At 56.7% G+C, this 57,671-nt stretch carries 47 protein-coding genes and 4 pseudogenes (2 of these 51 cut by a window edge); 23 read left to right on the forward strand and 28 right to left on the reverse strand.

Going from position 1 to position 57,671, the window contains the following annotated elements; all coding sequences use genetic code 11:
• Window positions 1-166: the end of an inorganic phosphate transporter gene (locus tag GSF67_RS15905; protein ID WP_006312447.1), read on the forward strand. The gene continues 839 nt to the left of window position 1, outside the view; only the last 166 of its 1,005 coding nucleotides appear in the window; the start codon falls outside the window, past its left edge; the stop codon is at window positions 164-166.
• A gap of 86 nt (window positions 167-252) precedes the next feature.
• Complete coding sequence (locus GSF67_RS15910; RefSeq protein ID WP_006312448.1) at window positions 253-1,044, forward strand: Ku protein; 792 nt, start codon at window positions 253-255, stop codon at window positions 1,042-1,044.
• Between the two features lie 3 nt (window positions 1,045-1,047).
• Here the strand turns inward: GSF67_RS15910 and ligD are convergent, their stop codons facing one another.
• From ligD to GSF67_RS15955, 9 genes are all read right to left on the reverse strand, one after another.
• Entirely contained in the window at window positions 1,048-3,540 is a 2,493-nt protein-coding gene (gene ligD, locus GSF67_RS15915) for a DNA ligase D (RefSeq protein ID WP_006312449.1), read from the reverse strand.
• 3 nt (window positions 3,541-3,543) lie between these two features.
• Window positions 3,544-4,377: a Ku protein gene (locus GSF67_RS15920; protein ID WP_006312450.1), complete on the reverse strand. Its 834-nt coding sequence runs from the start codon at window positions 4,375-4,377 to the stop codon at window positions 3,544-3,546.
• A complete protein-coding gene (locus tag GSF67_RS15925) occupies window positions 4,374-4,658 on the reverse strand; it encodes a hypothetical protein (RefSeq protein ID WP_006312451.1) in 285 nt (94 codons plus the stop codon). Before GSF67_RS15925 ends, GSF67_RS15920 begins: the two co-directional genes overlap by 4 nt.
• Before the next feature lie 42 nt (window positions 4,659-4,700).
• The gene (locus GSF67_RS15930; protein ID WP_006312452.1) at window positions 4,701-5,594 is read right to left on the reverse strand and encodes an SDR family oxidoreductase; all 894 of its coding nucleotides are present in this window, start codon (window positions 5,592-5,594) and stop codon (window positions 4,701-4,703) included.
• A 203-nt stretch (window positions 5,595-5,797) separates the two neighbouring features.
• Window positions 5,798-8,143: an EAL domain-containing protein gene (locus GSF67_RS15935; protein ID WP_176072042.1), complete on the reverse strand. Its 2,346-nt coding sequence runs from the start codon at window positions 8,141-8,143 to the stop codon at window positions 5,798-5,800.
• 187 nt (window positions 8,144-8,330) lie between these two features.
• Complete coding sequence (locus tag GSF67_RS15940) at window positions 8,331-9,434, reverse strand: hypothetical protein (RefSeq protein WP_006312454.1); 1,104 nt, start codon at window positions 9,432-9,434, stop codon at window positions 8,331-8,333.
• A 278-nt stretch (window positions 9,435-9,712) separates the two neighbouring features.
• A complete protein-coding gene (locus GSF67_RS15945; protein WP_371814446.1) occupies window positions 9,713-11,251 on the reverse strand; it encodes an ABC transporter substrate-binding protein in 1,539 nt (512 codons plus the stop codon).
• Between the two features lie 126 nt (window positions 11,252-11,377).
• Complete coding sequence (locus GSF67_RS15950; RefSeq protein WP_006312456.1) at window positions 11,378-12,358, reverse strand: mannonate dehydratase; 981 nt, start codon at window positions 12,356-12,358, stop codon at window positions 11,378-11,380.
• A 66-nt stretch (window positions 12,359-12,424) separates the two neighbouring features.
• On the reverse strand, window positions 12,425-13,138 hold the full coding sequence (locus GSF67_RS15955; RefSeq protein ID WP_080812694.1) for a FadR/GntR family transcriptional regulator: 714 nt from the start codon (window positions 13,136-13,138) through the stop codon (window positions 12,425-12,427).
• Window positions 13,139-13,344: 206 nt separating this feature from the next.
• Between GSF67_RS15955 and GSF67_RS15960 the strand changes: the two genes are divergently transcribed.
• From GSF67_RS15960 to GSF67_RS15975, 4 genes are read left to right on the forward strand one after another with little or no spacing between them, the layout of a single operon-like run.
• Window positions 13,345-14,373 (forward strand): ABC transporter permease, encoded by a 1,029-nt coding sequence (locus GSF67_RS15960; RefSeq protein WP_006312458.1) that lies wholly within the window; start codon window positions 13,345-13,347, stop codon window positions 14,371-14,373.
• Window positions 14,370-15,269, forward strand: a complete 900-nt coding sequence (locus GSF67_RS15965) for an ABC transporter permease (protein ID WP_006312459.1) — start codon at window positions 14,370-14,372, stop codon at window positions 15,267-15,269. The genes GSF67_RS15960 and GSF67_RS15965 overlap by 4 nt, the downstream gene beginning before the upstream one ends.
• The gene (locus GSF67_RS15970; RefSeq protein ID WP_006312460.1) at window positions 15,256-16,101 is read left to right on the forward strand and encodes an ABC transporter ATP-binding protein; all 846 of its coding nucleotides are present in this window, start codon (window positions 15,256-15,258) and stop codon (window positions 16,099-16,101) included. The genes GSF67_RS15965 and GSF67_RS15970 overlap by 14 nt, the downstream gene beginning before the upstream one ends.
• Window positions 16,098-16,835: an ABC transporter ATP-binding protein gene (locus GSF67_RS15975; RefSeq protein WP_006312461.1), complete on the forward strand. Its 738-nt coding sequence runs from the start codon at window positions 16,098-16,100 to the stop codon at window positions 16,833-16,835. The genes GSF67_RS15970 and GSF67_RS15975 overlap by 4 nt, the downstream gene beginning before the upstream one ends.
• A gap of 32 nt (window positions 16,836-16,867) precedes the next feature.
• On the opposite strand, the gene GSF67_RS15980 is transcribed toward GSF67_RS15975, so the two are convergent.
• Complete coding sequence (locus GSF67_RS15980) at window positions 16,868-17,005, reverse strand: hypothetical protein (protein ID WP_006312462.1); 138 nt, start codon at window positions 17,003-17,005, stop codon at window positions 16,868-16,870.
• Between the two features lie 110 nt (window positions 17,006-17,115).
• On the opposite strand from GSF67_RS15980, the gene GSF67_RS15985 reads away from it, so the two are divergent.
• The 6 genes from GSF67_RS15985 (at window position 17,116) to GSF67_RS16010 (ending at window position 23,685) form a co-directional block, all read left to right on the forward strand.
• The gene (locus GSF67_RS15985) at window positions 17,116-19,182 is read left to right on the forward strand and encodes an ATP-dependent helicase (RefSeq protein ID WP_006312463.1); all 2,067 of its coding nucleotides are present in this window, start codon (window positions 17,116-17,118) and stop codon (window positions 19,180-19,182) included.
• Window positions 19,183-19,326: 144 nt separating this feature from the next.
• On the forward strand, window positions 19,327-19,896 hold the full coding sequence (rfbC, locus tag GSF67_RS15990) for a dTDP-4-dehydrorhamnose 3,5-epimerase (protein WP_035215145.1): 570 nt from the start codon (window positions 19,327-19,329) through the stop codon (window positions 19,894-19,896).
• Window positions 19,897-19,898: 2 nt separating this feature from the next.
• On the forward strand, window positions 19,899-20,954 hold the full coding sequence (rfbB, locus tag GSF67_RS15995) for a dTDP-glucose 4,6-dehydratase (RefSeq protein WP_035215152.1): 1,056 nt from the start codon (window positions 19,899-19,901) through the stop codon (window positions 20,952-20,954).
• 4 nt (window positions 20,955-20,958) lie between these two features.
• A complete protein-coding gene (rfbD, locus tag GSF67_RS16000; RefSeq protein ID WP_006312467.1) occupies window positions 20,959-21,852 on the forward strand; it encodes a dTDP-4-dehydrorhamnose reductase in 894 nt (297 codons plus the stop codon).
• Entirely contained in the window at window positions 21,849-22,715 is an 867-nt protein-coding gene (rfbA, locus tag GSF67_RS16005; protein ID WP_006312468.1) for a glucose-1-phosphate thymidylyltransferase RfbA, read from the forward strand. Before rfbD ends, rfbA begins: the two co-directional genes overlap by 4 nt.
• Window positions 22,716-22,839: 124 nt before the next feature.
• Window positions 22,840-23,685 (forward strand): glycosyltransferase family 2 protein, encoded by an 846-nt coding sequence (locus tag GSF67_RS16010; protein ID WP_006312469.1) that lies wholly within the window; start codon window positions 22,840-22,842, stop codon window positions 23,683-23,685.
• A gap of 118 nt (window positions 23,686-23,803) precedes the next feature.
• On the opposite strand, the gene GSF67_RS16015 is transcribed toward GSF67_RS16010, so the two are convergent.
• From GSF67_RS16015 to GSF67_RS16045, 7 genes and pseudogenes are all read right to left on the reverse strand, one after another.
• A complete protein-coding gene (locus GSF67_RS16015; RefSeq protein ID WP_006312470.1) occupies window positions 23,804-26,884 on the reverse strand; it encodes a glycosyltransferase in 3,081 nt (1,026 codons plus the stop codon).
• A gap of 363 nt (window positions 26,885-27,247) precedes the next feature.
• The gene (locus GSF67_RS16020; protein WP_006312471.1) at window positions 27,248-28,405 is read right to left on the reverse strand and encodes a DUF707 domain-containing protein; all 1,158 of its coding nucleotides are present in this window, start codon (window positions 28,403-28,405) and stop codon (window positions 27,248-27,250) included.
• The gene (locus tag GSF67_RS16025) at window positions 28,402-31,362 is read right to left on the reverse strand and encodes a class I SAM-dependent methyltransferase (RefSeq protein WP_083815846.1); all 2,961 of its coding nucleotides are present in this window, start codon (window positions 31,360-31,362) and stop codon (window positions 28,402-28,404) included. Before GSF67_RS16025 ends, GSF67_RS16020 begins: the two co-directional genes overlap by 4 nt.
• 10 nt (window positions 31,363-31,372) lie before the next feature.
• Window positions 31,373-32,239, reverse strand: a pseudogene (locus GSF67_RS16030) (IS3 family transposase); the annotation flags it as partial.
• A 147-nt stretch (window positions 32,240-32,386) separates the two neighbouring features.
• Window positions 32,387-33,122 (reverse strand): annotated as a pseudogene (istB, locus tag GSF67_RS16035) (IS21-like element helper ATPase IstB).
• 5 nt (window positions 33,123-33,127) lie between these two features.
• Window positions 33,128-34,621: pseudogene (gene istA, locus GSF67_RS16040) on the reverse strand (IS21 family transposase); the annotation flags it as partial.
• 110 nt (window positions 34,622-34,731) lie between these two features.
• Window positions 34,732-35,088, reverse strand: a pseudogene (locus tag GSF67_RS16045) (transposase); the annotation flags it as partial.
• Window positions 35,089-35,328: 240 nt separating this feature from the next.
• On the opposite strand from GSF67_RS16045, the gene GSF67_RS16050 reads away from it, so the two are divergent.
• Entirely contained in the window at window positions 35,329-36,075 is a 747-nt protein-coding gene (locus tag GSF67_RS16050) for a class I SAM-dependent methyltransferase (protein WP_006316476.1), read from the forward strand.
• Between the two features lie 494 nt (window positions 36,076-36,569).
• Here GSF67_RS16050 and GSF67_RS26040 read toward each other — a convergent pair whose 3' ends face one another.
• Entirely contained in the window at window positions 36,570-36,941 is a 372-nt protein-coding gene (locus GSF67_RS26040) for a hypothetical protein (protein WP_244399940.1), read from the reverse strand.
• Between GSF67_RS26040 and GSF67_RS16055 the strand changes: the two genes are divergently transcribed.
• Together GSF67_RS16055 and GSF67_RS16060 are read left to right on the forward strand one after the other, a co-directional pair.
• A complete protein-coding gene (locus GSF67_RS16055) occupies window positions 36,940-38,556 on the forward strand; it encodes an ABC transporter ATP-binding protein (protein ID WP_244399942.1) in 1,617 nt (538 codons plus the stop codon). The two genes, GSF67_RS26040 and GSF67_RS16055, sit on opposite strands and share 2 nt — an antisense overlap.
• A gap of 318 nt (window positions 38,557-38,874) precedes the next feature.
• Window positions 38,875-39,660 (forward strand): 2-keto-4-pentenoate hydratase, encoded by a 786-nt coding sequence (locus tag GSF67_RS16060; RefSeq protein ID WP_006316480.1) that lies wholly within the window; start codon window positions 38,875-38,877, stop codon window positions 39,658-39,660.
• A 97-nt stretch (window positions 39,661-39,757) separates the two neighbouring features.
• Here GSF67_RS16060 and GSF67_RS16065 read toward each other — a convergent pair whose 3' ends face one another.
• Window positions 39,758-40,663: a LysR family transcriptional regulator gene (locus GSF67_RS16065; protein ID WP_006316482.1), complete on the reverse strand. Its 906-nt coding sequence runs from the start codon at window positions 40,661-40,663 to the stop codon at window positions 39,758-39,760.
• A 158-nt stretch (window positions 40,664-40,821) separates the two neighbouring features.
• Between GSF67_RS16065 and GSF67_RS16070 the strand changes: the two genes are divergently transcribed.
• Entirely contained in the window at window positions 40,822-41,868 is a 1,047-nt protein-coding gene (locus GSF67_RS16070) for an aldo/keto reductase (protein ID WP_006316484.1), read from the forward strand.
• A 48-nt stretch (window positions 41,869-41,916) separates the two neighbouring features.
• Here the strand turns inward: GSF67_RS16070 and GSF67_RS16075 are convergent, their stop codons facing one another.
• Window positions 41,917-42,867, reverse strand: coding sequence for a bile acid:sodium symporter family protein (locus GSF67_RS16075; RefSeq protein WP_006316486.1), 951 nt, complete (start codon window positions 42,865-42,867; stop codon window positions 41,917-41,919).
• Between the two features lie 78 nt (window positions 42,868-42,945).
• Window positions 42,946-43,746 (reverse strand): hypothetical protein, encoded by an 801-nt coding sequence (locus tag GSF67_RS16080; RefSeq protein ID WP_006316488.1) that lies wholly within the window; start codon window positions 43,744-43,746, stop codon window positions 42,946-42,948.
• A 138-nt stretch (window positions 43,747-43,884) separates the two neighbouring features.
• Here GSF67_RS16080 and GSF67_RS16085 point away from each other — a divergent pair, with 138 nt between their 5' ends.
• On the forward strand, window positions 43,885-44,952 hold the full coding sequence (locus tag GSF67_RS16085; protein WP_006316490.1) for a linear amide C-N hydrolase: 1,068 nt from the start codon (window positions 43,885-43,887) through the stop codon (window positions 44,950-44,952).
• 87 nt (window positions 44,953-45,039) lie between these two features.
• On the opposite strand, the gene GSF67_RS16090 is transcribed toward GSF67_RS16085, so the two are convergent.
• Entirely contained in the window at window positions 45,040-45,567 is a 528-nt protein-coding gene (locus GSF67_RS16090; protein ID WP_006316491.1) for a dihydrofolate reductase family protein, read from the reverse strand.
• Between the two features lie 46 nt (window positions 45,568-45,613).
• On the opposite strand from GSF67_RS16090, the gene GSF67_RS16095 reads away from it, so the two are divergent.
• The 4 genes from GSF67_RS16095 to GSF67_RS16110 all read left to right on the forward strand — a co-directional run bounded on the left by GSF67_RS16095 (window position 45,614) and on the right by GSF67_RS16110 (window position 47,962).
• Window positions 45,614-46,183: a TetR/AcrR family transcriptional regulator gene (locus tag GSF67_RS16095; RefSeq protein ID WP_006316492.1), complete on the forward strand. Its 570-nt coding sequence runs from the start codon at window positions 45,614-45,616 to the stop codon at window positions 46,181-46,183.
• 164 nt (window positions 46,184-46,347) lie between these two features.
• Window positions 46,348-46,947, forward strand: coding sequence for a superoxide dismutase (locus tag GSF67_RS16100; RefSeq protein WP_006316493.1), 600 nt, complete (start codon window positions 46,348-46,350; stop codon window positions 46,945-46,947).
• Between the two features lie 104 nt (window positions 46,948-47,051).
• On the forward strand, window positions 47,052-47,387 hold the full coding sequence (gene fdxA / locus GSF67_RS16105) for a ferredoxin FdxA (protein ID WP_006316494.1): 336 nt from the start codon (window positions 47,052-47,054) through the stop codon (window positions 47,385-47,387).
• A gap of 11 nt (window positions 47,388-47,398) precedes the next feature.
• Window positions 47,399-47,962, forward strand: a complete 564-nt coding sequence (locus GSF67_RS16110) for a flavin reductase family protein (protein ID WP_006316495.1) — start codon at window positions 47,399-47,401, stop codon at window positions 47,960-47,962.
• 190 nt (window positions 47,963-48,152) lie between these two features.
• Here GSF67_RS16110 and GSF67_RS16115 read toward each other — a convergent pair whose 3' ends face one another.
• The 4 genes from GSF67_RS16115 to GSF67_RS16130 form a co-directional block, all read right to left on the reverse strand.
• A complete protein-coding gene (locus tag GSF67_RS16115) occupies window positions 48,153-49,109 on the reverse strand; it encodes a hypothetical protein (protein WP_006316496.1) in 957 nt (318 codons plus the stop codon).
• A gap of 81 nt (window positions 49,110-49,190) precedes the next feature.
• Window positions 49,191-50,876, reverse strand: a complete 1,686-nt coding sequence (locus GSF67_RS16120) for an iron ABC transporter permease (RefSeq protein WP_006316497.1) — start codon at window positions 50,874-50,876, stop codon at window positions 49,191-49,193.
• Entirely contained in the window at window positions 50,873-51,958 is a 1,086-nt protein-coding gene (locus tag GSF67_RS16125; RefSeq protein ID WP_006316499.1) for an ABC transporter ATP-binding protein, read from the reverse strand. Before GSF67_RS16125 ends, GSF67_RS16120 begins: the two co-directional genes overlap by 4 nt.
• Window positions 51,959-52,075: 117 nt before the next feature.
• Window positions 52,076-53,068 carry an ABC transporter substrate-binding protein gene (locus tag GSF67_RS16130; RefSeq protein WP_006316500.1) on the reverse strand — a complete coding sequence of 331 codons (993 nt, stop codon included), beginning with the start codon at window positions 53,066-53,068 and terminating at the stop codon, window positions 52,076-52,078.
• A gap of 283 nt (window positions 53,069-53,351) precedes the next feature.
• Here GSF67_RS16130 and GSF67_RS16135 point away from each other — a divergent pair, with 283 nt between their 5' ends.
• Window positions 53,352-54,485: an ROK family transcriptional regulator gene (locus GSF67_RS16135; RefSeq protein ID WP_128822086.1), complete on the forward strand. Its 1,134-nt coding sequence runs from the start codon at window positions 53,352-53,354 to the stop codon at window positions 54,483-54,485.
• A gap of 133 nt (window positions 54,486-54,618) precedes the next feature.
• On the opposite strand, the gene GSF67_RS16140 is transcribed toward GSF67_RS16135, so the two are convergent.
• The gene (locus GSF67_RS16140; RefSeq protein ID WP_006316504.1) at window positions 54,619-55,548 is read right to left on the reverse strand and encodes an AraC family transcriptional regulator; all 930 of its coding nucleotides are present in this window, start codon (window positions 55,546-55,548) and stop codon (window positions 54,619-54,621) included.
• Between the two features lie 93 nt (window positions 55,549-55,641).
• Here GSF67_RS16140 and GSF67_RS16145 point away from each other — a divergent pair, with 93 nt between their 5' ends.
• Window positions 55,642-56,394, forward strand: coding sequence for an SDR family oxidoreductase (locus GSF67_RS16145; protein WP_006316507.1), 753 nt, complete (start codon window positions 55,642-55,644; stop codon window positions 56,392-56,394).
• A 56-nt stretch (window positions 56,395-56,450) separates the two neighbouring features.
• On the opposite strand, the gene GSF67_RS26265 is transcribed toward GSF67_RS16145, so the two are convergent.
• Window positions 56,451-57,671, reverse strand: the 3' portion of a protein-coding gene (locus GSF67_RS26265) for a phosphatase PAP2 family protein (protein ID WP_035216879.1). It continues 762 nt past the right edge of the window; 1,221 of the gene's 1,983 nt are visible here — the last part of the coding sequence; its start codon lies beyond the right edge, outside the window — the gene reads right to left on this strand; its stop codon occupies window positions 56,451-56,453.

The raw sequence follows: 57,671 nt of genomic DNA on the forward strand, positions 1-57,671 counted from the left end.
CACCCACACGATCACCGGCGCCATTATTGGCGTGGGTGCCGCCCGCCGCGTCTCCGCGGTGCGCTGGGGGCTAGCAGGCAATATCGTCATCGCCTGGGTCGTGACCATGCCGGCCGCAGCGCTCATCTCCGCCGCCGTTTATGGACTGACCTCGCTGTTTGGCTGATCGGCACCGATTGCCACTCTCCCGGAACAAAAGCTGCCCTGCGGCGGTTGTTCCGGGAGACCAATAGCGAGGCGGATCGTAAGACAATGGCACGGCAGGTTTTCTGGAAGGGTTATCTGAAGCTGTCTCTGGTGACGGCCTCCGTTTCTCTGACGCCCGCGACCACCGAGAGCAACAAATACTCCTTCCACATCCTCAATCGTAAAACCGGCAACCGCGTCGAAAGTCGGTATGTCGACAGCGTCACCCACAGGCCGGTCGCCGCAAAAAATCAGGTGAAGGGTTTTCCCCGCGACGAAGACGATTACGTGCTGCTGGAGGATGACGAGCTCGATGCGGTGGCGCTGGAAAGCACCCGCACGATCGATATCAAAACCTTTGTGCCCAAGGGGTCGATCGACTGGATCTGGTACGATCGCCCGCATTTTCTGCGACCGGAAGACAAGATCGGCACCGAAGCCTTCAGCGTCATCCGCGAAGCCATGAAGGCGAACGAGGTCTTCGGCATCGCGCGTCTGGTGATCTATCGCCGCGAAAGGGCGGTCCTGCTCGAACCTTCCGGTAAGGGCATCATTCTCTGGACGCTGCATTACGGCGAGGAAGTGCGCGAAAGCATCGACGCGCTGGAGCCGAAGATGAAAATCGAAACGCCTTTGCTGCAGGCGATGGAAAAACGCATCGGCAAACAGGTGACCGGCTGGAAGCCGACCCTGGTGCAGGATCCCATCCAGAAAAAGATCAAATCGCTGCTGAAGTCCAAGGGAGACGAAGTCTCTTCTTCCAAGAAGAAGACTGGCGCGAAGCCAAAGACCGGCGGCAATGTCATCAACATCATGGATGCGCTGAAGAAGAGCATCGCCGCCGAAAAACGAAGCTGAGGATCAGCGCGACTTTTTCGGCAACGGTTCTGCAGCGCCGAAGAAGCCGTCCCACGGATCTTTTTTCAGGGCTGAAAGCCGCGCACCGATATTATTGACGGTGAAATGCGCCGGGCCGATCTCGGCCGTCAGTTCCGCCCATTCCAGAGGCGCGGAAATGGCGGCACCGGGCCGGGCGCGCGTCGAATAAGCTGCGACCGCGGTATTGCCCCGGCCATTGCGCAGATAATCGATGAAGATGCGACCCTGACGCTTAGCCTTGGTGGCGACGGAGAGATATTTCTCCGGCTCGGCTTTCGACATATCCGCCGCCATGGCCTTGGCGAAGGCCTTGACCGGCGCCCAGCCCGCCTGTGGTTTCAGCGGCGAGACCACATGCAGCCCCTTGCCGCCTGATGTCTTGACGAAGGCTGCCAGTCCCACATCTTCGAAGCGCCGTTTGAGTTCTTGCGCCGCCTCGATCACCGCGTCCCAGGCCACATCCTCGCCGGGGTCAATGTCCATGGTGATCATGTCGGGCTTTTCCCAATTGACGGTGGTCGCGCCCCAAGGGTGGATTTCAAGCGCGGCGGATTGCACGAGCGCCATCATGCCGTCGAAATCGGTGATGCGGATCAGCGGTTCGCCCCCCTTGTCCTTGGGATCCTTGATCTGCTCGATCGCCCTGTTGATGCCGCGCCAGGCGTGTTTCTGGAAAAACCGTTGTCCCTCTATCCCCTCCGGGCAACGCAGCAGCGCCAGCGGCCGGTTGACAACAAAAGGCGCCATATGCCGCCAGACCTGCGCATAATAGTCGGCCAGCCCCTCCTTGGTCACGCCGTCATCCGGCCAGTAAAGCCGGTCGGGGTGAGTGAACTTGATCTTCGACTGCGGCGCATTACTATCCGACACGGCCTTCTCCTCGCGTTCGATCTCTCCTGCCGGCTTGTCTTCCCGTAGACCCCGGAAGGATGCGTGACGCAGATTGCCATCTCCCGACCAAGCGCGAAACTCCACCTCTGCCACCAGTTCCGGCGTAACGAAACGGAGATCGCGGCGGGCGAGCGCGGTCAGCTTGTCGCCGAAGGGGCTGTCCTTGCGTTCCAGCGGCTTCAGACGAGAAAATATCATCTCCGCGACTTCGCCGGAATAACCGGTACCGACACGGCCGACATGGCGCAGCTTGCCGTTTTCATAGACTCCGAGAGCCAGCGAGCCGATGGCATGCTCCGAGGTCGAGGAGACGGTGTAACCGCCAATAACGAATTCCTGCCGCATCGAACATTTGGACTTCACCCATTCGCCCTTGCGGCCGGACGCATATTTGCTGCTCTTGACCTTGGAAATCACGCCTTCGAGGCTGAGCCGGCAGGCATGGTCCAACACCAGCGCGCCACTTTCCTCAAAATGTTGGCTGTAGCGGAGATGGGGGCCGCCTGCTGGCAACAGCTTTTCCAGCAGCGCCTTTCGCTCACTCAAGGCAGCACCGCGCAGGTCGCTCCCATCGAGATAAAGAAGGTCAAACGCGTAAAAGACGAAACGGTCGCTGCGTCCTTCGCTCAGATCCTGCTGCAAGGCAGAAAAGTCAGAGGCGCCGCTGTCGCGCTCCACGACAATTTCGCCGTCGATCAAAAGCGTTTCCGCCGGCAACGCCGTGAGTGCAGCCGCTACGGCGGCGCCGAATTTTTCCGTCCAGTCCAGCCCGCTGCGGGTCAGCAGCTGAAGTTTACCGTGATCGACTCGCGCCTGCAGCCGGTAACCATCGAATTTGATTTCGTGCAGCCAGCGTGATCCCTCCGGCGGTTTCGGCTTCAGCGTGGCGAGTGCGGGCGGCACGAAAGATGGCAAGGCCTGTTTGCGTGCTCCTTTGGGCAGCGCATGCGCCTGTTTCTGGCCGGACGTCGAGGCGACGGCCTTTTTCGAGACCGTCTTGGAATTCCAGGTGTCTTCCGGTTTTTTTGCGACCTCCTCGACACTGCGGCCGGTCTTTACCGATTCCGGCCTTTCCTCGAGAATATCAGCACTACCTTTATGCCTCGCTTCTTCATCGTCACCCTTGATCAGCAGCCAGTTCTCCCGGCTCTCTCCGGGCTTGCCGTGCATGCGCACCAGATGCCAGCGGCCTTTCAGCTTCTCTCCCTCGAGCTCGAACTCCAGATGGCCCTTTCGATATCCTTTTCCCGCATCACCAATCGGCTGCCAGCTGCCGCGATCCCAGACGATCACGGTGCCGCCGCCATATTGTCCCTTGGGGATGACGCCTTCAAAATCGCCGTAGCTCAGTGGATGGTCTTCCACGTGCACGGCAAGGCGCTTGTCTTCGGGATCGAGGCTCGGGCCGCGCGTCACCGCCCAGCTTTTCAGCACCCCGTCCATTTCAAGGCGAAAATCGTAATGCAGGCGGCGGGCATCGTGTTTCTGGATGACGAAACTCGATCCCGGTTTTTCAGCCTTTGTGCCTTTGGGCTCGGGCGTCTTGTCGAAACTGCGCTTGGCGTTATAGGTCTGCAATCCCATGGATCAGCTCGCTTTCCGCGAGGCCTTGCGGCCTGATGGCGTGGCCTTTTTCCCGCTGCCTGCGCCCGCACCGGCGCTGCGGCGCAGGGCCTCCTTGAGATCGATGATATTGTCTTCCTTGCGCGGCGGCGGCTTGGCGATTTCCCGGCCTTCGATCTTGGCTTTTACCAGTTCTGCCAGCGCATCATTATACCTGTCACTGTAATCGGCGGGATCGAATGTACCCGCCCGCTTTTCGATGATGTGGCCGGCAAGTTCCAGCATTTCATCGTCGAACTCGATATCGGGGATCGACTTGAAGACGGATGTTTCCGAACGAACCTCGTAGCTGAAATTCAGTGTGGTGGCGACAAGCGCCTTGCCGCTCGGGCGGATCAGCAGAATGCGGTTGCGGCGGAAAAGCACGGCTTCGCCGAGGGCCACGACATTCTCGTCGTCCATGGCCTTGGCGAGAAGCGTCAGTGCTTCCTCGCCACCCTCCCCGGTCGGCGCAAGATAATAGGACTTGTCGAAATAGAGCTTGTCGATCTCGTCACAGGGCAGAAAGTGTTTGACGTGAATGACCTTGTCGCTTTCAGGCATCAGCTTTGCGATCTCGTCTCCCTCGATGACGATATGATCGCCATTGTCGAGTTCATAACCCTTGACCTGATCGTCGCGAAGCACCGGCTCGCCCGTATCGCTATCGACATATTGCCGCTCGACGCGGTGGCCGGTTTTACGGTTGACGATGTTGAACGAAATCTTCTCCGCCGAGGTCAGCGCCGAATAGAGGCCGATTTCACAGTTGAAATCGGCAAACGCAAGGTGCCCTTTCCAGCTCGCCCGGCGGTTCATGGCCGTTGCCTCTCTCCACCCTGACGGGAGGCTTCACCACGCCGGCCGTCGGCGAGAATGCGCTCGATCGCCGGCACGTCCTCTTCCGCCAGAACCGGTACTGGATCGGAGGCCATGGCTTCCAGTACCTCCGGCGACAGCCCGCCGTTGCGAATGACCCATTCCATGGCCTCGCGTGTGTGCCGTTCCGCTTTCAACTGCGCATAAAGTGCCAATATCAGCCGGTCGCGGACATCGAAGTTTTTCAAGCCTTTTTCTGAACGTTCGGACTGCTGTTTCATGTCGAAACCCTCAAAGACCGCCCTGCAATAGCGAAGATTGCCTCAGGCAATACCTCTCCCACCGGTCACGCCATAGACCTCACCATTGATGAAGCTCGCATCCTGCGATGCGAGCAGCACATAAACAGGTGCCAGTTCCACAGGCTGTCCCGGACGGCCGAAATCGCTGTCCTTGCCGAAGTCCTTCACCTTCTCATCGGGCTGGCCGCCACTCGGCTGAAGAACCGTCCAGAACGGACCGGGCGCTACCGCATTGGCGCGCACGCCCTTTTCGATCAGTTGCTTTGCGAGCGCCTTGGTATAAGCGACGATACCGGCCTTGGTCGTGGCATAATCGAGAAGGATGGCCGATGGCTCATAGGCCTGGATGGAGGCGGTGGTGATAACAGACGAACCCGGCTTCAGATATGGAACAGCCGCCTGCGCTATCCAATGCAGTGCATAAAGATTGGTTTTCATGGTGCGGTCGAAATCGTCGGTCGAGAGCTCTTTGATGTCTTCGCGATATTGCTGCCTTGCGGCGTTAATGACAAGAATATCAAGCCCGTTGAGATCACTGACGGCTTTCTCGACCAGTTCACGGCACCATGCCTCGTCGGTAATATCGCCCGGGAGCGCTACCGCTACGCGGCCTTCCGCTTCGATCAGTGCAACAACTTCCTCGGCATCCGACTCTTCCTCCGGCAGATAGGATATCGCGACATCGGCACCTTCCCGGGCAAAAGCGATTGCGACTGCGCGCCCGATGCCGGAATCGCCGCCGGTAATCAGTGCCTTGCGCCCCACAAGCTTGTCGGTGCCCTTGTAGCTCTTTTCACCATGATCAGGGAAAGGCGTCATATTCGTCACCAAACCCGGCATTTCCTGGGTCGGGGTTGAAAACGGCGGGCGCGGATACTGGCTGCGCGGGTCTTGCGGCTCGAGGCGGTCTGTCATCGCGGTCTCTCCCATCGATAGAGGTTCATCTAAGGCGCGTTCACGACAGGACGTCTAAATCCCAGGTCAAACTGATCATCGCTGCCCCAGAGGCAGCGGCAGCATGGACACGCCACATGCAACCCTAACGATCTGCCTCTGCTCTCGTTCCAAAGAATATGGGAAAGTCTGCGCGCGGGCGCGGATGCGCCGCCGCATCTTCGTCAAACGGAATGTTTCTTCCGTTTGGCGGTGCTCGTGGCAGAAGCCGGGGCTGGCGCCACATCCGGTCTTCCGAAGAGATAGCCCTGCGCCTGCGCACAGCCCTCATCGACGACCATGCGGTATTGCGCGTCCGTCTCGATCCCCTCCGCCGTCACCGGCAGATCGAGGCTGCGACCAAGGCCGATCACGGCGCGCACGATGGCGCGGGCATTGTCATCCTCGCTCATGGCGGCGATAAAGCTGCGGTCGATCTTGATCTTGTCGAAGGGGAAGCTCTGAAGGTTGTTGAGCGACGAGTAACCGGTGCCGAAATCATCCATGACGATGGCAACGCCGAGCGCCTTCAGCTGGTTGAGGATGACCAACGTCGCCTTGCGGTCTTTGAGAAGTGCTGCCTCGGTAATCTCCAGCTCCAGCCGGTTGGGCGAAAGCCCGGTTTGCATCAGCACCGTGCAGACGACATGGCCGAGATTGGCCAGCGAAAACTGCAAGGGCGAGACATTCACCGCAATCTTCAGATGTGGCGCCCAGGTGCTTGCCTGCCGGCAGGCCTCACGCAGAACCCATTCGCCAAGCGAGATGATGATCCCGCTTTCCTCGGCAATCGGAATGAAGACATCCGGCGGCACCACGCCCCTTGTCGGGTGCTGCCAGCGCACCAGCGCCTCGTAACCCACGACCTGACCGCATTCGACAGACAGGACCGGCTGATAATTCAACACCAGCTCGTCCCGGTTGATGGCGAGCCGCAAATCAGTCTCGAGCTGGCGGCGCTCGCGGGCTTCCTGGTCCATCAACGGATCGTAGAAGGCCAGGATGCCACGCCCACCCATCTTGGCGCGGTAAAGCGCGAGATCGGCGGCATGCATGATGCTTTCATGGTCCTGCCCGTCGCGCGGGAACACGGCGATGCCGATGCTGACACCGACAGCGGTCGGGTCATTGACGACATTCATCTTCAGGGCGAACATGCCAAGGATCGTTTCGGCCAGCAGGCGCGCTTCGTCCGCCTTGGTATGCCGGGTGGTCAATATCACGAATTCATCGCCGCCAAGACGGGCGACCACATCGCCTGCCCTTGCACATTCATCGAGAATGGCGGCGACTTTTTTCAAGACGCGGTCGCCTTCGGCATGGCCGAATATGTCGTTGACCGCCTTGAACCGGTCGAGATCGAGCGCCAGCAGCGCAAATTCGTCCTCCTCGTCACCATTGTCGATCTGCTGGTGAAGACGGGTCTGGAACATGGTGCGGTTTGAGAGGCCTGTCAGGACATCGTGGCGCGCGAGATATTCGATTTCGCGCTGCGCTTCCCGCTTTTCCGTCAGGTCGCGAATGGCCATCACCTCGCAGGGGCGGCCGCGATATTCGATCGTCCGCACACCAAGTTCGAAGACCTGTGCCTGCCCGCCCCGTTCGCGGATCGCCTCCACCGGCGCAGGACGCGGCAGATAGGCGGGCTGCCCATCGACGGCCTTGAAGAGATCGTCGGGATTCCGTCCCACAAGCGATGCTTCCTCCCGACCGAGAAGGCCGGCAAAACGGGTGTTCAGCTCCACGATCCGCCCGTCACGGACGACGGCGAGGCCATCCAGCGTCGCGTCCACCAGCCCTTTGAGATCGACAAGGTAACGATCCACCAGCGCAGCGACGGCGGTGGCAAAAAGGATGAGGAAGGTGACGCCGGAAATGGCGCCGATCATGATCAGCCTGCCGACATTATCGGGATCAGGCCCTGACATGGATGGATCCGGCGTGAGAACCGTGGCCGACATGGCAGTGAAATGCAGCGCGCAGATGCCGAAGATCGCCGCTCCGGCCGGCGCCGCAATGCGCTTCCAAGAGGCGAGACGATGGAAAAGGAAAAAGGCCAGAACAAAGGCCGCCCAGGAGACCGCAGAACCGCCAAGAACCGGGGCCCACCGATAGCTGATCGTGGCCGCGACATCCATGCCCGCCATCCCGACGAAATGCATGACGGCAACCGACAGGGTGACCAGCGTTCCGACGATGAGCGAGGAGTAAATGGCCTGCGAGCGGGCCGTGAGCGCCAGCCAGAAACCGAAAACGGCCAGAAGGGCCGAAAGAGCCGTAAAAAAGAAGTCATAACCAATCGGAACCGCGCCCTTATAGGCCAGCATGGCGACAAAGTGGGTGGCCCAGACGCTCAACCCGGCGGCAAAGGCCGCAACCAGCACCCAATAGGGCTTGCGGCCCGCCGGACTTTCGTCCGCCCGCAGCAGAAGGTGAAAAAAAGCAAACATGCCAAGCAAGCAGATGACAGCTGCAAGAAGAACGACCGCGTGGTCATGCTGTATGGCAACGCATTCCAAAACCGTGAACATGCTGCACTCTCCCAGCCTTCGAAGAACCGCTCACGGTGGCACTATGGGAGTGCTTTATTTATAAATCTCTAATGCAACTATTGATAATTGTATCAATATTTTTTCGCGTAGTTAAAAGTGTTCGGGCAGGCGTGCCAAGCTGTAACACTTTCGGCAAACCGGCCCGAAAAATGGTGGCTCCGAGGCTTTATTTCCAGCTTCGATAATCGGCCGCGGTGCATCCGAAAGGCGCGGGGCCGTCGGAGAAACGCTCCTGCAAGCGCGCACAACCCCACTCGTTGAGTGCCGTCGGCAGCATGTTGTTGATGTCCATGCCGGGTGAGTTGAACTGCGACGGAGCGCTGGTGACATACCACAGCCAGTAACCGAAGACCGCGACGATGATGACGGCGACGATGGCAACGAACGTTCCCAGTCTGCGCAGCAGGCCTGGTCCTTTCTTTGTAGCCGCGCCCTGAGCCGCGGAACCCGCCTGCGTCTCATTTACGAGCAGCGGGGCAAGCGAAGCGAGGGCCTCCGCCCGCTCCTGCTCCGTAAGGTCGATCCGCTCCAACTGGTCGTCGAGCAGAACCGGCAGCGCGCTGTTGCCATGCAGGACCGCCAGCGCCACATCGTGTTTGTCGGTGTGACCGACGACAACGGGAATGCGACCCCGCTCGAGATGGGTGAAGGATTGCCGCTTGGTCTTCCCGTCCCTCACCGTATCGGCATAGGTGACGAAGAGACGGCTGCGTTTTTCGGCAACCGCCGTCAGTGCAACCGGAATGACGGTCAAAGGTGCTGCATGCCGCAGCTGCAGGCGAACCCGCAGCACACGGATAAGCGTGAACAACATCGCGAGACTGCCGAAACCAAGCAGGGCAACAAACACGCCAAGCGTGATGATGCGGTTCCAGAGCATGTCTAGACCGAGCGAAATCGTTGCGAGCTCCGGGTTCTTCGCGGAAATTACCAGACCGGTTTCGTAATCACCGGAATGGAAATCCACGAACATCACCTCGACGTCCTTCTTGTAGCTGACGCCGCCATGATCGTAGGAAAGCTCGGCTTCGCAGGTCGTGAAGATCGCCTTGCGCGTCTTGCAGCTGCCGCTGATATCGCCGTTTTCGATTTCCAGCGGGTCCTTGCTGATCTGGTAATCGCGCAAAATACCCGGCCCTTCGGCCACCAGCATGACGGCAAGGATCGCCACAAGCACCGGAATGGAAAAATAATAGGCAGGAGGCACCGAAATGACGCCACGCTTGAGGCTCAACGGCCGCGACGGAAGTTTTATCTGTGCAAGATTCATGGGGGAAAACACATCTGCGAGAGAGGCGGGCGAAGCCTGTGGCTCGACCCGACGGAAGGAATGGTCACCACCGGGTCTAATCCGATGAAGCCTTGGAGAAAACCCCAAAAATTCACGGGATAGTCGCATGAATTGCGTATTTCCTGGAAATGCACGCGACGGCGTGGCTGGCGCTTCAAGCCGTGCAAGCCAAAGAGCCGAGGTCGCCAGCAAACCAAATTAGAAACGGGCGGTAAAACCGCCCGCTCTCTATTCATAGGGAAGTATTTGCCTGCCCGTTATTCCTTCGTCACGTTTTCCAGGCGGGTCGTCTGGCTTGGATGCCCGACATAGTCCTTCACTCGCGCATTCAGCACGATAGGCTCGAATCTCTCGAACATCGGCAGCACTGCCGGTTTCTGGGCAACGAACATCTCCTGCATCTGCGTGTAGATTTCCCCGCGCTTCTTGGCATCGGGCTCCAGCGAAGCCTTGGCCGTGAGCGCCGTCAGTTCCGGGATGTCCCAGGCCGAGCGCCAGACGAAATTGCCGGCATTGTTTGCGGCAAGCGAATTGTCGGGGTTGCTGGAAAACTGCTCCATCGATCCGAGTACATTGGGCATATAAGCGCCGGTCTGCGGAATGAGCAGATCGAAATCGCGTGCACGGTGCGCTGCGATCACGTCAGAACCATTGCCCTGCTGAATATTGACCTTGATGCCGATCTGGCTGAGCGAGGCCTGGATAGCGGTGGCAAGGTCGATGCGTGGCGTCTGCGCAATCGTCTTCAGATTGAGCGTGAAGCCGTTCTCATAACCGGCCTCCTTGAGGAGCGCCTTGGCCTTGGGAACATCGAGTTTCCAGTCCGGGCTCGGGATGGCGTATTCGAAGTTCTCCGGCACCGGCACGGTCCGCGACCGGCCGTAAGGACCCATGATGGTTTTTTCCATCCCCTTGTAATCGATACCATAGGCAATCGCTTCCCGAACCTTCGGATTCGACAGGGGCTCCTTGCTGGCATTCATGGACAGGACGTAAAAACCGCCCGTCGGCACGCGCTGGATCTGAAAGCCTTCCTTATTGTTGAAGGTGGCGAGATCGGCCGCGGTCAGCGCGCTGGCTATGTCGATGTCACCCCGGTCCAGCATCAGGCGCTCGACCTGACTTTCCGGCACATGCCGCACGATGACGCGGCGCATTTTCGGGCTGCCGGCCACATAATCCTTGTTAGCCTCCAGAATGATGATCTCATTCGGCGACCAGCGATTGAGCGTAAAAGGTCCCGACCCGGCGGAATTGGTTCTGAGCCAGCCATTGCCCCAATCGCCATCGACTTCATGCGACTTGAGCTCCTTGCTATCGACGACGCTGGCGATGACCATGGCGAGGCGATAGAGCAGCAATTCGGAGGTCGTCTCCCCGGAAAGACCAATCCGCACCGTCTTTTCATCCGGGGCAGTTACCAGCTTGTCGACATTATCGGCATTGTAGCCAACGCGCTTCAGGTTCGCGGCGGCTGCCTGGTTCATCTTTAACAGCCGGCTGAACGAATACACGACATCAGCCGAGGTTACCGGGTTGCCGGAGGCAAAATTCGCTTCGCGCAAATGGAAGGTGATGCCCTTCTCATCCGTTTCCCAGCGCTCGGCGAGCTGCGGGGAAACCTTGCCCGACCCATCGACGGAAATCAGCCGATCGTAGAGATTGGCCATGATTTCGTTGGCTTTTGCTTCGGTGGCCTGATGCGGATCGAGTGAAAGCACCTGCGCCAGCGATGTTGCGACAATGAGCTGGTCGTTCGGTGTTTTGGCGAAAACTGGGGACGCCTGCATCAGCATCGCGCCCAAAGCCGTGGTGAATGCGAGACGGATCAAAGATTTTTTCATACCTGCTCCTCCTACAGATCGGTCATTCAAGATGGAAAAAGGCCGGCGGCAATGCGCAGCGCCACCGACCCGAAAAAGTCAGAGATGTTTGTTATCCAGCGCTTCGATCAGCGCTGCGATGTAGCCGTAACAAAAACCGAAAGCGACACCGACAGGATCACGGCCGGCGATCGTCGGCACATGGTCAGGCATGATCATGTAGCGATAGCCGAGCTCGTGATAGAGTTTCAGCGAGCGCACCATGTCCATGTCGCCTTCATCGGGGAAGGTTTCCATGAAGGACAGCTTGCCGCCGCTGATATTGCGGAAATGGACGTTGAAAATCTTGTCGCGGCTGCCGAACCAGCGGATGATATCGTCGATCTCCTCGCGCGGATTGTCGAGCATCTCGCCGATGGATCCCTGGCAGAAATTCAGACCGTGATAGGGATTTTCACGCATCTGCACGAATTTCTTCAGCCCCTCGACGGTTCCAAGCACACGGGTGACACCCTTGTAGCCGGGTGGCGTGTAAGGGTCATGCGGGTGGCAGGCGAGACGCACCTTGTTGCTCGCGGCAACCGGCATCACGCGCTCGAGGAAATAATCGATGCGCTCCCAGTTCTCGTCTTCGGAGAGAACGCCGGCCAGACCCGGATCGGCATTGTGGTCGGCCTTGTCCCACCGCCAGGCTTCGTTCAGCGAACCGCCGCGGCCAAGTTCCATTTCCGTGCGCGGAATGCCGATGAGGTTGAGATTGTATTTCGCCGCCGGAATGCCGGCTTTGGAGATATTTTCAATCATCGTGCAGACGGCGTCGATCTGCCGGTCACGCTCCGGACCGGCAAGCAGGATATCCGGATACGAAGCCTGTTCGATGGGACGTGACGGAAGCGGCAATTGCACCATGTCCAGAACGAGGCCGAAGCTTTCGACCTTGTCGCGCAGACGCTCGAAGTCATCCAGAACCCAGCTCGCGGGTTTTCCGGGCGGGTCAGCGCTTATGTTTTTAACGCCGAGCTGCGCCCAAACCTTGAAATCCTCATCATCGCGCGCAGCAACCTGGGTACCGACATACATCGATTCTCTCCTCTCCCATGCAAGTCATCATATGACATCGCATGAAATAAGATGAGTGTCGAGATGCTATTGCGCTTCCGAAAGCAACCGGTATCGACGCTGGCTCGCAAGCATGTGCTCACGCATGGCTTTTCGTGCTGCCTCGGGGTCCTGCTCTACGATGGCCCGCAGGATAGCCTCGTGCTCTGCCTGCACCTTGCGCAGATAATTCGCATTGCCGGTTTCCGGCAGCGTCGGAAATTGACCACGCGGAATGGAGCGCGAGCCGAACTGGCGAAGAGCCTCAAGGTAAAAGCGGTTATTGGTGGCAATCGCAATGGCGGAATGAAACTCGTAATCGGCATTGACAGTGGTCTCACCGGCGTCGATGGCGCGGGCCATTTTCCTATGTGCCGCAGAGATTGCAGCCTCCTGCTGGGCCGTCCGGCGATAAGCGGCAATCGCCGCCGCCTCGCCTTCCGTCGCAAGCCGAAATTCCAGCATTTCCAACGTTTCGGCAATCGTGCCGACTTCCGATTGCGTCAGCTTCACGCCGGTCCATTCGCTGGCATTGCTGACGAAAACACCCTTGCCCTGGATGGGAACGACATAACCCGCAGACCGAAGGTCGGCGATTGCCTCGCGCACCACCGTCCGGCTCACGCCATAGGTCCGCTCAAGCTGCGGTTCAGTGGGCAACTGGTCACCATTTTTCAGTTTTCCACTGCGAATTTCTGCGCTGAGATTATCGATGATCTGTTGTGCCCGCCTCTCCCGCGGCCTCGCCTTATCGCCAATCATGCCACTCTTCCCTCTTGCAGAATACGAATCCCTTCGCTACTCATATGATGACATGACAGCACGTCATATGTTTTCATGTTAGCTCAGGGAGGAGTTGGGATGAAGTACCATCAAGAGTTTTTACAGAGGAGAATTGCGCGTCTGCGGCGAGCGGCGTTTGCGTTCTCCAGCACTGAAGGGCTTCCTGCAGGAAAGCGCGGCCAGCAATGACGGAAATTTCCCTGCGCGGGCTTGGACATCGTTTCCTGCAACTGATCGTCAGCCTCTTCATCCTGCTCTGCATAACCTTCATCATCGGCCGCGTCATGCCGACCGATCCGGTCGGCGCGATCGTCGGCGAGCTTGCCGATCCCAAAGCCTATGAGGCGATGAGGGCACGGCTTGGTCTCGATCTGCCGCTCTACCAGCAGTTCTTCATTTATCTGCGCGGCCTGCTTCACGGCGATTTCGGCATTGCGATCCTGACGGGCAACCCGGTGACGCGCGATCTGGCACAGGCCTTCCCCGCCACCTTCGAACTTGCCACGCTCGCCATCATCATCTCCACCATCATCGGTGTTCCGCTAGGCCTCGCTGCCGCCCTTTTCCGGGATACGTTCATCGACAAGTTCGCGCGCGTCTTTGCGCTGGTCGGACATTCAATACCGGTTTTCTGGTTCGGCATCGTCGGCCTTGTGATTTTCTACGCCAGCTTCAACCTCGTCGGCGGGCCCGGTCGGGTCGATGTTTTCTACGAAGGTATCGTTGAACCGAAAACGGGGCTGATGCTCGTCGACAGCCTGCTTGCGGGCGAAACGGAAATCTTCTGGAACGCGCTGTCGCACATCATCCTGCCGGCCATCATTCTCGCCTACATGGCAATGGCCTATATTACCCGCATGACCCGCGCCTTCACGCTTGAGCAGCTTAGCCAGGACTATGTGATCGCCGCACGGGCAAAGGGCGTCAGCCCGACGCGGACGATCACCCGGCATGTGCTTCCCAACATCGCCGTGCAGCTGATTACCGTTCTTGCAATCTCCTATGGCAACCTGCTGGAAGGCGCCGTCGTTACCGAGATCGTCTTTTCCTGGCCTGGTATCGGCCAGTACATGACCAACGCGCTGCTCATCGGCGACATGAATGCCATCCTTGCGGCCACAATCGTCATCGGCTTCATCTTCATGTTGCTCAATTTCCTTGCGGATCTCGCCTATACAACGCTCGATCCGCGGACGCGGGAGGTCGCACGATGACCGACATCACCCACACCAATCCCGTTCCTCGCCGCAGCGCCCTCTCCCGCCTGTCAACCACCACGGGGCGCACGCTGCGCAAGCTCGCGGACGAACCGCTTGGCATGTTCGGTTTTGCAATTCTGGCCATTCTGGTTCTGGTCGCCGTTTTCGCGCCGCTGATTGCCCCCTTTGACCCAGCCAGCCAGGTTCTCGAAAACGCACTTCAACCTCCGAGCTGGGCGCATCTGGCCGGCACCGACGAATTCGGCCGCGATATTTTCAGCCGGCTCGTTTATGGCACCCGCATCACCATCCAGACCGTGCTGTCGGTCTCGATCATCGTTGGTCCGATCGGCCTCGCCATCGGCGTCATGGCCGGCTTCTTCGGCGGGCGCACCGATGCGATCCTGATGCGTGCCACCGATATCGTGCTGTCCTTCCCGTCGCTCGTTCTGGCCCTTGCCTTTGCGGCCGCCATGGGTGCCGGTCTCGGCACGGCGATCATCGCCATCTCGCTGACGGCCTGGCCGCCGATTGCGCGCCTTGCCCGTGCGGAAGCCCTGGTCGTTCGCAACACCGACTACGTTGCCGCCGCCCGTCTTTACGGCGCCTCGCCGCTGCGCATCCTGTTCTTATACATAGCGCCGATGTGCATTCCCTCCGTCATCGTGCGACTGACGCTGAACATGGCCGGCATCATCCTGACCGCGGCCTCGCTCGGCTTCCTTGGCCTCGGGGCGCAACCGCCGCTGCCGGAGTGGGGAGCCATGATCTCGAGTGGCCGAAAATTCATGCTCGACTACTGGTGGGTCGCCGTCATGCCTGGCATCGCCATCCTGCTCACGAGCCTTGCCTTCAACATCGCCGGCGATACGCTGCGCGACCTTCTGGACCCGCGCCATGCCCGCTCCTGATAGCTCCCCCATCCTCTCGGTCCGTAACCTCAATGTCCGGTTCGGCCGCAACAGCATTCCGGCCGTGTCCGATGTCAGTTTCGATGTCGGCCGCGAAAGGGTCGGCATCGTCGGCGAGTCGGGCTCAGGCAAGTCAACGACCGGCCGGGCGGCCATGCGGCTTCTGCCCAAAAGCGCCACGGTAACCGCCGAGCGCATGGATTTCCTCTCGCAACCGCTGCTCGAAAAATCCGAGCGCCAGATGGGCGCGATCCGCGGCAGCGAGATGGCGCTGATCATGCAGGACCCGCGTTATTCGCTGAACCCGGTGCTGCCGATCGGAAAACAGGTGGCGGAGGCGGCAGAACTGCATCTGGCGCTTAAGGGTGCGGCGGCCAGAGACGCTGCACGCAATATGCTGCTGCGCGTCCGCATTAGTGACCCCGACCTGGTGATGGGGCTCTATCCGCATCAGATTTCGGGCGGCATGGGCCAGCGCGTCATGATCGCCATGATGCTGCTGGCAAAACCGAAGCTCGTCATCGCCGACGAGCCGACCTCGGCTCTCGATGTGAGCGTGCGCAAGGATGTCCTGCTGCTGCTGGACGAGATGGTGCGCGAGAACGACGCCGGCCTGATCCTTATCAGCCACGACATCCGCATGGTCGCAGCCTTCTGCGAGCGCGTTCTGGTCATGTATGGCGGGCGCGTGGTGGAGACACTGACGAAGCTCGAAGATGCCCAGCATCCCTATACACGGGGCCTGATCGCGGCGATGCCCGATCCCCGCAACCCGGTCCGCCGTCTCAAGGTGCTGGACCGTCAGGCAATCGACGCGGAGGTGCTGCGATGATCACGGTGGACAAGCTTGATGTCGTCTACGGCACGAAAGAAAACCAAAACCACGTCGTACGCGGCGTCAGCCTCACGGTCAATAAAGGTGAGACGCTCGGCATCGTCGGCGAGAGCGGTTGCGGCAAGTCGACGTTACTGCGCTCGCTGGCGGGGCTGGAGGCCGGCTGGACCGGATCGATCAGCTTCGACGGCAAGCCGGTCAGAAAGCTGCGCGGCCGCGAGGAGCTGAAACTGGCGCAGATGGTGTTTCAGGATCCCTACGGTTCGCTGCATCCGCGTCATCGCATCGGCCGGGCCTTGGCCGAACCGATCCGCGCCATGGGTCTCGGCGACGGCTGGTCGAAAGTGCCCGCTGCCCTGCAGCAGGTTGGCCTGCCCGCACATTTTGCCGAACGGTTCCCGCACGAACTGTCGGGTGGCCAGCGCCAGCGCGTGGCAATCGCCCGCGCCCTGATACTCGAGCCGCCGATCTTGCTGCTCGACGAGCCGACATCAGCGCTCGACGTCTCCATCCAGGCGGAAATCCTGAACCTGCTCGCCGACCAGCGCGAGGAACGGGACCTCACCTTCGTTCTTGTCAGCCATGATCTGGCTGTCATCGCCCATATGTGTGACCGGGTTCTCGTAATGCAGAATGGGGTTTTTGTGGATGAGTTGACCAAGGCCGATCTTGAAGCCGGCGTGACCCATGCGCCCTACTCTGCTGAGCTGTTCGAAAGCAGCTTCCTGTGAAAACGGAAGAGGCCGCTCGCGTCTGGATCAGTTCAGCCGGTCTCCATTTTCCCTAAAGATTCGCCGAGCGTTACTTCTGCCGGAACGCCGGTGGCATCGAGCATGATAACCAAGTCCAAATCGGCCAAAAACAGCAAAGGCCATGCGTTCAGCATTTGTTCTAGCTTCATAAGTGAGTCTTTGCTAATCATCGCAGCAACGATGCGACCGGTGGACCGATACCGCCGTGGCAATTTCTGAAGCGACCCTCGTGGATGCGCGAATATTAGGGAATGCGAGGATGGCGGTTGCCTATCTGGACAAGTTGAACGAGCAGCAACGCAAGGCAGTGGAACACGGTGTCGGCCTGGCGGATGGAGAGACGGCCGGCCCGCTGCTGATCATTGCCGGCGCCGGTTCCGGCAAGACCAATACGCTCGCCCACCGCGTCGCCCACCTGATCGTGAATGGCGCCGATCCCCGCCGAATTCTGCTGATGACGTTTTCGCGGCGAGCTGCCTCCGAAATGTCGCGACGTGTCGAGCGGATCTGCAAGCAAGTTATCGGGGCAAATTCGGCAATCATGACCGATGCACTGGCTTGGTCCGGCACGTTTCACGGCATCGGCGCACGCCTGTTGCGCATCTATGCCGAGCAGATCGGGCTCAATATCGATTTCACCATCCACGACCGCGAAGACAGCGCCGACCTGATGAACCTTGTCCGGCACGAACTCGGTTTCTCCAAGACAGAAAGCCGCTTTCCAACGAAGGGGACTTGCCTTGCGATCTATTCGCGCGCCGTGAACTCCCAGACGCCGTTAAAAGACATTCTTCGCCAGCACTATCCATGGGTCGCCGACTGGCAGAGCGAGCTGAAGGAGCTGTTTGCAGCCTATGTCGAGGCCAAGCAGATCCAGAACGTGCTCGATTACGACGATCTCCTGCTCTACTGGGCGCAGATGGTCAGCGATCCCATTCTGGCTGATGATATCGGCAACCGTTTCGACCATGTGATGGTGGATGAATATCAGGATACCAACCGGCTGCAGGCCTCGGTGCTGATGGCGATGAAACCTGCTGGCCGCGGCCTGACCGTGGTGGGCGACGATGCACAGTCGATCTATTCCTTCCGGGCCGCGACGGTGCGCAACATCCTCGATTTTCCGGCATGCTTCAGCCCGGCGGCCGATATCATCACGCTCGATCGCAACTATCGCTCGACGCAGCCGATTTTGGCCGCCGCCAATGGCGTCATCGATCTGGCGCGTGAACGTTTTACCAAGAATCTGTGGACAGAGCGGCAGTCGCTCGAGCGACCGAAGCTCGTGACAGTGAAGGATGAAACCGAACAGGCGAATTTCATCATTGACCAGATTCTTGCCAATCGCGAAACCGGCACGACGCTGAAACAGCAGGCCGTGCTGTTCCGCACCTCCAGCCACAGCGGCCCGCTCGAGGTCGAACTCACCCGCCGCAACATTCCCTTCGTCAAATTCGGCGGCCTGAAATTCCTGGACAGCGCCCATGTGAAGGACATGCTGGCGGTGCTTCGTTTCGCGCAGAACCCGCGCGACCGCGTCGCCGGTTTCCGGCTGCTGCAGATGCTGCCCGGCATCGGGCCGAAGAAGGCCGGCAATATTCTCGATACGATAGCCCCAGACCCGGAGCCGCTGCTTGCCCTTGCCGAAATTCCACCACCGCCGAAGACCGGTGACGACTGGACGGCTTTCACACAATTGCTGGTGGGGCTGCGGCGGGGCCAGAACGGCTGGCCGGGCGAAATCGGCTTGGCGCGCGTGTGGTACGAGCCCCATCTCGAACGCATCCATGAGGATGCCGACACCCGCAAGGCCGACCTGCAGCAACTCGAGCAGATCGCCGGCGGCTATCCTTCACGCGAGCGTTTTCTGACCGAGCTGACGCTTGACCCGCCGGATGCCACCAGCGACCAGGCCGGCGTGCCGCTTCTGGACGAAGACTATCTCAGCCTCTCGACCATCCATTCTGCCAAGGGCCAGGAATGGCGATCCGTCTTCATCCTCAACGTGGTCGATGGCTGCATACCCTCCGATCTGGGGGTCGGCACCACCCAGGAGCTGGAAGAAGAGCGTCGCCTGCTCTACGTCGCCATGACCCGCGCCAAGGACAACCTGTCGCTGATAACCCCGCAACGCTTCTTCACCGGTGGCCAGAACCAGCAGGGCGACCGGCATGTCTACGCTGCCAGAACCCGCTTCATACCGGCCACATTGCTGCAGTTTTTCGAGACGATGAGCTGGCCGCTGGTTTCGGCTGCCGCCTCGGAACGCAGCGCGCAGCAGATCCGGATTGATGTGGGGGCAAGGATGCGGGCGATGTGGAAGTAAGAAGGGCCGCTGACCGTCAACATCATCGTCCTTTATGCACTAACGAACCATACCCTTGTGTAGGTGATCAAGAAAGCGTTATTGACTGTCCGTCCCGATAAAGCCATATCACCTTGAGTAGGCAGATGAGACAGGATCCGCGAAGTGCAACTAGAAGTATTTCCGATATCAGGCTTGAAAAAGATAATCCCGGCTCGTTTCGGCGACAACAGGGGCTACTTCAGCGAGGTTTTCAAACGAGAGTGGTTTCGCGAAAATGTAGCGAATGTAGAGTTCGTACAAGATAATGAATCCCTGTCCGCCCAAGCCGGAACCGTTCGCGGACTCCATTTTCAGACAGAACCTTTTGCGCAGGGCAAACTTGTTCGATGCATTCGTGGGCGACTGCTCGATGTGGCGGTCGACATCAGAACAAGCTCACCCACCTTTGGTCAGTGGGCCGCGGTCGAGCTGTCACCGGAGAACGGTGAGCAGCTTTGGGTGCCGGCTGGGTTTGCCCATGGCTTCATGACGCTCGTTGCAGACACGGTTATCTCATATAAGGTAACCGCCCCCTACAGCGCAGCACACGACCGCGGCGTTAAATGGGACGACCCTGCCATCGGCATCAACTGGCCGAATGTGGGCGATTGCGTGCTTTCCGACAAGGACGCCAAGCAACCGCTCCTGTCCGAATTGCCCGAATATTTCACCTACCGAAACACCGAGAACTGATGATGCGCGTTCTAGTTACCGGCGGCGCCGGATTTATCGGCTCAGCCCTCGTACGTTACCTTGTAAGCGAGGTCGGTGCGGATGTCCTCACCGTAGACAAGCTGACTTATGCGGGGAACCTAGCCTCCCTCAAGCCCATTGAAAACGCGCCGAACCACCGTTTTCTCCAGGCCGACATATGTGACCGAGCTGCAATGAATGACGCCTTCGCGACATTTCAGCCGGATTATGTGATGCACCTGGCCGCCGAAAGCCATGTCGATCGCTCCATAACCGGCGCCGCTGATTTCATTCAGACCAATATAAACGGCACTTTCACGATGCTGGAAGCAGCGCGGCAATATTGGAGCAGCCTTGCGGATGACGCCAAGGCGAACTTCCGCATGCTTCACGTCTCCACCGACGAGGTTTATGGCTCGCTCGGAGACGATGGACTTTTCGAGGAAAAAACTCCTTACGACCCTTCGTCGCCCTATTCCGCCTCGAAAGCCGCAAGCGATCATCTCGCCACGGCCTGGCAGCGTACGTATGGGCTTCCGGTCGTGATCTCCAACTGCTCCAACAATTATGGGCCGTTCCACTTCCCGGAAAAGCTCATTCCTCTGATCATTCTCAACGCCTTGGAAGGCAAGCCGCTGCCGGTCTATGGAAACGGCGCCAATATACGCGACTGGCTTTACGTGGAAGACCACGCACGCGCGCTTTGGCTCATCGTACAGAAAGGCCTCGCCGGAGAGAAATACAATGTTGGTGGCAGAAACGAACAGAAGAATATCGATGTCGTAAACTGCATCTGCTCCATTCTCGACGAGTTGCACCCGCAATCAAAACCCTATGCAGAGCTCATCAAATACGTCACTGATCGCCCCGGTCACGACGCGCGCTATGCGATCGACGCAACAAAACTGGAAACCGAACTCGGCTGGAAAGCGCAAGAAAACTTCGCCACCGGCATTCGCAAGACTGTGAAATGGTACCTCGACAATGCATGGTGGTGGCAGCCGCTGCGTGAAGGTGTGTACTCCGGAGAGCGCCTCGGCGTTCTTACGAAGGGCTGAGTGAATGCGGATTGCAGTTACCGGCAAAAACGGGCAGGTCGTGAGTGCCCTTCAGGCATTGGCGAGCGCTGATCTGGAGATTGTAACTCTGGGTCGACCCGAACTAGATCTCGCCCAACCCGAAACTGTGTTGCAGGCACTACGAGACGCAAAACCTGATGTCGTGGTTTCCGCTGCCGCGTATACCGCTGTCGACAAGGCAGAGAGCGAGTCGGAGCTTGCTTTCGCCGTCAACCGGGACGGAGCAGGAGCCGCCGCGCAAGCGGCAAAGGAACTATGCGTTCCAATTATTCATCTTTCCACGGATTACGTTTTCGATGGAGCCAAGGCTACGCCTTATATCGAAACTGACCCTGTTGGCCCCACGTCCGTCTACGGACTCTCGAAGCTCGAAGGCGAAAAGGCCGTCGCGGAAAATACCCCCAATCACGCCATTCTGCGCACCGCATGGGTTTATTCGGAATACGGCAACAACTTTGTCAAAACCATGCTGCGGTTGGGCGAAAGCCGTGATGAAATTAACGTCGTTGCAGATCAACTGGGATGCCCAACCTCGGCAAATGATATCGCCGTCGCAATAATTGAGATCGCGAGACGGCTTTCAAACAATCCTTCAGCCCGTCTTCGTGGGATTTTTCATCTGTCTGGAACAGGTGAGACGAACTGGTCTAACTTCGCGAAGCAGATATTCAAGTTTTCGGCGGAAAATGGCGGGAAGTCGATAATCGTCAACAATATCACGACGGCGCAATACCCTACCCCAGCCCGGCGCCCGCCAAACTCCCGGCTTGACTGCAGCAAGCTTGAAGAGGTTTACGGAATAAAACTGCCGGCCTGGCAAACATCAACGCGCGCGGTGGTCACCGCTCTTGCGCAGAGTAAAAAGGAAACGCCATGAAGGGTATCATTCTGGCTGGCGGCAGCGGCACACGCCTGCATCCTATGACATTGGCGGTCTCGAAGCAGATCCTACCGGTCTACGACAAACCGATGATCTATTATCCGCTGACGACACTGATGCTTGCGGGTATCCGTGAAATACTCATCATTTCGACGCCACATGATATGCCGCTCTTCCAGAACCTTTTGAGAGACGGCTCTCAATGGGGCCTCTCAATCGAATACGCTGTTCAGCCTAGCCCGGATGGGCTTGCCCAGGCCTATATGATCGGCGCCGACTTTATCGACGGCTCCCCATCATGTCTGATCCTTGGCGACAATATCTACTACGGGCACGGATTGCCCGAACTCTTGGAGTGCGGCACGAACGTTAATGAGGGCGCGACAGTTTTCGCCTATCATGTCAACGATCCCGAGCGCTACGGTGTAGTCGAGTTCGATAGTGAAATGCGCGCCCTTTCCATTGAGGAAAAACCCGAAACGCCCAAGTCAAACTGGGCCGTCACCGGTCTTTATTTTTATGATGCCGATGTGGTCAATATCGCAGCCAATCTCAAGCCTTCAGCACGTGGAGAGTATGAGATTACGGATGTCAATCGAACCTATCTTGAGCACGGCAAGCTCAAAGTATCGATTATGGGGCGTGGCTACGCCTGGCTTGATACTGGCACGCCTGAAAGTCTTCTTGAAGCCGGGGAATTTGTGCGCACACTGGAGAAGCGACAGGGTTTCAAGATTGCATGCCCTGAAGAAATTGCACTCAGCAGGGGTTTCATCACGAGAGCTGAGTTTTCAGAAATAGCCGACAAGGCAGGCAAAGGTGATTACGGCGTTTATTTAAGAAGACTTGCGGCATCCTAGCGAATACTTCGATGAGTTACCGTTGGAGTGCGGCGGAGGTTGGACCGGTAGAAGCCTTCCCGTCGGGCGGTAGCACGTGATTGTGAGGATAGGCGTGAGCTCGTTCCCAACCCTTGGATCCGAAATGGCAAAACTACCACTTTCAGCTGTGACTGTCGTTTCAGTATGCTACAAAAGCGATGCGCTCCTTTCTGAGCTTATCGCTTCGATCCCTGATGAAACGCCCATCGTTCTTGTCGACAACGGACGAAGCAACAGTTTTGCAAATCTTCCTGCAAGAGAAAACATAACTATCGTACGGCTCTCCGAAAATCTTGGTTTCGGCCGTGGCTGCAATGCAGGGGCCGAAGCTGTCCAAACGCCTTGGATCCTTTTTTTAAACCCGGACGCGAGATTGAAGCCAGGCGCTCTTGAAGCACTTCTTGAAGCGGTCGAGCACCATTCTTCAGCTGTCGCTTTCAATCCGCGAATCGCCAACGCGGATGGAAGCCAGTATTTCAAGCGCCGCTCATGGCTCTTGCCACGCAGTCGCTACATGAAAAAGGGATGGCCTGACGCCGACAAACACGTACCGATCCTGAGCGGCGCTGCATTTTTTGTTTCGAAGAAGAATTTCGAAAAAGTTAGTGGTTTTGATCCTAATATTTTCCTCTATCACGAAGATGACGACCTCTCATTGCGCTTGGCGCAACTTGGCCAACTCATGTTTGTGAGAAATTCTCTTATCACTCACACCGCTGGGCATTCCTCCGGACGATCACCCGAGATCGCTCGCATGAAGGCCTTCCATATGGCTCGATCAAGGATCTATACAGGCATCAAACACAAGAGGCCCTTTACTAAAACCTCGACTGTCGTACAGGCCATCGCGCTCGTGTTTTCGCCTACCGTTCTTTTTTCCGCGCGCCGTCGAGCGAAGGCTCTCGGTTTTCTAGAAGGAACTTTAAGTGGAAGTAAGAGATTGACCTAGAAAGCGGGCAAGAGACATAATTTCAGGGTATCCATCAACAACACCTGACTGCCTCACGTTTCGTATCGACAAAACCTTCTTAACAATGCCCCATCATTGCAACACTTAGATAATTGTCCTATAGAGATGGCCAATGCTCGATCGAGTGGCCTTTCTGTAAAAGTATAGATTGATATTCCTTTGCATATTCTGTAGCCAAGTCATCAATGTCGTACGATTTACTTAATTTCCGAGTTATGATTTTAAAATCGGCAATGGTATTTTCATCTAGCATCGACGCCATTGCTTTGGTGAGCGAACTGACAAATCGATCATCGTTAGCGGTATTTTCAATTATGATACCTGCTTGCGTTCCATCAACTTGCGACATATTTTTAATTTCACCGACATCTGTGGCGATGCACGGCACTCCGACCTGAAAAGCCTGGATCAAAGTAAGCGGAAAGGATTCACCTGGGAAACGTGTTGGAAGTATAGCAACATCGCTGATCCGATAGAGACCATGAACTTCTTTAACGAAACCCAAAAAATGAATGGTTTCGTCAGAAGCTCCGGCCCGCTTTGCAGCATCAGCGCTCGGCCCCTCCCCCGCCATAAGCAACGCCATCGAAACATCGGGATTTTGCTCACGTAACGTCAGATACGCGTTAACTGCCTCGATCCAACCCTTCCCTTCAACCCCTCTCGCAACCAAAGCAAAAACGATCGCATCATCAGCGATCCCAAGTTCGGCACGTTTCTTGCTAAACTCTGTATTATCAACCGGCATAGCATTTCGAATTTTTATAAATTTATCTGCGGGAAGATTCAGCCCGTCAAAGGGCTGCAGGTTCCGATCCGCAAGATAAGCGAATTTATCAACTTTCTTAGACCATTGAGCGATTTTTACCTTGGGCACCCTCATCGCTTCATAGGACCCATGCAATGTCGAAACATACGCACGGGAAACGTCGAAGTCGTCGAGTAAAAATTCTTCGACAGTCGCAATATGTGAGTGGACGACGGAAACTCCAGCTTCGTCAATAAATTTTTTAATCCCGATATCTCTAATCTGATTAGCTGTATAAACAGGTATCGCAGGATTCAGCATATTCCTGACCACCTGATGATCATCGGCATCATGCATCTGTAACAGAGACACCATGATCCCTTTTCTATGCAGCGCGTTCGCGAGATGAATAGGAAATATCTCTCCGCCACCAAAGGAGAAGCCTAAAAATCCGATTAATACATGTCTGCTAGCCCGCGAAATTCCCCTCAAAGCTTTAGCATCTATCAACTGTTCAAATTCAATCCCATTGATTTGAGAATGACGGAACACCGCATTACACGATTGCAAAAAATGCTCTAGCGTCTCTTCGGGGATAACCCAACGGGACTTCAGTGCACACATCAACCGGAAATACTCTCGATAGTATTCGGGATTGGACTGCGCCCGACTACCCGAAGTATTGTTTCCGTGAATTCGGAAGTAGCTCACCGCACTTGGTTCATATGCAATCTGTCCTCCACCCGCGATAACCGAATAAAGGTACCAGTCTCCCATTATCTTGAAGGTACGTGCTTCTTCCCAAACTTCGTTCGCAATATCAAAGCGACGCCATAAACTACCGCCAACATTGGCAATCACGTTTTTTATGCCGAAGCCACCGCGGAACCATTCTGCAGCGGGGCGAACAGTCCGCGCATCCCAGATACCAGGCTCACTGTCTTCCCTGTAGTGATCGAGCCCGGCGACGTAGTTGCCTTCGTCGTTTGCGAACTGAATGCGACCAAACGCCAACATTACGCTGGGGTCACGAAACGAGCCAATCATTCGCTCGATGAATGTCGACTCACAAAAATCATCACTTTCGCATATCCACACGAGATCACCCTCTGCCTGAGAATGACCCTTTTGCCACTGGCGAAAAACATTACCTGAGTTTTCGGTGTTATAGATGGCCCTAATACGTTCTGGATAACGCCTGACGTATGAATCGATCACCGATCTGCTGTCGTCCGTGGAACAGTCGTCAAGAATCAGAATATCGATCAGCGGATATGTCTGGGCTAAGATGCTATCCAGACGCTGAGGAAGATAAAGAGCATGGTTAAAATTGGGAACGATAGCAGTCACCGTCACGCCACGACGTGCACCAAGATTCGAACGGCTAGCCGAGATAACTTTGTTTGTCGTAATCTTCTGATAATAATCAAGGCAAAATTTATCCACCTTGCGCGACAATAACATAGGATCGCGTTTTTCAGCGGACTTCAAAAATCTCTTACGTCTACGTGTGCTGAAAGCTTTTACCTCGGCCAGCCCATAAAGCAGCCGCGTGTAAATGAGCCGTGTCATCAGCTTTGCCAAAGAAGCTCGGCTCATCCAGTTGCTTCGCTGCAGCGCATCCACCTGACCGGAGATATGGTCCACGTCTTTCATTAGCGCATCCGACCACTGCGCTTCCTCAAACTCTATACGTTTCAAGACCGGCTCAGAGGACTGAATCTCCTGTGCGAGAACGCCACTCATACCTACATTTTCGACTGGCTGATCCGAAGCGACGCCAATCATATACATCGGCGCTTCGATGCCAACAACGGTTTGACCACTTACAGAATCTGTCTCAAAAAAGACTGCCGGCTGATTTTCAGAAGCAATAATTGAACCAAAAGCTATTTTTTGGCCGTGCATCAAAACATGAGCAAAGTGGCTCCCCAAGAGTCTATTGAACTCGCTCCTAAAAAGCTCCTTGACGTGAAAGGGATTAACCAGCCCCGTGGCAATAGTGTAGGCGTGCTTTTCCGGTGTCGAGATGATCAATATTCCGTCCGCCCTCAAGACGCGCTTGATCTCCCGCATAAAGCTATCATGAGCTTCAATGCGTTCAAGTGTCTCAAATGACACGACTACGTCCACGGAGGACGATGGTAAGGGAATGTCATCGTATGATCCTGCTTTGAAGGAAATATTCCCGGATTTATACTTTGTTTGCGCGTGATCTATTACTTCTTCTGATATGTCCACGCCAATCGCAGACCGTGCGACTTCCGCCAGAATCGATGTGCCATAGCCTTCGCCACTTGCGATATCCAGAACATCTTTGCCTCTGACAAAGTTTTTTGCCAGATGATATCGATGCATATGCTCGAGATAGATATTCCCGCCAATCGTCGGCAGATAGCGTTCGCCGGTAAAATCAAGATCGTCGGTCATATTTCTCCTCGGCAGAAGGCGTGGCTGATCATGTGCTGAGGCGGATACCCTATTCTTGTGCCCAAGTCGAGGCGATGGGGAATAGGGGCCAAGAAATTTGAACGAGGCACAAGTGGAGTTCTAACCTGTTTCGGCCTTGGCGTCTGAGCACATGCGAACGCTATGTTTGCTGCTATCAACGGCAAACGCCGGATCATGCTTGCATCTATGAATCGATACCGATGGATAGGGCAGCACAGACACTATAGAAATCCAATTTGCGAAACTGGCAGAGTTGTTCCGACGACCCACCCACCTCATTTGCAACCATGACGGAAACCGCGCAAAGTTGCAGGCTATGCGCGATACACGGAGCCTATAAAGCTACACCGTTGCGAAGTCCGGGTATTTTCCCAGTTCTTCCATTGTTTGAAACAACTCGAATTTTTGATTGATGCCAAGTGCTCGCATAAATTCATAATAGGCCCCACCTTGCTCATCGATTAGATCAATGTGCTCAGCCGCGACGGCGTCTATAACACCGCATTTCCATCCTGCTTTTCTTACTGTTTCAGAGCAATTAAAATCGAGGCCAAAGCCCGAAACGGATTTGCCAAAAATAGGCTTGCACAGTTCCAGGGCGCGCCTCGAAAAACCTGGCATCATAATCTCCACGGCTGTCGTTTCGTGGAAATCTCTTCCTGGAATTCTAAACAGGTCCTTCCATACACATTGGGAACCTGCGGCAACGGCGGGCTGGAACATATCGAGGCCACTGGTCTCTGCTATATCAAAAACGCGATCAATCTCTTCGTGCTCGATCCCGATATCATCGTCAAGGAAAAGCACTGCATCATAGCCCAGCAAGATATCACCATAGTGATTCAATGCGTGGTGAATACCGGTGGCTTTGGTGCCTGATTGGCGAAGATGCATCTCGCCTAACCGAATATCCACGCCACTCAATGTGTACCAATTACAAAGCAGATCCCACGTTCTTGATGAATCCGGGCGAAACCATTTCGCAGGCCGGAAAGCCTGGCCAGCTTGCACCCAAACAAGACGCTTTCGTTGATTACTCGGGGAGCCCAATAGACGCGACTTGATAGACGCATGGATTCGTTGCTGCGTATTAGCGAGGTTTTCGAAATGATCGTTTATGCTCGGAGATATTGAGGGGTCGCGCTTCTCAACCAAAGCATAAACAGCTTCGACAATATTGGAGTATTGTGAAGAGTTCCGAAGCAACAATACGCTGTCAATAAATGGCGCGGGATCGATGGGACGAATGAAGCCTTCCGTCGCAAAGTGGGCCAATGCGGAGGGATAGCCCGCACTATCGCGATTTTGCCAACGATACCATTCTGGATAAAAAAACGGCGATGGGGAGAGCCCTGCGACCTCCCCACGATCGCAATAATCACGGTAGGCTTCAGTTGCATTCAGAAATTTTCTACCGCTTACATTGGAGTAGTGCACCACATCGACTAGTAGTTCCGGCCTAATCGGTTGCGACTTCAACTTTTTAAGGCTGCTGGTCATGAAACTCTCCGAAGGGCCTGCTCGAACAACGCCGACCCTAGGGTCGCATAGTAATTTTCGGCTCGGCTGGGCTCCGCAGAGAGATGCTCCAATAGCTCAATCGCTGGATTGATTTCTCGGTCACCAAAAGCCAGGACACCAAGACCGTGGCAATGCCTAAATCGAAAAGATGCTGTCGCTTGCTCTTTGACCTCCTCGAAAAGCTGCCACACACCAAAATCTCCCTGATACTCGCTGGTGTCATGAAACAGAATTACTCCGTTTTCACTAAGGACTGGAAGCCAGGTTTCATAATCCTCCTTCACCGCCTCATAAGTATGAAGACCATCTATATGAAGTAGATCTATGGAATTTTTCTCGAACATCTTGACGGCCTGACTGAAATAACCGCGTATGTAGGAGCCGTTTTTGGGGAAATGCTTTTTAAGCTGGTACTTGAAGTTGTTAAAAACATGCTCGTCGTAGAACCCAGCTTGGTGATCTCCCTCCCATATATCAACAGCGATAGCTTCGCCGTAACCACCGTTCATTTTGAGATGCTGACAAGCAGAAAAGAAAGACGCGCCTGCGTGGCTCCCTAGTTCAACATAACGTCGCGGACGCATCGCCTCCATAAGCGAAAACAGAAAGGCTTTATGGCCCGACCACGCAGTTGGAAGCGCAACAACTTCGATTTCTGTCGCTGCAGAAATCATCGCCTTATGAATTCTGTTTGCTCGGGCCAATGGGTCCTGATCAAGTTTGAGAGTCAGTGGAGCAAGGCTCTCATACAAAGGCTTCGAAAGGAGATCCTCTATCGCAATCGTGTTCCTGGAAGCAGCTTTGAAGGTTCGCACCATCGCTGCATCGATAGTGCCTAAATCGAATTCAGTCACGGTTGGCGCTTGAGAAATTTGCTGCGGAGCTGGGCCAGCTTGCGCGAACTTCAACGTCATCGATCTTGTGTTCTTTGTAACACGCCCGGCCTTAACATCGGCCGCGACAATATCAAACGGTTCGCCATAACGCAGAGCAATCTCTCGCAGTAAAATCGGATCTTCTGCAAACTTTGAGGCTGCGGAGCTCAACTCACGCCAATGCGAACCTTCGCCCGCGTGGTGCCCTATTGTTGCCGCGTACGCGGACGCTCCTTGATTGACCTTGGTCCTGAATGACGAGACCCCATTTATCGGAGCATGAAAAATACCGAACGCACGCTCTCCGATGTAAGGAACTGTATTACCGTCAAGGTTCGTAGCGTGGTTCCCTTGAGTAATCGCGACCTTCCGTCCCCGTAGTCGGGGTACATTCAAAGCAATCTTGACGTAGGGCGACACCTTGGGACCTACCGTGACCTCAACATTCTGCAGCGAATGTCTTACATCTTCTCCGGTCGCGAGATTATGCCAATGAAGATTAATGACATCTGCTCCGGTTAATGGAACAAGCGCCTGCTCGAAACTATCTCGTGAATCAAAAGGCAACACCTCATCGAAATCGATAAGGAACGCCCAGTCGCTCCGCTGCTCAGCCACGAGAGCTCTTGCTACTGCACTCATGTATTCAGACTGATAATAACCCGCATCCGTCGCTTTGAGCAATACAACCTGCGTGCCATTATGCCCGTTGTATCGGGCGACGATCTCCGATGTTCTGTCTGTCGATAAATGATCAATGATCACCACGCGATCGAAAAGCGCACAAAGATGACGCATCATATCATCGGCGCGCAGCTCCTCATTGCGAACCATCGATATGGATGTCAAATGCGGTCTTACTGAGCGGCCCCGAAAAGGTATCAGATCGAGCCGCTTGATCTTCGCAAACTCCTGCACCTGTTCGGCTTTGGCACCATCGGTAATGTAATGTTCGTAATTGAACATTCTGGGCCAAGTTTTCTTCGGTTTCTTGCGAATTTTTCTAATAATGTTAGAAACGTTCCTGAATACTTTGGTACGCTTCCAGTATTTGCTGGACAGTACCAGGTTCGCATCGTTAGCCAGCGCTTCTATGCCGGCCTGTAGAGCGTATGACTTGTTGATAGCACTCTCTTTTTCAGCCAATTCCGCGAGAAGGCGATCATTGCCTTCAAGCACCTTATCAATTTCACTCTTGTAATGCCTCAGCATCTCCTCGGATTTGTAAGGATTTAGAGACGATTCTTCCGTTTCAAAAATGCTATTGGCGAGCGCCGGCAAAACTTTAGAGGACGCAACGATCATATCGTATCGTCTTCGCTCGAACTTGTCGTCCGACTTCATATCTGCGGTCACTGAAAGAGGTGAAACTAATTCAGTATTCGCTATTACAGAAGCAGCTAATACTTTTTGCGCATAATGCCGCACATTTTCAAAATACCGTGAGACGAGCTCCAAGAACTCTTCTGTGTACAGTTCTTTGAGATGATAAGGATTGGAGTAGCCGGTCTCATCGGAATAAATCTTTTTATTGGGCGATGAAATAACCAATATCCCATCGGGGCGAAGCACGCGCTTTATTTCCGCAAGCATTGCTTCGTGGTCTTCGAGGTGCTCAATCGTTTCGAAACTAACGACGACATCAACGGAAGAATCTGCAACCGGTATCTTTGTTGCAGACCCTTCCAAGAAAGTCAGATTTTCACTCACATACGCTTGGCTAGCATACGCAACTGCGTCTGCGGCGATGTCAACCCCAATGACCGACTTTGCATTTTCGGACATCATTGCGGAGCCGTAACCTTCCCCGCATGCGATATCCAAAACATCTTGCCCCTCGGTTAGACTGCGCACAAAAGCATATCTATGCAGGTGCTCAAGACGTATCACCCCGTCGATATCTGGAACAAATCGCTCACCAGTGAAATCAAGCCCACGCTTTGCCATTCTAGTCTCCCGTAATCCAAGCTCGAATTTCTCTACGGTCAGAGTTCCACGATAGCAAGCACCGGGTGTTAATTTCCACTGAGAGTGAAGCGCGCTGGGTTTGCCGGAGGCCATTTCGTTTAAGTTATGCAGCCATGGCTGGCGCGTCCAGCATGGCGTGATATCGTTCTCGGCCTCGGCAGGCGGGATGTTTACTATGGGCTCCAGAAGGAGGCGGTTGTTGAACCAATCGACCCATTCAAGCGTGGCGAACTCCACGGCTTCGAAGTTGCGCCACGGCCCGCGTCGATTAATGACCTCGGCCTTGTAAAGACCGTTGATCGTTTCAGCGAGAGCGTTGTCGTAGCTGCCGCCGACACTTCCGACACACGGCTCGATTTTTGCCTCCGCACGCCGCTCGGAACAGCGAATGGACACAAATTGCAAGCCGCGGTCGGAATGATGGACCAGTCCGTCAGTGTGGACGGGCCGCCGATCATGAAGTGCCTGATCGAGGGCATCGAGCACGAAGCCGCATGGGCAGTCCGGCTTCCCGCCAACCGACGATGCGGCGAGCGAAGGCGTCGATCACAAAAGCCACATAGACGAAACCCTGCCAGGTCGCGACATAGGTGAAATCAGAAAGCCAGAGTATGTTCGGCGCGGGCGCAAAGAAGTGCCGATTCACCCGGTCGAGCGGACATGGGGTGGTCTTGTCCGACACCGTGGTTTTGACAGGTTTGCCGCGAATGATGCCCTGCAGCCCCATTCTTCTCATAAGCCGAGCGACAGTGCAGCGGGCTACGTCTAAACCCTCCCGCTTCAATTGTCGCCAGACCCTGCGCACTCCATAGACCTCGAAGTTCTCATTGAACACCCGCCGTATCTCGATCTTCAAGCTAATATCGCTGCGGGCGTGGATCGACAGGCGATCCATGTCCAGGCGCTTGGCGACGTTCTCGTAGTAGTTTGATGGGGCAATCGGCAATAGCCCGCAGATCGGCTCGCCCCCTAACACGCCTGTCAATCGGCTCGGAATGTTGACCCCTTATCGGCGTCCAATATTCACCCCCCCTGTAGGCGATCAGCGCTTGGCCTGCCCGGCGCTGGCCGGGATTGCAGAGGGTAGGCCAAGTGCGGGTGATGGGTATCTTCGGCTTTAGCTTTGAGAGCGGTTCTTGAAGCGCCAGGACTCGTTTTCTGTTTCCACGATCTCGCAGTGATGGGTCAGGCGGTCGAGGAGTGCCGTCGTCATCTTGGCATCACCAAACACAGACGGCCATTCGCCGAAGGCAAGGTTCGTCGTGACGATGATCGAGGTGCGCTCGTAGAGCCTGCTGATCAGATGGAACAGGAGCTGGCCCCCGGCCTGCGCGAACGGCAGATAGCCGAGTTCGTCGAGGATGATGAAGTCGAGGCGTGTAAGGTAATCAGCCATCCGACCTTGTTTGCCGCTGCGCGTTTCCGTTTCCAGACGATTGACCAGGTCAACGACGTTGAAGAAGCGTCCACGTGTGCCGTTGCGGATGAGCGCACGGGCAATCGCGATGGCCAGATGGCTCTTGCCTGTTCCCGTGCCGCCGACGAGAACGACGTTGCGCTGGTCGGCGACGAAGGTGCCGGTGGCCAATTCCCGCACCAGGGGTTCATTGACGGGCGTGTCGGCAAAGTCGAAGTCGTCGATGTCCCTTGGCAAGTGGCAGCTTGGCAATGGTGAGCTGGTAGCGAATGGAGCGAGCCTGTTTCTCGGCGATCTCCGATTGCAGGAGGTCCCCGACAATATGCGGCGGTTCGTGCTGCCGTTTGATCCCATTGCTCATGACCTCGTCGTAGGCGCTGCGCATCCCATAGAGCTTCAGCGTGCTCATCAGTTCGAGAACCTGTGTGCGTTCCATCAACTTGCCCTCCTGAGCCTGTCGTAACGGGCGCAGTCGGCAACCGGCTCATGGGTCAGTCGAAGCGCCTCCGGGATTTGCAAGGTTGCCGACGGAGCCGGATCGCGGCTTCTCGCCAGAATGTTGATGATCACCGAGGCCGAGCAGACGCCGTGATCAAGCGCCTCCTGGCAGGCAGCCTCAACGGCTGTAAGGCCGTCAGCAGGAACACATCCGAGTATGGTGACCATCTGCCGATCACCGTCGTCGGCGCTCTTCAATCGCTTGCGGACCTTTTCCATCGCGGTTGGCAAGACCCATTCGCGAAAGGGAGCGCCATTGCGCAAGGCTCCGGGTTTGCGAGCAAGAACAGGAACATAGTGCCAGGGGTCGTAGACAGTGTCGCCACGACCGAAACTGCGCCGGTGTTCAGCGACCGTCACGCCATCTTGCTTGATGACTATCCGGTCGGCATAGGCATGAACCTCGACGGGGCGGCCAACGGCAGTCGATAGAACCGAGTATTTGTTGTTATCGAAGCGGACGGTGCAGGTCTTCGACACCGAGGCCGGAACGCTGTGGAAACCATCGAATGGGCCGACGTAACGTACGAGGCTGCTGCGTTCGGCCTCGAACATCTGCCAGATCGTCTGCGCCGTCTGTTCGGGATGGCTATGGGTCTTGGCATAGGTAATGCATTTGTCGAGCAGCCAGACATTCAGTTCCTCTAGGCTCTTGACCCTGAGACGCGGCGTGAAGAACCGCTCGCGCACAAGGCCGACCTGGTTCTCGACTTGACCCTTCTCCCATCCCGATGCAGGTGTGCAGGCGACCGGTTGAACGAGATAGTGGCTGCACATCTGCAGGAAACGGCGATTGTACAGCCGCTCCTTGCCGATGAAGACCGCCTCGACCGCCGTCTTCATATTGTCGTAGATGCCGCGCGTGCAAGTGCCACGGAAGAAGTCGAAGGCCTTGTCGTGGGCGTCGAACACCATCTCCTGGCTCTCACGCATATAAGCCCGCGCGAACATCATCCGGCTGTGGCAGAGCCGGACATGCGCAACTTTCACCGTCGTTGTCACGCCCTGGATCAGGACGATCTCATGGCTCCAGTCGAACTGGTAAGCCTCGCCGGGCGCATAATAGAGCGGCACGTAGGCCTCGGCGGTCACAGCCCCTCGATCCTTCGACCATCCCTTCGCATAGCGCCGGATTGCATCGTAGCTGCCGTCGTAACCCAGCGCCCGAAGCTCTTCGTAAATCCGGATCAGCGTCAGCCGCTCGCGAGATGGCTTGCCTTCGTTCACGGCCAGGAAGCGCTCGATCTCAGCCTTCCAGGCTCCGGTCTTCGGCAGTGGCTGTCGTTCGCGCTCATAGGAAAAGTCGGTCTCATCAGATCGTAATATCTTGCGGACCGTGTTGCGAGACACGTTCAGCTCCCGGACGATCCTCTTCACCGACCAGCCCTGCACATGGAAGGCTCGACGAACACGCGCAATCGTATCCACTCGCTTCAACTCCCTCTCCATCTGTCACCAAAAGACAGATGGTCAGACGAAACAGGTGGGGGGGCAAAATTGGACGCCGATCACCCCGCCAGAGGGGTCAATATTCCACGCCGAAACACAAACACGCCACGGTGTTCATCAATGAACGAGACCATCATTTGAAGGGCGGTCGAGCTCCACCATCGCGAAATATGCCGACGCCTTACCAGAATCTCTTTGGCCTGACGAAGCCTGCGGTTCTCCCGCCTCCAGAGCCTTCATCTTCTCGGCCACATCGCTTGGCAACCCTGCTCGTTTGCCGCTGTCGGCCTCGGTTTCTTCACCCATTCATGCAACGTGGCTGCCGAGCAACCGATCTTGGCCGCAATGGATGAAACGGCCGCCCACCGCAGCGGATGTTCCGCCTAGTGTTCTAACACCATGCGGATGGCGCGTTCGCGGACTTCTGGTGAAAACTTGTTCGTTGTCTTGCTCATAATGGCTCCACTCTCTCAGAAGTTGGAGCCTCCGGCAAATCCGGTGCGGTTCAGAGATCGTGTTCGGAAACTAGGGACCATTACAAAGGTCGAGAGCGAAGGGAAGCGTTTCCCTAGCCATAGTGTTCTCCTGATTGTGGGTTATGGAAAGAGGATCGCTTGATTTTAAGTTGCGGCTACTGCCATAGTCATGGAATCAATTGTGCCCAGCGAGGTGCATATGCTGGGGAAAGCTATATCATGAAATGTCAGGTATGCGGTGACGAGCACTTTGTGGAAAACAAAGTGATATGGGATGAACTGGTCGAGCAATGGGAGATATCGGATTTTGAGCGCGACTACATCGACAGGCAGCAGGGAACGGTCTGTACTGCATGTGGGTGCAACATCAGAAGTCAGGCTTTAGCAAAATCAATCTTAAGCTACTGGCACAGCGACGGAACGTTCTCAGAATTCATAAATGATCGGCAAGAACTGAATGTTTTGGAAATCAACGGCGCCGCGCAATTAACCCACTTTCTATCCTTGATGCCCAATCGCATTCTCGCAAATTACCCTGAGGTGGACATGTGCGCGCTCCCATATGAAGCTGACAGTTTTGATCTCGTCGTCCATTCTGACACCCTTGAACACGTTCCAGATCCGGTGAAGGCATTGCAGGAGTGCCGTCGCGTTTTGAAAGAAGGTGGGCTTCTCGCTTACACGGTTCCCGTTATCGTAAACAGGATGACGCGAACCAGAGAAGGAATGCCCCCTAGCTATCATGGCCTTCCGGGTGATAACGCCACGGATTACATCGTCATTTCTGAATATGGAGCGGACATGTGGAAGCAAATGATAGAGGCCGGGTTCAATAACGTGAATATCACGACGTTTGACTATCCCGCTGGCATAGCTGTCAGCGCTTCAAAAGGTCGCACGCAATTTCCTCAGCCCGCAAAACCTGACCTGACGTTCCTTCAGCGAGTTTTTGGTAGGTCAGCGTAGCTACCGAGCCGTGTCCGTCGTTATGGTACTCCCTTAATGGCTGAAAATAGGGCCACTCGATTAGGCCGGCCAAGCAATAAGTGCGATTTCCGTCCGGCACTGCTCGACAGTCGACGGGATCGTTGACCGGCCTGAAATTTGTCGAACTCACCCTAAGCGTAGAGCCAGGCGTTATAGCGCCAAGCAATGAAGGCCTTGGCCTGACGTACCCCCGTAAAATTAGGCCATTCGGATTTTGAATTTTTCATTTCGAATCGATACCTTGAGCGATTTCTGGTGCCCGGTGGCTCCGAGTCTTGCGCACAGGGGACGGGTGATTGATTTGCACTGGATTGCCGAGTCGTCATCCGTTTCCCATCAAGAAGTACTTTTATGTCAGCCTACATTTCTGACATCAATTTGGCGTGCTCTAGCCCCGGGGCAACGGATTTGGGGAGATGATTGAACTTCATCGCACTCGACCTTCAGCATCCTAATTATGACTACAACATCGGTCAGCCAAGCTCAAAATGTTGACAGTGATAAGCCTTCCACGTATTTGCAGCTCTAACGACGTAATCATTGTGGAGCAACGCGATAATTCTTGGATCCGAATGAGTGGCTGGCGATAGGGTCACAGCAACTGAGATGACAAGAAACACTCGATTGAGCCGAGCCGTTCTGATAGATTTACCCCGGCGAACCGCGTGTGCACCCAAAACTGAATAGGATGTTTCCTTGATCGGATCGTTTTTGTCGCCAAACGACAAGAAGTTGTTGACGCGACTTTTCAAAGAGAATTTCAAAAAACATGTTGGTTGGTATTCTGCGGCGATAGCTGCAATGGTCGTTGTTGCCGCCACGACATCTCTCAGCGCGTGGATCATGCGCGACATCGTCAACAGTGTCTATTTGAAGCAAGGTTTCGACGTCGTCCTTGAGATTGCCTTCGCGGTTGCGGCAATCTTTATCGTCAAAGGCCTCGCGACGTTCGTACAGAGCTACTACCTGAGTAAGGCGGGAAATAGCATCGTTGCTGAACAGCAGCGCAAGATTTACGATCGCCTTCTTAAACAGGGCGTTTCATTCTTCCAGAATCTGCCATCATCAGAGCTTCTCGTACGTGTAACCTACAATGCGCAGGCTGCGCGAAGCGTGATAGATACGGTTGTAACATCGTTTGTTCGAGATCTTTTTTCCCTTCTCGGCCTGATCATCGTGATGTTCGCCCAGAATTTCCTTCTGAGCGCGATTTCTATGATTATCGGCCCTCTCGCGATTTTCAGCGTCCGCCTCGTTCTGCGTCGTGTGCGAAAGATCATGGAGGCAGAACTTGCCTCCCTAGGTGAGATCGTCAACGTCGTGCAGGAAACCAGCATTGGCGTTCGCGTCATCAAGGCTTTCTCTCTCGAAAACCTGATGCGCCAGCGCATGAACAAGGCGGTATCTGATGTCGAGCACCGTTCCAATGGCATTGCAAAGCTCGAAGCGGCGACCAGTCCGATCATGGAGACGTTATCCGGCTTAGCCATCGCCGTCGTCATCGCCGTTTCCGGCTACACCGTGCTCGAAAAAGGCGGGTCACCCGGTGATCTGATGGCCTTCATCACGGCGCTGCTGCTTGCTTATGAGCCTGCGAAACGTCTTGCGCGCATGCGCGTACAGATCGAAGGCGGGATGATCGGTGTTCGCATGATGTTTGAGGTGCTGGACGCACCGTTGACGCTGACAGAAAAGAAGGATGCCCAGCCGCTTCCCAAAGCGAGCGGCGATGTCGAGCTGAAGAACGTCAGCTTCGAATATGTGTCAGGCCAGCCGGTTCTGAAGGACGTCAGCGTCCTCTTCGAAGGCGGCAAGATGACAGCCTTGGTGGGCCCTTCCGGCAGTGGCAAATCCACCATCATCAATCTCATGATGCGCCTCTACGATCCGCAAAACGGTTCCGTTGAAATCAACGGAATGGATCTGCGAGACGTTTCTTTCTCCAGCCTGCGTGAACATGTTTCTTATGTCGGCCAGGAAACCTTCCTGTTTTCCGGTACAGTCAAGCACAATATTTCTGTTGGCCGCGACAATGCGACCGACGAGGAAATCATTGCCGCCGCGAAGGCCGCCAATGCGCATGATTTCATCATGAAGATGCAGAATGGGTACGACACGAAGCTCGGCGAGAACGGTTCGGGCCTGTCAGGCGGCCAACGTCAGCGTGTCGCCATTGCGCGCGCGATGCTGAGAGATGCGGATATTCTGATCCTCGATGAAGCAACGAGTGCGCTCGATTCGGAATCCGAATCGCTGGTGCGCGATGCGCTGGAGCGTCTGACCCTTAACAAGACCTCTATCGTCATTGCCCACCGTCTCTCCACCATCAATCGTGCCGACAAAATTGTCGTGATGGATAATGGCGAAGTTGTCGAAGAGGGCAGCCGCCGCGAACTGTTGGCCGGTGACGGTCTTTACAAGCGCCTTCACAGCATCCAGTTCGACGCGGACGTCGCCTGATCAACGAATAAATTCGGGTGGCAAAGCCGCCCGAATTGCTTCCCTGAAAAGAGGAAACGATCTGGAAGCATTTTTGCTACCATGCGTTTTTCAAATCGCGCGCTTGCCTCGTCGAAAGCGGCACAGTTTCGAACACGGTGACACTGATTGGTCGACTGCATTCTTTTCTTGATGACAAGAGGTAGCAATTGTTCCGCTACCCCGCTCCAGCCTCACCCACAGCAAAGTCGGAACCCAACTCGGCATTGATGGCCTTGGCAGACAGCGGCAAATCGTGACAGCATTTGGCGCATGAGATCATCAGGAGACATGAGCGGAATGACGGCGATCGAAAAACTGGCGGAGCGTTTTGCAAAGGCAAGTCGGGAAGGTGCGAGAATTCCTCTGGCGAAGCTGGAATCGGAAGGCCTCATTCCCGGCACGCTGGCGGAGGCGATGGCGGCACAGCAGCGCTTTGCCGGATATTGGGGAAAACCGGTTGCCGGCTGGAAGCTGGCGATCCGCCCGGATGGCGAGGCCGTTGGGGCGCCCATGTTTGATTGCTGCGAGGTCAATGAAGCCAATGTCGCTTCTTTTTCCCTTCATGGCACGGAAGGCATCGAAGTCGAAATCTGTTTTACGCTTTCCGCCGATATCCCCGCTGCAACCCAAGGGCCGCTGACCAGAGCCGATCTGATGCGCTACATCGATGAGGTTCATCTGGGCGTCGAACTTCTCCGCTACCGGCTGGCGGAGAAAAATCAGGTGCCATTTCCGCTTTTTCTCGCGGATCGCCTTGCCAACCACGGCTTTGCCATCGGCCCGCAGGTGGATGAGAGCATAGTAGAGGTTTTTGCCGGAAATAGTGATGCCCTGCCGCAGCTGGTTGTCACAGAGGGATCAGTGGAACTCTTTAATGCCACGGTGAAACACCCGAATGTCGACCCGCTTGCGCCACTATTGGCCTTTGCCAATGGGGCACTCAACACGGGTGACATACTGAAGGCAGGCAATGTGGTGACAACTGGCAGCCTCTGCGGGGCGCTTCCGGGCACACTGTCCGTCGATACCCACATCAGGCTGGAATCGGTCGGTGCTTTCACGCTGTCGGGTCCGAAAGAATAAGCCTCCCGCCTATCGGGTGAACGATCCCGTTCCCCAACGACCAGTAATGACACGGAAAACAGGCACCGCCTTTAACCGGTGCCTGTTTTGCGATGCGTCATTTCACCCGCCCATGTTCCCCGAGAAAATCGAGCAATGCCCGGATGCGTGAGGGCAGCGGTCCCCGCTGGCCGACATAGACGGCATGAAAGGTCTCCGTTTCGCCGGTATCGAGATGATCGAGAACGGAAACCAGTCGGCCGGCGGCGATATCCTCCCGAACGGTGAAAGCCGCCAGGCGCACTAACCCGACACCGGCAAGCGCCAGACGACGAAGGCCCTCGCCATCGCTGACCTGCACACGTCCGGTCGCGGGAATGACGACGGTCTTGCCATCGTCCCGCAAAGGCCAGCCATCGATCGACCGGGCGTAACCCAGTGCAAGGCAATTATGCCCTTCGAGATCGGCGATGGTTTGCGGCACGCCGCAGCGCTCCAGATAATCCGGGGCGGCGGCGATGACCATGTGTGTCTCCCCGAGTTTTCGGGCGACCAGACTTGAACTTTTTAACGGCCCGGCGCGAACCGCCACATCCATGCGCTCTGCGAGAAGGTCAACCACCAGATCCGTCTGAACGATATCAAGCGTGATATCAGGATGAAGCGCCAGAAACCGTGGCAGGATGGGTGCAAGGATATGCGTTGCGTAAGAGGCGCTGGTGTTGATCCGCACACGGCCGATGGGCCGCTCGCCTTCACCGGCAGCCCGTTCGGCCTCTTCGAGATCGGCGAGAATACGGGTGGCCCTTTCGTAGAAAGCGCAGCCCTCCGGCGTTATCTGAAGCTGCCGGGTGGACCGGTTGAGCAGACGCGCCCCCAGCCGGCTTTCCAGCCGGGCGATGAGCTTGCTCACCGCCGAAGGCGTCATATTCGCCGCCGCCGCCGCGCGTGAAAAGCCGCCGAGTTCGACAACCCGCACGAAGATTTCCATCTCCCCTGCCCGGTTGATTTCCAGTCGCGCCATGATGACTTCATCTCACAAGTGATAGTATTTTCGGCATTCTATTTCATGCAAACGCGAACGTCTATCTTCAGGGTCATCGCAACCACCACGGTATGGACCGGCGCAACGCGGCCACACGCCGGGCGTGACACCATCCCGAAGCAAGAAAGCACTGCCCCATGGAATACCGCTATCTCGGCAAATCCGGTCTCAAAGTGCCGGCCTTAAGTTTCGGCACGGGAACCTTTGGCGGTTCCGGCCCACTGTTCAGCAACTGGGGCACCTCGGATGCTACGGAGGCCCGTCGCCTTGTCGATATCTGCCTCGAAGCCGGTGTCAACCTGTTTGACACGGCCGATGTTTATTCCAACGGCGCGTCGGAAGAGGTGCTCGGAGAAGCCGTCAGGGGGCGGCGCGACAGCGTTCTGATCTCGACCAAGACCGGCCTGCCGATGGGTGATGGGCCAAACGACGCCGGCTCATCCCGTTTCCGGCTGGTGCGTGCGGTGGAAGATGCGCTGCGGCGGCTGCAGACAGATTACATCGATATTCTCCAGCTGCATGCCTTCGATGCCTTCACGCCGGTGGAAGAGGTATTGTCAACGCTCGATACGCTCGTCCAGTCCGGTAAGGTGCGCTATACCGGCGTGTCGAACTTTTCCGGCTGGCAGGTCATGAAATCGCTGGCGGCCGCAGATCGGCATGGCTGGTCGCGTTATGTGGTCAACCAGGTCTATTATTCGCTTATCGGCCGCGATTACGAATGGGATCTGATGCCGCTTGGGGCCGATCAGGGTCTGGGCGCCATGGTCTGGAGCCCGCTTGGCTGGGGACGCCTGACCGGGAAGATCCGCCTCGGCACACCGCTGCCCGAGGGCAGTCGCCTGCATGAGACCGCAAGCTTCGGCCCGCCGGTGGATGAAGAGTATCTCTACCGCGTGATCGATACACTGGACGCCGTGGCGGAAGAAACCAGCAGGACCGTGCCGCAGGTTGCGCTCAACTGGCTACTCAGGCGCCCCACGGTTTCCACAGTCATTATCGGCGCGCGCAACGAGGAACAGCTTCGCCAGAACCTCGGTGCCGTGGGTTGGGAACTGACACCAGCGCAGGTGGCACGGCTGGACGAAGCGAGCGAGACGACGGCACCTTATCCGCATTTCCCATATCAGCGACAAGCGGGCTTTGCCCGGCTTAATCCACCGGCCGTAACTATGCCGTTCTAAGGCTGGGTCGGGCCGCCTGAATTGCAGGCGGCCCGACAGATATGAGCTTCAGGCGGCTTTATTTCCGGGGCCTGCTTCTACCCGGCCCGAAAACCAGTTTGCCAGAATTGCGCCGGAAACATTATGCCAGACGCTGAAAATGGCGCTGGGAACGGCAGCGAGCGGCGAGAAATAGGCGGTGGCAAGGGCAGCGCCGAGGCCTGAATTCTGCATGCCCACCTCGATGGCTATGGCCTTGCGTTTGGCAAGGGACAGGCCCATCGCCTTTGCCGCGAGATAACCCAGCAGGTAACCAAGGCCGTTATGCAGCACCACCACGGCAAAAATCATCAGGCCCGATTGTGCGATTGCCGCCTTTGACCCGCCCACAACGGCGGAGACAATCAGAACGATGCCGATAACACTAACCAGGGGCAGAGCGGGGACAGCCGCTTTGACGATACCGGGCACAAGCTTCTGCAGGGCAGCACCAAGTGCAAGGGGAATCAAAACAACCTTGACGATGCTCAGGAACATGGCCCAGCCATCAACGGGCAGGAACTGGCTTGCGAAGAGCCAGACGAGGAAAGGCGTCACAAGCGGCGCAGCCAGCGTCGTAACGGAGGTGCAGGCAACGGACAAAGCCACATCGCCCTTGGAGAGGTATGTCATGACATTAGACGACGTTCCTCCCGGGCAGCAGCCGACAAGAATGACGCCGGCGGCGACCTCCGGTGGCATCGGAATAATGCGGGTGAGGAGGACAGCCAGGAGCGGCATGATCAGAAATTGTCCAAGCACGCCGATCGTTACGTCGAAAGGTCGTTTAACGACTTCTCGGAAATCATCCACCGAAAGTGTCAGCCCCATGCCGAACATGATGATCGATAGAAGCGTAACAATCCAGGGCGCAATCTGCTTGAAGGTCTCTGGAAAGAAAAAACCGAGCACGGCAAACAGGATGACCCAAATGGCAAAGGTCTTGCCTACGAATGCCGAGAGACTCGCCAGCGTTTTCATATTCTACTCCCACAATGAACACGAAACCCCGTCTAGACTTCAAGTGTGCCGTGTCAAGGTCACTCCGGCGACAAAGGGTCAGAACCGGTACGTCAAGCCAAGGACCGGTCCGCTCAGCCGGGAATCGAAAACATAACCATCGTGTGAATAATCGACGTCGAGCACCTTGTAGCCTGCAGAGACCGACAATGTGTCCGTGAAGATGTAGTTCACCGTCGCGAGCGCTGACCAGGTGAGATCGGACCCCGCACCGAAACCGCCAATATCGACCTGCCCCTGAACGGACAGCTTACCCGTGAGACCGAAAAAGGCCCGCGCGCCGATGACGGGGTCAACCCAGCCGAAACTCTCCCTATGGGTGGCGGAAACGCTGCCGATCAAGGGATGGCTGGCAATGACTGCGACGTCGTTGGAAATGTGCGAGAAGCGCGCGCCAGCAAGCGCGTCGAGAGAAAACCCGTCTGCATCGATGATACGGTACCCCGCCTGCAGCGTCGCCATGAATTCCTGCGTATCGACATTCGCATCGATAGCAGCACCGGCCGGCAAGGTTGGCAAACCCGGAATTTGCAGCGCGGGCAGCGGACCGGCTGCCTTGCTGTCGGTGGTATCGACATACATCATATCGCCGGAAAGGACGAAGCGGTCGTAACGGCCCCAGATATTGAGAAACCCACCGAAATTGAGATCGTCCATGACGTCGGAAAAGGATTTTTCCACATGAAGGGTCGGTGCACGCTGGAACGGCGATACGTTGCCGTTCAAACCCGTCGCCCACAAATATCCCGTGGCCTGGAATGCCCAGTCGGGACCATTAACTCCTGCGGGCGTGGCAGCAACTTGATCTGCGCCTGCGGCCGAGGTTGCGGAAAAAGCCATAACGGCCGCAAAAGCTGAGAATTTTAGCAATAGCTTCTCTCCGGTGGATCGTTGAAGCTAAACCTATTTGACTCCCCTCAACAAGTCCGATTTTCTATCATACGCTGTATCTTACGCCGCGAGCACCGGAGGCTTTCCATGCGCCCGAAGACCCTGCCGTTTTATTCCGCCTGCACTGCTGCGATCTTTTCCATCGCGACGCTCACCACATCGGCTGCCGAGGCCTGCACGCGTTTCGTTTATATGGGTGAGAATAACCAGGTCATGACGGCAAGGTCCATGGACTGGAAGACGGATGTGGGAACCAATCTCTGGGTCTTTCCCCGGGGCATGGAAAGGTCCGGCGAAGCCGGGCCCAACTCCGTCAAATGGACATCGAAATATGGCAGCGTCATCGCATCGGGTTATGATGTTTCCACGACTGATGGCATGAACGAGGCGGGCCTTGCGGCCAATGTCCTCTGGCTGGTCGAGTCGAGCTATCCCGATTATGACGGAAAGTCGCCCGGTCTATCCATCGCCGCGTGGGCGCAATATGTGCTCGACAATTTCGCGACGGTGGAAGAGGCCGTCCGCGTCCTTGAGAAAAACCCGTTCACCATCGTGACCGACAGCGTGCCGGGCGAAGAGCGCCTGGCAACCTTGCATCTCTCGCTTTCCGATGCGAGTGGCGATAGCGCGATCGTCGAATATATCGATGGCAAGCAGGTCATCCATCATGGGCGTCAGTACCAGGTCATGACCAATTCACCGACCTTCGACGAGCAGCTGGCGCTGAACGCCTATTGGACCCAGATTGGCGGCACCGTGATGCTGCCAGGGACGAACCGCGCCTCCGATCGTTTCGTGCGTGCATCCTTTTACGCAAACGCCATTCCCAAAAGCGAAAATCCGGTCGAAGCCATCGCCAGCGTCTTCAGCGTCATCCGCAATGTTTCGGTTCCCTACGGCATCACCACGCCGGACCAGCCGAATATTTCCTCTACCCGATGGCGCACGGTCATAGACCACAAACGCAAGCTCTATTTCTTTGAATCCGCACTGACGCCGAATGTCTTCTGGATTGACATGACAAAACTCGACCTTTCGAAAGAGACCGGTACGGTGAAGAAACTCGACCTGGGCGCCAATCAGATCCACATCTATTCAGGCATGGCGAATGAGAGCCTGAAGGACACCAAGCCTTTCAAGTTTCTCGGGCTTTGAGGGCGCAAATCGTGCAGTAAGGCAGGGAGCAGTTGGCGAGGTCCACCATTCCTTGCCTTCCCTCGAACATCATGAACCTGAAGAGCATCACGAGAAGCGGTAGTGCAATCGAACACAGCCCTTTTCGATTACCGTTGCGCTGACGAGAGTGGGACTGGCCCGATGGCCGGTGAGAGGAAAAAGAGGTTCGCCTGAGCCGAGAATTTCCGGGATGACGTAAATCTCGATTTCATCCAGTGCACCGCGCTCCAGAAAGGCCATTTGCAGCTTTCCGCCGCCCATCATCCAGACATCGCCGTCATCGAGAGAGCGCAACTCCTCGATCAACGACGCTACATCGCTGCGCACCTCCAGAGCTCCCTTGGGCGCCTCGATCGGCCGCGACGTGACGACGATGACGCGCTGATCTCCATAAGCCCAGGGCGACGGTTCACTGGCGATGAAATCATAGGTCGCCCGCCCCATGACGACGGTTCGAATTCCCTTCAGGAAAAGCCGGTAATCGTGTTCGCCGAGGTCCATGTCATCATATTTGAAGAGCCAGTCGAGAGAGCCGTCTCCAGAAACGATCCGCCCGTCCAGGCTCGCCGCGATATATCCGCGAATGGCCGCCATATTATCCTCCTTGATTTATAAATGAATATACGTTTATATATAAGTCATGCCAAGACACAAGTCGATTTCAGATGATCAGGTGCTGGATGCCCTGCTGCCCCTCATGCTGCAGACAGGCCCCGACGGGCTGACTTTTGCCGCAGCCGCAAAGGCCTGCGGCCTATCTGCGGCAACCCTGGTGCAGCGTTACGGCAAGCGCGAAGACCTTGTCGAAACCGTGCTTTTGCGCGCCTGGGACAGGCTGCAGGCGGAAACGGAAACGGCCGATGAGGAGGAGCCATTAACGCCGCAGGGGGCCATATCCCTTCTCATGCGCCTCATGTCGCCTCAATCCGCAGAGCAGAACGCCAGTGACGGGCTGCTGCTGCTCAGGGAAGATATTCGCAATCCGAAGCTGCGGGCAAGAGGAGCCCTCTGGGGACACACCCTCGCCCACGCGCTTGGCCGCCGTCTTGCCAGCGACAAGGAGAGAGCGGAGCGGCTCGGGTGGCAGATGGCCGCCGCGTGGCAAGGCGCACATACGTGGTGGGCGTTCGTCCGCGGGGAAGATGCGGAGTCTGCAATTCGCAGGGCACTCGAAGAATGGGTCGCCGCGGTGAACGTCGACGAGCGATAATCTGCGCCATCGTGGCGCATATTTCATAAGCCCGCCAGCTCGTGGATTTATCCCCCAAAAAACCGCTTGACCTCAACCGTGATTGAGGTTCTAGTAGTGTTGTCACCTTGTTTTCGCAAGGCTTTTTCCATGCTCTTGAGCAAACAGTGACAAAGGAATACCCCATGGCTTTCCAGCTTCCAGACCTCCCCTATGCCCATGATGCGCTCGCCCCTTCGGGCATGTCCGAGGAGACGCTGAAGTTCCATCACGATCTCCACCACAAGGCCTATGTCGATAATCTCAACAAGGCGATCACGGGTACCGAATGGGAAAAAAGCAGCCTCGAGGACATCGTCCGCGGCACCTATGAAAAAGGTGCGGTCGCGCAGTCCGGCATATTCAACAATGCCTCCCAGCACTGGAACCACAATCTCTTCTGGGAGATCATGGGGCCACAAAACCACGCGATCCCTAGCCCGCTGGAAGATGCGTTGACGCAGTCTTTCGGCTCGGTGGCGCTGTTCAAGCAGAATTTCGCCCTCGCCGGCGCCTCGCAGTTCGGTTCGGGCTGGGCATGGCTGGTGGTGGATACCGATGGCACACTGAAGATCACCCGCACGGAAAACGGCGTCAACCCGCTGTGCTTCGGCCAGAAGGCGCTTCTCGGCTGCGATGTGTGGGAACACAGCTATTACATCGATTTCCGCAACAAGCGTCCGGCCTATGTGGAGAACTTCCTCGACAATCTGGTGAACTGGCAGGCAGTGGCCGCCCGCCTCTGATTTGAGCCCCACCGACCCGGCCGGTCCCGCTGCCCTTGGCCGCCGGCCGGGTCGGGCGCAGCCGGACAGCCGCTGTCCGGCTGCAACTCCTTTCGAGCATCCCCATGCCCTTTGTCGTCACCGAAAACTGCATCGCCTGCAAATACATGGACTGCGTGGAAGTCTGCCCGGTCGAGTGCTTTTATGAAGGCGAGAACATGCTCGTCATTCATCCCGATCAATGTATCGACTGCGGCATCTGCGAGCGCGAATGTCCGGCTGCAGCGATCAGGCCGGATACCGAGGCCGGGCTGCATATCTGGCTCGACCTCAACCGCCACTATTCGGGCATCTGGCCGCGCGTGCACCAGAAAAGAACGCCGCCTGACAATGCCGATACCATGAACGGTGCTGCGGCCAAGTTTTCCATTTTTTCGAAGAACCCGGGAGCGGGCGGTTAGCCCGGCGCTGCATGTCTCATAATCTCAGGCTGATCGATGGCGGTGTGGTCAATCACGCGCACATTCCGCTGAAAACCTCCACCTCTCCGACGATCTCGCCGCGTGAATTCAAGGACGCCATGGCGGGCCTCGCTTTCACGGTGGCCGTGGCCACGGCCTCCCATGCGGGCGAGCGGATCGGACGTACGATCACATCCTTCATGCCGCTCAGCGCCGAACCGCCGCTTCTGATGATCTCCATCGATGCCAGCAGCCGCATGGTCGATCTTATCGCCGCAAGCCGGCGATTTTCCGTCGCGGCCCTGTCCAGAGGGCAGGAGGAGATCGCCGACGTGTTTGCCGGAAAAGGAAACCTGCCGGACCGGTTTGCCGTCGGCCGCTGGGATGTGTGGCCCTCCGGAAGTCCAAGGCTTACCGAGGCAATGCTCTCCTTGGATTGCGAACTCGTCGGCTCCATCGATGCCGCCGACCACATCCTCTTCGTCGGCGCCATCGTTGAAGCGACGTCCGATCCGTTGCGCGAAGTCCTGCTCTGGAGTGAACGCAACTATAAAGGCGCGGAGGCAAGTCGTTAGCTCAACTAGAGATTTTCTCTCCGACGATCTCAGATCCGCAGCGTCTTTTTTTCGCGTTCAAAGGGCGGGCCGGACATTTCGAACGGCGGCAATAGCTGACTACCCGCACCGGCAGTCAGCTAAGATATTTTCGCGGCAGTCGCTTCGGAAGACCAACAGCGTCGAAATACCTGTCTGCACCGACCTCTCTTCACCGTGCCTTCAGGCATACCACCGTCCTGTCATCGCTGAATTCGCTCGATGTTGACCCCTTCACCGACGGGTACTCGTTGAGCTTGTGAAAATCCGCCCCTTCAACGCGGGCGAATTCGGCTTCCCAGTCAACGACGTCGATCCCGGTGGGCAGTGAGAGATAGCCGTCAGTAAAGATTTCCAGGCTGTTGACCGTGTCCTTGGCGAGCGACAGGTCAACCGTCCCCTCCTCCATCACTATCCCGCCATTGATCGAGGCGTATCCCAATACATGGCCTTGCCTGTTTGCATAATGTGGCTGAACACGAATGCCGCCCATCAGAAACTCTTCGACGGCTTCGATCTCGTTTTGAAGGCCACTTGCGGCCGCGGCTGTTATGACCACTTTTTCCGCGTCCGCCCCACTCATGATCCCGGCTTTGACCGCGGCTCGAAGGCCGGAAAATATTGTGGCGCGGGTTTTCGCCTCCGCTGCATCACCATCCCCAAGTAACGCGAATAGCTGTTTAAAGACGTGGATGCGCGCCGACGTGCTGACCCGATCGATGAGCTTGGAATGTTGCAGGAGCCTGTCTCCATTGATCCGAATACCTGAATCGCCAGCCAGAAGCAGCCGAAAGCTGTCACCCATATCGGCAACGATGGCGAGCGTGGTGGATGGTGGATGGCTGGCATTGATGCGTTCGGCTTCCTTTTTCAGGATATCGCTGATGGTCTGGAACAGCGCGGCCGCCTCGCAATTTTGCAAAATACCCTGGATGCTCATCTCCGCCACTGCATTTGCGGCGGCAAGGGCTGCGATGCGGCCGGAACTCAGCCCGCCATAATTCGCGCCGGTCGGGTCGGTCGCACCGTCGAAAACGGCGAGAACCCGTCCGGGAAGAAGAATTGCCACATCGTCCCCCGGCGTCGCGGCATTCTTGTATTTCGATTGCGAAAAGCTCGCGATATTCATCGTATTGTTTCCTTGCAGAGGGGAGCAGGCGGCGACACGCTGGTCGCCGCTGCTTTAGTCTTTCATGAGGGTTTCAAGCGGTCAGACGAAGGAGGCTTCCTTGTCTTCCGACAGACGGAAGACCACGAAGACGCAGACCCCGGTACTGACCAGAAGCAGGGTGGACAGCGCCGCCGCCGTGCCGAATTCCCCATCGATCACCTGAATATAGATCAGGACTGGCATGGTGATCGTTCGTGCAGTGTAGAGGATCAGCGTCGAGGATAGTTCGTTGATGGCGGTGATGAAGCTCATCAGCGAACCGATGATGAGGCCGGGCAGCATCAGCGGCACCGTCACCGACACGAACGTCTTTGCCGGCGAAGCGCCGAGATTGACCGCGGCCTCCTCAATGGACGGCTTGATCTGCCTAAGGATCGATGTCGTCGAGCGGACGCCATAGGGCAGCCGGCGGATAAACACCAGAAGGATGATGATGAGCGCCGTGCCGGTGATATCAAAGGGCGGATAACGGAACGTCGTGACATAACCGATCGCCATGACGACACCGGGAATGAGATAGGGCACCATCAACAGCAGATCCAGCGAACCGGAGACGGCATTGTCGCGTCGAACGACGATGAAGGACAGCAGGCCGGAGACGATGGCAATAAGCACGACGGCGGCCAGCGCAAACGTGAAACTGTTGGCAATCGCTTGCGGTGAATCCCGAAGAATGCGGGCATAACTGTCCAACCCGAAGCCCCCGGTGAAAACCGGGCCACTGGTCGCAAGAAACGAAGTGTAGATCACCGTGAGCGACGGCAGCATGGCGATGAACACCACCAGATAGCAGAAGCCGTGGACGATGAACGATTTCAGCGGGCGCAGGGACTGCTTGACCGGCCGGTTGGTCAGCGAACTGGCGTAACGGCGCTTGGCAAGAATGTGCCGCTGCAACAGAAGTGCCGCCATGGAAATCGCGATCATCACCATCGAAATCGTCACGGCCATGGTAGGCGTACCAGCCATTTCGGAGGTGTATTGCGCATAGGCGATGGTCGAAAGCGTTCGGATGCCCTTGCCGAGGATTGCAGGCGTTCCGAAGTCGGCGATGGACAACACGAAGCAGATGATCGCGCCGGTACTGACGGCCGGAAAGACCAGCGGCAGGGTGATCTTGCGGAAACGCTGGAACGCTGTGCAGCCGAGGTTTTCCGCCGCATCCTCATAGGACTTGTTGATGGTGTTCAGCGCATTTTCCGTCATTAGATAAATGTAGGGGAAGAACTTCAGGCTGAAGACCATCACGATGCCCGGGATCCCGTAGATCGTCGGCAGGGAAATGCCGGCGAAGGACAGGAGATTGGTGACAGCGCCATTGGCACCGAATAGCATGATCCAGGCATAGGCACCGATGAACGGCGGTGCGCACAGGACCAGTACCGCGAAGGTGGCAATGAAAGTGCGCCCCTTGATGCGATAGCGGGACGTACAAAAGGCAAGCGGAATGCCGAGAAGGCAGGCGCCTAGCATGCCCAGCACACCGATGAGAAGCGTATTCCAGAGTGCGACGGTATAAAACCGCCGTGTGAACACTTCCGCATAATTGCTTAAACCGAATGCACCGGTTTTGGCATCGAAGAAACTGATAAAGAACACGCTGAAAATCGGCAGGATCAGAAAGATCGCCAGCAGGATGACGGCGAACACCGTCACGCTTGTCCAGAAACCCGGCAGTCGCGGGCGGAAACCGCCGGTCGTTGCAGTCGCAGCCATATCCGTCATGACAGGCGCTCCCCGGTTACACCGTCACCGAACAATTGCGTATCGCCCGCAAACCAAGAGAAAGTCGTTTTCTGGTTTGGCTGAAGCGCGATGATCTCCGGCGATGGCTTGGTGATCGCCTCGATTTCCTCACCCGACGAGAGCACGGCAGCGACGTTCATCTCACGACCAGTGAAGCTGACCTGCCGTATGGTCACGGGCAGTTCGATGCGCTCATCACCATTGCCTATGGAAGGACCAACAGAAATCACCTCCGGGCGGATCGCAGCGACGATCTTCCGGTCCTTGGAAATCGCATCCGCCTGCGGCAGCGGCACCTTGAGGCCGGAAATGGATGTCTGCCCACCCGTGCGGTCGAGCGTCAGGAAATTGTTGGCTCCCACGAAGGACGCAACAAAGCGGTTGGCGGGATTGTTATAGACTTCCCACGGCGGTGCAGCCTGCTGAATGACGCCGCCATACATCACGCAAACCAGATCGGACATGGCAAGCGCCTCTTCCTGATCATGGGTGACATAAACGGTGGTGATGTTCATGGCCTGCTGGATTTCACGCAGTTCCCGCCGCAAATCGACCCGAAGTTTGGCGTCGAGGTTGGACAGTGGTTCGTCCATCAACAGGACTTTGGGGTTGATGACGAGTGCGCGCGCCAGACCCACACGCTGCTGCTGGCCGCCGGAGAGTTCGTGAGGCATACGCTTGGCATAGGGCGCAAGCTGCACGACATCAAGAATCTTGCCGACCCGTTCGCGGATCTCGGCTGAAGATGCCTTGCGCTGTTTCAGACCGAAGGCAATGTTGTCGAATACCGAAATATGCGGAAAGACCGCGTAATCCTGAAACACCATGCCGACATCGCGCTTGTGGGCAGGCACATGTTCGATCGCCTGTCTTTCGATGCTGATGCTGCCGCTGTCCTGCTGGTGAAACCCGGCAATCGTGCGCAGAAGCGTGGTCTTGCCACAACCGCTCGGTCCAAGAAGCGTGAAAAACGATCCTGATGGAATGGAGATATTGATGTCGGAGAGAGCAACGACATCCCGGTAACTTTTCTTGATGCTGGTAATTTCTACGGCGGCCATGTGCTGCTCCACGACATATCCTGCGCGGCACGTGACCACGGTGGACGGAACGAAAATGCTGATGTGAACGAGGCAAGCGGGGGACGGCTGCCTGACGCACCGCCCCCGGCGTTGATGTTACTGGACGTCGAGCAGGATCTCGTTCCACTTTTCCATCAGGCGGGAGCGGTTGTCCGCAGCCCACTTGAAGTCATATTTTGCATCCGGAACATCGGAGAGCGGCACGAGGGCCGCATTGGCCGGAACGTCGGTTCTGACGGAGCGACGACCGGCTTTCACCACGACTTCCTGCGCTTCCTTGGAAACGATGAAATCGATGAAGGCCTTGCCGTTTTCAGAATTGGGCCCGCCCTTGACGAGCGCCATGCCGTCAGGCGCGATTGCCGTGCCTTCTTTCGGATAAACGATCTCTACAGGGGCGCTGCCCAGCTTGTAGCGCAGCGCGGCGTCTTCGAGCGTAATGCCTACCGCCTGCTCGCCATCATTGACGAAACGCGGAACCGCGCCTGACGATGTGGACAGAACGGAGTTGCCGAGAATGCCGGTATAGACCTCCCAGCCCTTCTCCTCACTGTCGAAATCCTGCAAAACCGTTGCCATCTGGATATAGGCGGAGCCGGACTGATCGGCACGGGCCGAGGAAATCAGGCCCTTATATTCAGGCTTGGCAAGATCGGCCCAGGATGTCGGAACCGGCGCGCCTTTCAGAGCTTCCTTGTTGACGATGAAGGCCGTAACGACTGCGGTAAAGGGAACCCAGTTGGTGCTCGGCGAAAAGGCAGGGTTGATCGATGCTGCCTCGACAGGCTTGTAAGGTTCGAAGAGGTCGGCGGAAAAGTCGATGACAGTACCATCAACGCTCCAGATCACGTCGCCCGCCGCTTTGCCGGTTTCCGCCTTGATGCGGTTCATCAGCTCGCCGGACCCGGCTTTGACAAGCTCGACCTTGGTGCCGGTCTTCTTTTCAAACAGCGGTAACAACTCATCCATGAGCTGCTGCGGCGCTGCCGAATAGACCACGACGGTGCCTTCCGCGTGGGCGAAAGCCGCACTGGCAAGGAAGGTTGCGCCGGCAACAAGGCGCGCGAAAATAGTGCAAGATTGACGCATAAAGGGTGCTCCGTTTTTTTGTTCCCTGACACACGATGTCCCGCGACTTAATTTTTTACTGTTTTTTGTCGTCACAGCTCGTTGTCTGCCATTTATTTTCTTTACGTAAATTAATAAGTCAAGCGCGAATTCGTTACAAAAATTAAAATGAGCTATCGCTCTGATAAACAAAGGTATTCTGATAAATTTACAGCATCCCCCCTCAACCCAGACCGGGAAATTTGCTGTACAATCGCGTCGTTTGCGTTATTCAATCCAACGTAACGTCTCGCGGGAGAATGGCTTGATCGACCTCGGCTACAATGAACGGCGTCTGCTCGAGATTTTGCGCGGCAAGGGTAGCATGTCCCGTATCGAGCTGGCGCGCGAGATGGACGTGTCGGCACCGACGCTCACGCGTCTGACATCCAGCCTTCTTGAATCCGGCCTCGTCGTCGAGGCTGAGGAAGCACGCAATGACGGCAAGCGCGGTAAACCGTCTACCGCCATCGAGATCAATCCGAACGGCCTTTTCACACTCGGGGTCTACTTTAATCCAGATGACTTGCGGGTCTGCATCGCAGATCTCAATGGCACGATACGGCACGAAGTCAGGTCTGACCTGGAAGACTACAGCTTCGAGCACATCATGGAGACGGCGAAGGCCGCCGCACGCCAGGTGCTTGAAAAAGCAAAGGTCAAAAAAAAGGATGTGCTTGGCTGTGGCATCAGCTTTCCGGGCCACTTCAAACGAGACCGTGGCCATGTCTTCCGCATCAGGCAATTCGAGAGCTGGCATGACATCGATGTCGACAAGGACTTCCAGCCCTATTTCGACTTTCCGGTCTTTCACGAAAATGACGGCAATACCGTTATTCTCTCGGAGCTGTATTACGGCGCAGGCCGAAGCATCCGCAATTTTGCGATGATCTGGCTGACTTACGGCATAGGCGGTGCGGTGGTGGTGCAGCGCCATCTCTATCGCGGGACGAACGGCAATGCGGGTGAGTTTGGCGGTCTGTTTCCAAAATCCCATCCGCGTCCTTCGGGACAGGACCTTTGCGACACGCTGGCCGTTCATGGCATGGATATCAGGCGTTTGAAGGATATCGATGAAAGCTATTCGGATCATCCGGCCGTGGTTGCCTGGCTTGAAAGGGCAACGGACCAGCTTCGCTTGCTCGCACTGACCGTTGCCCGAACGATCGACCCCGGTGCGATCATTTTTGGCGGATCGCTCCCCGACTGGATTCTTGAACATATCGTGCAGCGCATCGGTTCGCTGGAAATGCTGGGCGAGGATTTTTTCGTCGAGCCCCCGGAAATACGCAAATCGATGATGAGTGACCTACCCCATCTCGGCGCCGCCAGCATACCGATCTACCGCGCCACAACGCCGAGCTATTATTCCGGCCGCGCGCTGAAGGGATGGGCTTAGTCGCTGTTAGGCGGCAGCCTTCCTACCCAGTAACGGATTAAGTTGCCGGCTGTCTGCACCTGTGGAGCGAACGCGCCTGTTCCGCCCTCCCTTACGATAATCCGGGTGCCTTCATCGCTATGACAGGCAACTGCTAGAGAAAACCTACCTGCTGCCGGCGTCTGTCCCCATTTGCGCGGGCAAAGATTCCCGGAGCGACACCGTTTCTTTTGCGGAAAGCGGTGCTGAATGCGCTTGCGGATTCATAACCGATTTCCTCCGCGATATGATCGAGGGACTTTACACCGCGCATGAGCGCGTCTCTGGCAAGCGCCATCCGCCAGCGGGCCAGATATTCGATCGGCGCGCAGCCGAGCATTTCATTAAACCGCGCTGCGAAAGCCGAACGCGACATGCCGGCTATACCGGCCAGCTCGGCCACGGTCCAGTTCGCGCGGATATTGGCGTGCACGGCGGACAAGGCGCGGGCAAGCCCGGGCAGCCGCATCCCCTTCACCAGCCCCGCCGGAATTGCCTCGCTGCCCGCGTTTGGCCGACGCAGCACTTCAACCAGCAGAACCTCCAGCATGCGCCTGATGATCAACTCTTTGCCTGCATCCTCGCGCGCGCATTCTTCCGACAGCAACTCGATCAGGCGCGCCAGGCGGGAGGCTCCGCCCTCACCCGCCGGCACATGGATCAAATCCGGCATCAAAGACAGGAGAAGCGCCGAATTGACCCGCTCGAACATAAAGCTTCCGCCCAGCGCGACAAAATCAGGCTCACCGTCCTGTTCCCCATGCCGCACCGCCTGGCCCTGCGGCTCGACCGGAATACATTCGACGTCGATATCGCTGCAAAACGAGAAGGCAGGCGTGGAGGGCAAAAGAAGGAAATCACCGCGCGCTAACCGCAGCGGTTCCCGACCGTCGATCATGACCCAGGCCACACCGGAAAGCACAACGGCAAAACCCGGCGCATCGTAGGCGCGATAACGCACGCCCCATTGACCCCGGCCGGAAATCGGCTTGGAGACGGCGGCGCTGGGTCGCAAAAGGTCGACGATATCGCTGAGAGGATCCATGATTGGACGATCAATAATAAATAATAGCCGTTTGAGCATATATCATCCAATGCCGACCGTCTATCTCCTGCGCATCAACAACGGAGATTTAAGATGACCAACACCACCATCCTCATTACCGGCACGTCGTCGGGTTATGGCAAAGCGATCGCCGAACTGTTCCTCGCACGCGGCTGGAACGTTATTGCGACCATGCGTCGCCCGGGTGCTGCCTGCTTCACCGGCGATACCGGCCGGCTGCGCGTGCTGCCGCTGGATGTGACGGACGATTCGAGCATTGCAGCGGCGATCGAGGCCGCCGGCCCGATCGACGTTTTGGTGAACAATGCCGGCATCGGTATGGTCGGCGCTTTTGAGGCAACGCCGATGTCGGCAATCCGCACGATCTTCGACACCAACAGCTTTGGTGTGATGGCTATGACGCAGGCTGTCATTCCACAGATGAGAAAGCGCCAGTCCGGCACGATCATCAACGTCACGTCCACTGTTACGCTTGCTTCCTTCCCGCTTGCCGCCGCTTATACCGCCAGCAAGCAGGCAATCGAGGGTTTTACCGGTTCCCTCGTGCATGAACTGGCTCATTTCAACATCGGTGTGAAGCTGGTAGAGCCAGGTTATGCCCCGACAACCGGTTTCACGAACAACGCCATCCTGCCACTGGAGCAGCTGCTTCCCGATGATTACGCGGCCTTTGCAAGGCCAGTTCTCGAGGCTTTTGCCACACCGGCTTTGACGACCCGTGAAACCGATGTTGCCGAAGCGGTTTGGGGCGCGGTGCATGACACGTCGGGGCAGCTCCACTTTCCAGCAGGCGCGGACGCCGTTGCTCTGGCCCAGAAAAACTGAAGTTCAGAGGACCGGCGCGGCTGCGTAAGCCGCGCCCAACCATATTTTGCGTCGGCTTATTCGACCACCACCGACAGTGCCGAGCCGGTATAGACCGGCCGCACCTTCACATTGCCCGCATCGATCGTGGCGAATGTACCGATCAAGCCGTTGGCGGAAATCACGTCGAGCCGCGTGCCCGCCGCCGGTGCGGTGCCATCGAAGGTGAGCTTCAGCGTCGCGCCCTCCAGCACCACATTGCCCTTGACGTGCAGCGGCGCCTTTTGCGGATCGAGCGCCAGCGTGCCACCCGACTGCTGATAATCGCCGCCGATGACGACGCCCTTCTCTCCGCCAAGCGAAAGCGTGCCGCCGCTCACCAGCACACCGCCGGTTCCGAGCGCATCGGCGGAGGACGCCACCAGCGTTCCGTCCTTGACGATGGTGCCACCGCTGTAGCTGTTGTCACCGCTAAGCGTCAGCGCGCCACTGCCGGCTTTGACGAGACGCCCTGCCCCGGCAATATCGTTCGTCCAGCGGTCCGCGGCATTAAAACCGCCGGCGGCGGCATCCATCGTCACCTCGACATCGCCGTTAAACGCGCCATAACCACCGGCAGCGGCAACGAGATTGATCCGGCCCCAGCCATTGCTGTCATCGAGTAGCGGATAACCGGCCTCGATGCCGGTGGAGAACAGTACGGCACGCCGCTCTGCGGCATTTAAATAGGGAAGTCGTGTTTCCAACAGAACCTCGGCCCCCTTCGGCACCACCATCGGCGCGTCACCTGCTGCCTTGTCGCGACTGAAGGAAAAGGTCATGCGCCGGCGATAATCAGCACCGTTCTTCGCCGCATCGGCAAAGCGGTCGACGTCAGGCTTTGCACCATGGGCAAAATCGATGAGGGACTGGCCCTGCGGCAGGCGCTTGGCGAAATAAGCCTGCACGGCATCATGCCCGACCTTCTTCACCTCGGCATTTTTCGGGTCCTGTAACATGGCGGCGGCCATGGCGGTGGCGGTGATGCGGCCGCCGATCACGTCGAGTGGCGAATGCATGCCGGCGACGATGCGGCTTTCACCGAGTTCGGAAGCCGCCGTCAGCAATTCGGAAAAACGCTCCGGCACAGCATAGGCATAAGCGATGGCGGCGAGATAGGCGGCATTGGTGTGCCCGCTCGGAAAACCGCCATCCTTGGCGCGGCCGCGATTTTCGCGGGCATATTTCAGCGCCGGCACGATGACACCAGGGTCGCTGTCGTAGCTTTCGAATGAGCGGTCGCCAATCGTTTCCTTGCC

Source organism: Agrobacterium sp. CGMCC 11546, assembly GCF_013365515.1.
GTDB lineage: Bacteria > Pseudomonadota > Alphaproteobacteria > Rhizobiales > Rhizobiaceae > Agrobacterium > Agrobacterium fabrum.

Coding starts and splice junctions, on each gene's coding strand:
- GSF67_RS15910 (WP_006312448.1), top strand. CDS start 253: ATGGCACGGCAGGTTTTCTGGAAGGGTTATCTGAAGCTGTCTCTGGTG.
- ligD (WP_006312449.1), bottom strand. CDS start 3,540: ATGGGATTGCAGACCTATAACGCCAAGCGCAGTTTCGACAAGACGCCC.
- GSF67_RS15920 (WP_006312450.1), bottom strand. CDS start 4,377: ATGAACCGCCGGGCGAGCTGGAAAGGGCACCTTGCGTTTGCCGATTTC.
- GSF67_RS15925 (WP_006312451.1), bottom strand. CDS start 4,658: ATGAAACAGCAGTCCGAACGTTCAGAAAAAGGCTTGAAAAACTTCGAT.
- GSF67_RS15930 (WP_006312452.1), bottom strand. CDS start 5,594: ATGACAGACCGCCTCGAGCCGCAAGACCCGCGCAGCCAGTATCCGCGC.
- GSF67_RS15935 (WP_176072042.1), bottom strand. CDS start 8,143: ATGTTCACGGTTTTGGAATGCGTTGCCATACAGCATGACCACGCGGTC.
- GSF67_RS15940 (WP_006312454.1), bottom strand. CDS start 9,434: ATGAATCTTGCACAGATAAAACTTCCGTCGCGGCCGTTGAGCCTCAAG.
- GSF67_RS15945 (WP_371814446.1), bottom strand. CDS start 11,251: ATGCTGATGCAGGCGTCCCCAGTTTTCGCCAAAACACCGAACGACCAG.
- GSF67_RS15950 (WP_006312456.1), bottom strand. CDS start 12,358: ATGTATGTCGGTACCCAGGTTGCTGCGCGCGATGATGAGGATTTCAAG.
- GSF67_RS15955 (WP_080812694.1), bottom strand. CDS start 13,138: ATGATTGGCGATAAGGCGAGGCCGCGGGAGAGGCGGGCACAACAGATC.
- GSF67_RS15960 (WP_006312458.1), top strand. CDS start 13,345: ATGACGGAAATTTCCCTGCGCGGGCTTGGACATCGTTTCCTGCAACTG.
- GSF67_RS15965 (WP_006312459.1), top strand. CDS start 14,370: ATGACCGACATCACCCACACCAATCCCGTTCCTCGCCGCAGCGCCCTC.
- GSF67_RS15970 (WP_006312460.1), top strand. CDS start 15,256: ATGCCCGCTCCTGATAGCTCCCCCATCCTCTCGGTCCGTAACCTCAAT.
- GSF67_RS15975 (WP_006312461.1), top strand. CDS start 16,098: ATGATCACGGTGGACAAGCTTGATGTCGTCTACGGCACGAAAGAAAAC.
- GSF67_RS15980 (WP_006312462.1), bottom strand. CDS start 17,005: ATGAAGCTAGAACAAATGCTGAACGCATGGCCTTTGCTGTTTTTGGCC.
- GSF67_RS15985 (WP_006312463.1), top strand. CDS start 17,116: ATGGCGGTTGCCTATCTGGACAAGTTGAACGAGCAGCAACGCAAGGCA.
- rfbB (WP_035215152.1), top strand. CDS start 19,899: ATGCGCGTTCTAGTTACCGGCGGCGCCGGATTTATCGGCTCAGCCCTC.
- rfbD (WP_006312467.1), top strand. CDS start 20,959: ATGCGGATTGCAGTTACCGGCAAAAACGGGCAGGTCGTGAGTGCCCTT.
- rfbA (WP_006312468.1), top strand. CDS start 21,849: ATGAAGGGTATCATTCTGGCTGGCGGCAGCGGCACACGCCTGCATCCT.
- GSF67_RS16010 (WP_006312469.1), top strand. CDS start 22,840: ATGGCAAAACTACCACTTTCAGCTGTGACTGTCGTTTCAGTATGCTAC.
- GSF67_RS16015 (WP_006312470.1), bottom strand. CDS start 26,884: ATGACCGACGATCTTGATTTTACCGGCGAACGCTATCTGCCGACGATT.
- GSF67_RS16020 (WP_006312471.1), bottom strand. CDS start 28,405: ATGACCAGCAGCCTTAAAAAGTTGAAGTCGCAACCGATTAGGCCGGAA.
- GSF67_RS16025 (WP_083815846.1), bottom strand. CDS start 31,362: ATGGCCTCCGGCAAACCCAGCGCGCTTCACTCTCAGTGGAAATTAACA.
- GSF67_RS16050 (WP_006316476.1), top strand. CDS start 35,329: ATGAAATGTCAGGTATGCGGTGACGAGCACTTTGTGGAAAACAAAGTG.
- GSF67_RS16055 (WP_244399942.1), top strand. CDS start 36,940: ATGCGCGACATCGTCAACAGTGTCTATTTGAAGCAAGGTTTCGACGTC.
- GSF67_RS26040 (WP_244399940.1), bottom strand. CDS start 36,941: ATGATCCACGCGCTGAGAGATGTCGTGGCGGCAACAACGACCATTGCA.
- GSF67_RS16060 (WP_006316480.1), top strand. CDS start 38,875: ATGACGGCGATCGAAAAACTGGCGGAGCGTTTTGCAAAGGCAAGTCGG.
- GSF67_RS16065 (WP_006316482.1), bottom strand. CDS start 40,663: ATGGCGCGACTGGAAATCAACCGGGCAGGGGAGATGGAAATCTTCGTG.
- GSF67_RS16070 (WP_006316484.1), top strand. CDS start 40,822: ATGGAATACCGCTATCTCGGCAAATCCGGTCTCAAAGTGCCGGCCTTA.
- GSF67_RS16075 (WP_006316486.1), bottom strand. CDS start 42,867: ATGAAAACGCTGGCGAGTCTCTCGGCATTCGTAGGCAAGACCTTTGCC.
- GSF67_RS16080 (WP_006316488.1), bottom strand. CDS start 43,746: ATGGCTTTTTCCGCAACCTCGGCCGCAGGCGCAGATCAAGTTGCTGCC.
- GSF67_RS16085 (WP_006316490.1), top strand. CDS start 43,885: ATGCGCCCGAAGACCCTGCCGTTTTATTCCGCCTGCACTGCTGCGATC.
- GSF67_RS16090 (WP_006316491.1), bottom strand. CDS start 45,567: ATGGCGGCCATTCGCGGATATATCGCGGCGAGCCTGGACGGGCGGATC.
- GSF67_RS16095 (WP_006316492.1), top strand. CDS start 45,614: ATGCCAAGACACAAGTCGATTTCAGATGATCAGGTGCTGGATGCCCTG.
- GSF67_RS16100 (WP_006316493.1), top strand. CDS start 46,348: ATGGCTTTCCAGCTTCCAGACCTCCCCTATGCCCATGATGCGCTCGCC.
- fdxA (WP_006316494.1), top strand. CDS start 47,052: ATGCCCTTTGTCGTCACCGAAAACTGCATCGCCTGCAAATACATGGAC.
- GSF67_RS16110 (WP_006316495.1), top strand. CDS start 47,399: ATGTCTCATAATCTCAGGCTGATCGATGGCGGTGTGGTCAATCACGCG.
- GSF67_RS16115 (WP_006316496.1), bottom strand. CDS start 49,109: ATGAATATCGCGAGCTTTTCGCAATCGAAATACAAGAATGCCGCGACG.
- GSF67_RS16120 (WP_006316497.1), bottom strand. CDS start 50,876: ATGACGGATATGGCTGCGACTGCAACGACCGGCGGTTTCCGCCCGCGA.
- GSF67_RS16125 (WP_006316499.1), bottom strand. CDS start 51,958: ATGGCCGCCGTAGAAATTACCAGCATCAAGAAAAGTTACCGGGATGTC.
- GSF67_RS16130 (WP_006316500.1), bottom strand. CDS start 53,068: ATGCGTCAATCTTGCACTATTTTCGCGCGCCTTGTTGCCGGCGCAACC.
- GSF67_RS16140 (WP_006316504.1), bottom strand. CDS start 55,548: ATGGATCCTCTCAGCGATATCGTCGACCTTTTGCGACCCAGCGCCGCC.
- GSF67_RS16145 (WP_006316507.1), top strand. CDS start 55,642: ATGACCAACACCACCATCCTCATTACCGGCACGTCGTCGGGTTATGGC.